The organism is Leptospira ilyithenensis, assembly GCF_004771005.1.
Lineage (GTDB): Bacteria > Spirochaetota > Leptospiria > Leptospirales > Leptospiraceae > Leptospira_A > Leptospira_A ilyithenensis.
Window position 1 is genome coordinate 1 of record NZ_RQHV01000014.1, and the last position, 44081, is coordinate 44081.

At 41.3% G+C, this 44081-nt stretch carries 39 protein-coding genes; 20 read left to right on the plus strand and 19 right to left on the minus strand.

What is annotated here, in order from left to right; translation table 11 throughout:
• Positions 1–582: 582 nt before the first annotated feature.
• Both EHS11_RS20050 and EHS11_RS02550 read right to left on the minus strand, forming a co-directional pair.
• A complete protein-coding gene (locus EHS11_RS20050) occupies positions 583–1836 on the minus strand; it encodes a LamG-like jellyroll fold domain-containing protein (RefSeq protein ID WP_246047543.1) in 1254 nt (417 codons plus the stop codon).
• A 161-nt stretch (positions 1837–1997) separates the two neighbouring features.
• Positions 1998–3140 carry a LamG-like jellyroll fold domain-containing protein gene (locus EHS11_RS02550; protein ID WP_135762855.1) on the minus strand — a complete coding sequence of 381 codons (1143 nt, stop codon included), beginning with the start codon at positions 3138–3140 and terminating at the stop codon, positions 1998–2000.
• A 109-nt stretch (positions 3141–3249) separates the two neighbouring features.
• On the opposite strand from EHS11_RS02550, the gene EHS11_RS02555 reads away from it, so the two are divergent.
• Positions 3250–4839 carry a 7TM diverse intracellular signaling domain-containing protein gene (locus tag EHS11_RS02555; protein WP_135762856.1) on the plus strand — a complete coding sequence of 530 codons (1590 nt, stop codon included), beginning with the start codon at positions 3250–3252 and terminating at the stop codon, positions 4837–4839.
• Between the two features lies 1 nt (position 4840).
• On the opposite strand, the gene EHS11_RS02560 is transcribed toward EHS11_RS02555, so the two are convergent.
• The gene (locus EHS11_RS02560; RefSeq protein WP_135762857.1) at positions 4841–5647 is read right to left on the minus strand and encodes a hypothetical protein; all 807 of its coding nucleotides are present in this window, start codon (positions 5645–5647) and stop codon (positions 4841–4843) included.
• Positions 5648–5765: 118 nt separating this feature from the next.
• Here EHS11_RS02560 and EHS11_RS02565 point away from each other — a divergent pair, with 118 nt between their 5' ends.
• Both EHS11_RS02565 and EHS11_RS02570 read left to right on the plus strand, forming a co-directional pair.
• Positions 5766–6617 carry an SH3 domain-containing protein gene (locus tag EHS11_RS02565; RefSeq protein WP_135762858.1) on the plus strand — a complete coding sequence of 284 codons (852 nt, stop codon included), beginning with the start codon at positions 5766–5768 and terminating at the stop codon, positions 6615–6617.
• Entirely contained in the window at positions 6614–7882 is a 1269-nt protein-coding gene (locus EHS11_RS02570; RefSeq protein WP_135762859.1) for a phospholipase C/P1 nuclease family protein, read from the plus strand. The genes EHS11_RS02565 and EHS11_RS02570 overlap by 4 nt, the downstream gene beginning before the upstream one ends.
• On the opposite strand, the gene EHS11_RS02575 is transcribed toward EHS11_RS02570, so the two are convergent.
• On the minus strand, positions 7879–8262 hold the full coding sequence (locus tag EHS11_RS02575) for a DUF2237 family protein (protein WP_135762860.1): 384 nt from the start codon (positions 8260–8262) through the stop codon (positions 7879–7881). The two genes, EHS11_RS02570 and EHS11_RS02575, sit on opposite strands and share 4 nt — an antisense overlap.
• A gap of 493 nt (positions 8263–8755) precedes the next feature.
• On the opposite strand from EHS11_RS02575, the gene EHS11_RS02580 reads away from it, so the two are divergent.
• Positions 8756–9142 carry a TIGR04452 family lipoprotein gene (locus tag EHS11_RS02580; protein ID WP_135762861.1) on the plus strand — a complete coding sequence of 129 codons (387 nt, stop codon included), beginning with the start codon at positions 8756–8758 and terminating at the stop codon, positions 9140–9142.
• A 28-nt stretch (positions 9143–9170) separates the two neighbouring features.
• Here the strand turns inward: EHS11_RS02580 and EHS11_RS02585 are convergent, their stop codons facing one another.
• Together EHS11_RS02585 and EHS11_RS02590 are read right to left on the minus strand one after the other, a co-directional pair.
• Positions 9171–10391: a multidrug effflux MFS transporter gene (locus EHS11_RS02585; RefSeq protein WP_135762862.1), complete on the minus strand. Its 1221-nt coding sequence runs from the start codon at positions 10389–10391 to the stop codon at positions 9171–9173.
• Between the two features lie 55 nt (positions 10392–10446).
• On the minus strand, positions 10447–11499 hold the full coding sequence (locus EHS11_RS02590; RefSeq protein ID WP_135762863.1) for an alkene reductase: 1053 nt from the start codon (positions 11497–11499) through the stop codon (positions 10447–10449).
• Positions 11500–11848: 349 nt separating this feature from the next.
• Here EHS11_RS02590 and EHS11_RS02595 point away from each other — a divergent pair, with 349 nt between their 5' ends.
• Both EHS11_RS02595 and EHS11_RS02600 read left to right on the plus strand, forming a co-directional pair.
• The gene (locus EHS11_RS02595; protein WP_135762864.1) at positions 11849–12985 is read left to right on the plus strand and encodes an NAD(P)/FAD-dependent oxidoreductase; all 1137 of its coding nucleotides are present in this window, start codon (positions 11849–11851) and stop codon (positions 12983–12985) included.
• A complete protein-coding gene (locus tag EHS11_RS02600) occupies positions 12973–13959 on the plus strand; it encodes a sigma-70 family RNA polymerase sigma factor (RefSeq protein WP_135762865.1) in 987 nt (328 codons plus the stop codon). Before EHS11_RS02595 ends, EHS11_RS02600 begins: the two co-directional genes overlap by 13 nt.
• A 2-nt stretch (positions 13960–13961) precedes the next feature.
• On the opposite strand, the gene EHS11_RS02605 is transcribed toward EHS11_RS02600, so the two are convergent.
• Positions 13962–15257, minus strand: a complete 1296-nt coding sequence (locus EHS11_RS02605) for a M23 family metallopeptidase (protein WP_246047546.1) — start codon at positions 15255–15257, stop codon at positions 13962–13964.
• Positions 15258–15494: 237 nt separating this feature from the next.
• Here EHS11_RS02605 and EHS11_RS02610 point away from each other — a divergent pair, with 237 nt between their 5' ends.
• Entirely contained in the window at positions 15495–16232 is a 738-nt protein-coding gene (locus EHS11_RS02610) for a glutathione S-transferase N-terminal domain-containing protein (protein ID WP_135762866.1), read from the plus strand.
• Here EHS11_RS02610 and cutA read toward each other — a convergent pair.
• The gene (gene cutA / locus EHS11_RS02615; protein WP_135762867.1) at positions 16202–16516 is read right to left on the minus strand and encodes a divalent-cation tolerance protein CutA; all 315 of its coding nucleotides are present in this window, start codon (positions 16514–16516) and stop codon (positions 16202–16204) included. The two genes, EHS11_RS02610 and cutA, sit on opposite strands and share 31 nt — an antisense overlap.
• Positions 16517–16578: 62 nt before the next feature.
• Here cutA and EHS11_RS02620 point away from each other — a divergent pair, with 62 nt between their 5' ends.
• Positions 16579–17364 (plus strand): NADase-type glycan-binding domain-containing protein, encoded by a 786-nt coding sequence (locus tag EHS11_RS02620; RefSeq protein WP_135762868.1) that lies wholly within the window; start codon positions 16579–16581, stop codon positions 17362–17364.
• A 2-nt stretch (positions 17365–17366) separates the two neighbouring features.
• Here the strand turns inward: EHS11_RS02620 and EHS11_RS02625 are convergent, their stop codons facing one another.
• Both EHS11_RS02625 and EHS11_RS02630 read right to left on the minus strand, forming a co-directional pair.
• Entirely contained in the window at positions 17367–18539 is a 1173-nt protein-coding gene (locus EHS11_RS02625; RefSeq protein ID WP_135762869.1) for a hypothetical protein, read from the minus strand.
• A 10-nt stretch (positions 18540–18549) separates the two neighbouring features.
• On the minus strand, positions 18550–19644 hold the full coding sequence (locus EHS11_RS02630) for a DegT/DnrJ/EryC1/StrS family aminotransferase (protein WP_135762870.1): 1095 nt from the start codon (positions 19642–19644) through the stop codon (positions 18550–18552).
• A gap of 161 nt (positions 19645–19805) precedes the next feature.
• Between EHS11_RS02630 and EHS11_RS02635 the strand changes: the two genes are divergently transcribed.
• Together EHS11_RS02635 and EHS11_RS02640 are read left to right on the plus strand one after the other, a co-directional pair.
• On the plus strand, positions 19806–21062 hold the full coding sequence (locus tag EHS11_RS02635) for a valine--pyruvate transaminase (protein ID WP_135762871.1): 1257 nt from the start codon (positions 19806–19808) through the stop codon (positions 21060–21062).
• 3 nt (positions 21063–21065) lie between these two features.
• Complete coding sequence (locus EHS11_RS02640) at positions 21066–23414, plus strand: hypothetical protein (RefSeq protein WP_135762872.1); 2349 nt, start codon at positions 21066–21068, stop codon at positions 23412–23414.
• 65 nt (positions 23415–23479) lie between these two features.
• On the opposite strand, the gene EHS11_RS19965 is transcribed toward EHS11_RS02640, so the two are convergent.
• The 3 genes from EHS11_RS19965 to EHS11_RS02655 form a co-directional block, all read right to left on the minus strand.
• On the minus strand, positions 23480–23698 hold the full coding sequence (locus EHS11_RS19965; protein WP_210413611.1) for a DUF5615 family PIN-like protein: 219 nt from the start codon (positions 23696–23698) through the stop codon (positions 23480–23482).
• A gap of 115 nt (positions 23699–23813) precedes the next feature.
• Entirely contained in the window at positions 23814–24038 is a 225-nt protein-coding gene (locus tag EHS11_RS02650) for a DUF433 domain-containing protein (protein ID WP_135762873.1), read from the minus strand.
• Positions 24039–24154: 116 nt separating this feature from the next.
• Positions 24155–24787: a hypothetical protein gene (locus tag EHS11_RS02655; RefSeq protein ID WP_135762874.1), complete on the minus strand. Its 633-nt coding sequence runs from the start codon at positions 24785–24787 to the stop codon at positions 24155–24157.
• Between EHS11_RS02655 and EHS11_RS02660 the strand changes: the two genes are divergently transcribed.
• Positions 24786–25823: a sodium:calcium antiporter gene (locus EHS11_RS02660; protein ID WP_135762875.1), complete on the plus strand. Its 1038-nt coding sequence runs from the start codon at positions 24786–24788 to the stop codon at positions 25821–25823. The genes EHS11_RS02655 and EHS11_RS02660 overlap by 2 nt on opposite strands.
• Here EHS11_RS02660 and EHS11_RS02665 read toward each other — a convergent pair.
• The gene (locus tag EHS11_RS02665; RefSeq protein ID WP_246047549.1) at positions 25813–26787 is read right to left on the minus strand and encodes a DNA-processing protein DprA; all 975 of its coding nucleotides are present in this window, start codon (positions 26785–26787) and stop codon (positions 25813–25815) included. The two genes, EHS11_RS02660 and EHS11_RS02665, sit on opposite strands and share 11 nt — an antisense overlap.
• Positions 26788–26798: 11 nt before the next feature.
• Positions 26799–27704, minus strand: coding sequence for a tetratricopeptide repeat protein (locus tag EHS11_RS02670; protein WP_135762890.1), 906 nt, complete (start codon positions 27702–27704; stop codon positions 26799–26801).
• A gap of 125 nt (positions 27705–27829) precedes the next feature.
• Between EHS11_RS02670 and EHS11_RS02675 the strand changes: the two genes are divergently transcribed.
• Genes EHS11_RS02675 through EHS11_RS02685 form a run of 3 tightly spaced genes read left to right on the plus strand, consistent with a single transcriptional unit; the run spans position 27830 to position 30366 of the window.
• Positions 27830–28258, plus strand: a complete 429-nt coding sequence (locus EHS11_RS02675; protein ID WP_135762876.1) for a GNAT family N-acetyltransferase — start codon at positions 27830–27832, stop codon at positions 28256–28258.
• Positions 28255–29028: an SDR family NAD(P)-dependent oxidoreductase gene (locus EHS11_RS02680; RefSeq protein WP_135762877.1), complete on the plus strand. Its 774-nt coding sequence runs from the start codon at positions 28255–28257 to the stop codon at positions 29026–29028. The genes EHS11_RS02675 and EHS11_RS02680 overlap by 4 nt, the downstream gene beginning before the upstream one ends.
• 3 nt (positions 29029–29031) lie before the next feature.
• Entirely contained in the window at positions 29032–30366 is a 1335-nt protein-coding gene (locus tag EHS11_RS02685; protein WP_135762878.1) for a DUF445 family protein, read from the plus strand.
• Between the two features lie 109 nt (positions 30367–30475).
• Here the strand turns inward: EHS11_RS02685 and EHS11_RS02690 are convergent, their stop codons facing one another.
• The 3 genes from EHS11_RS02690 to EHS11_RS02700 all read right to left on the minus strand — a co-directional run bounded on the left by EHS11_RS02690 (position 30476) and on the right by EHS11_RS02700 (position 35192).
• Positions 30476–31315: a hypothetical protein gene (locus EHS11_RS02690; RefSeq protein WP_135762879.1), complete on the minus strand. Its 840-nt coding sequence runs from the start codon at positions 31313–31315 to the stop codon at positions 30476–30478.
• A gap of 370 nt (positions 31316–31685) precedes the next feature.
• Positions 31686–33818 (minus strand): ATP-binding protein, encoded by a 2133-nt coding sequence (locus EHS11_RS02695; RefSeq protein ID WP_135762880.1) that lies wholly within the window; start codon positions 33816–33818, stop codon positions 31686–31688.
• Between the two features lie 3 nt (positions 33819–33821).
• Positions 33822–35192: a DNA gyrase subunit A gene (locus EHS11_RS02700; RefSeq protein ID WP_135762881.1), complete on the minus strand. Its 1371-nt coding sequence runs from the start codon at positions 35190–35192 to the stop codon at positions 33822–33824.
• A gap of 80 nt (positions 35193–35272) precedes the next feature.
• Between EHS11_RS02700 and EHS11_RS02705 the strand changes: the two genes are divergently transcribed.
• The 6 genes from EHS11_RS02705 to EHS11_RS02730 all read left to right on the plus strand — a co-directional run bounded on the left by EHS11_RS02705 (position 35273) and on the right by EHS11_RS02730 (position 43679).
• The gene (locus tag EHS11_RS02705) at positions 35273–36130 is read left to right on the plus strand and encodes a hypothetical protein (RefSeq protein WP_135762882.1); all 858 of its coding nucleotides are present in this window, start codon (positions 35273–35275) and stop codon (positions 36128–36130) included.
• A complete protein-coding gene (gene gltX, locus EHS11_RS02710) occupies positions 36127–37680 on the plus strand; it encodes a glutamate--tRNA ligase (protein WP_135762883.1) in 1554 nt (517 codons plus the stop codon). The genes EHS11_RS02705 and gltX overlap by 4 nt, the downstream gene beginning before the upstream one ends.
• 171 nt (positions 37681–37851) lie before the next feature.
• Entirely contained in the window at positions 37852–38385 is a 534-nt protein-coding gene (locus EHS11_RS02715) for an ATP-binding protein (RefSeq protein WP_135762891.1), read from the plus strand.
• A 1-nt stretch (position 38386) separates the two neighbouring features.
• Positions 38387–39514 (plus strand): glycosyltransferase, encoded by a 1128-nt coding sequence (locus EHS11_RS02720; RefSeq protein ID WP_135762884.1) that lies wholly within the window; start codon positions 38387–38389, stop codon positions 39512–39514.
• On the plus strand, positions 39492–42263 hold the full coding sequence (gene polA / locus EHS11_RS02725; protein WP_167884324.1) for a DNA polymerase I: 2772 nt from the start codon (positions 39492–39494) through the stop codon (positions 42261–42263). Before EHS11_RS02720 ends, polA begins: the two co-directional genes overlap by 23 nt.
• A gap of 342 nt (positions 42264–42605) precedes the next feature.
• Positions 42606–43679: an integrase core domain-containing protein gene (locus EHS11_RS02730; RefSeq protein ID WP_135762885.1), complete on the plus strand. Its 1074-nt coding sequence runs from the start codon at positions 42606–42608 to the stop codon at positions 43677–43679.
• Positions 43680–43808: 129 nt separating this feature from the next.
• Here EHS11_RS02730 and EHS11_RS02735 read toward each other — a convergent pair.
• On the minus strand, positions 43809–44081 hold a 273-nt coding region (locus EHS11_RS02735), incomplete at its 5' end, for a hypothetical protein (protein ID WP_210413612.1).

Sequence of the window (44081 nt, forward strand, 5' to 3'; positions counted from 1 at the left end):
CTTGCTCGTTTTCCATAACAACAGATCACTAAATGCTATACCACGTACAAGAACTTTATGGGTAACGGGATGGGTGGAGTTCCCCTCCCAAATCGGGCGGGGATACCAAAATCCCATCTTATCAGTAATCTCAAAGTTCATCGGTGAAATTTTCCGCTGCCACCACTGTAGAATCACTTACTTTCGCATGCGTGTTGTCTGGGGGACCTGCCCCAAGTGCCTTTCCATTCACATCTCGTTTGAGCGCCAAAGTGACATAATATTCAGATAATCCTGAAAGCCCCCGCCCTGTTTAGGGTTGGGGGGTGAGGTTCGTGGGCTTGCAACAAATCACCTAACACATATTCGTGATTCCGCCTACTTTTATCCTCGGTTTTACAAAAATTCTTCCGAAAAGTTCGCCTTTTTGCCTTACCACTCTAAGGCACAATAACAGGAATTCTTTGATAGATCTGGTTGCTTAAGGTTCCTATATAAAATATGTTTGGCAGTCTTGAGACTGCCTGGCAAAAAAAGGCCTTTGACCCCAATCAATGGAACCAGTTTCACCTAATGACTGTTTTATCGACTGTGGTGCGCACCTTAATATGTCGCTCCAATGCTATAAATCCGACCGATTTGTGTATCGCTTAACGCAACACCGTAAATCCGCACATCATCGAGAACACCCCGCCAATAGTATGCTGTACCTCCACTTCCTGTCCAGGTTCCAATCACTAATGATGAAGATATTGTATTGAGTGGTCCCGTTCCGACAAAGGTCGGACTGGCAATAAAGACTCCATTGACATAGAAACTCACCGTAGTGCCTCCGCTAAAGGTAGAACATAAATGCAACCAGGTGTTAATCGGCATAGTGTAATCGGCATGGGCATCATAAGCGCTTCCTATAAAAGAAATTTTTGGCGCACTAGCCTGAGTTGAAATCGCTAAGACAGATGCATTCGCTCCGGTAGTATTGCCATAACGTAATACCATATGATAAAAACCATTCGCGGGAAGTGCCGAAGGGTTGATCCAAGCGCACATGGTCCTCGGGCTTGCTCCCATTGGTAATCCGGTATCGGATGCTGAAAAATATTGGTTATTGGCATTGTAAAGATAGCCTCCATTTGCGTCGCCATCCTTGCCGACAGTCAGGACTGGCGACGCCTCAGGGGAGCCTAAGGAAATAACCACTGACCCGGAATTCACCAGGGAGCCATTGGTAAAATCTAATTGTAGCAATGGTTGAAGAGGCACAGTAACAGTAATTGATACCGCAGCTTGTCCGCTTCCGTGATCATTTGCCGCTGTGATGATATGAGTCGTCGCACCTTGCGTCCCGGTTGGTGTTCCGCTGATCGCACAAGTTGTATTGTCGATTAAAACCCCCGAAGGTAGCGAAGGATTCGAAGAACAGGACGTCACCGTTCCTGTCACAACCGGAGTGATGGCAACTATTGGAAAATTTTGCAAAAAGGTATATGAACTTACCGTATAATTTAAAGTAGGTTTTAAACCGCCATTCTTTTCGGATTGATTATCTGCCCAATTGGGGTTACAATAGACACCTTTTAGCAAACAACTCAACACTTGCGTTTCATAAAATTCACGGCTGTCAAAATCTCCAGCATTACCAAAATGCAAGGGTTGGCAGAAGGCAACAGGATACAACAAGGTGACTATAAATAATAACCTAATCTCTCTGAACCAACCCCAAGATCGGCAAAATCGAAATATCCGAATTTTCTCCATAATGGCGGAGTATAACCGAAATAGAAAGAATGGTCGTTCCGAGATATATTTCGGAACTTTTTTGTAGAGGCGTTTCGCGATTGAGCGCCAAAGTGACATAATATTCAGATAATCCTGAAAGCCCCCGCCCTGTTTAGGGTTGGGGGGTGAGGTTCGTGGGCTTGCAAAATTCCACCTAACACAAATCCAAGATTCCGCCTACCCTTATCTCTGTTTCCCAAAAAATTCTTCTAAAAAGTTCGCCTTTTTACCTTCATCACCTAAGGCCCTGTCACAGGAATCCCCTGATAAATCTGGTTGATAGAGGTTGGGCTCAGAGCCAGTCCGTAGATTCTCACGTCATCGACTCCCCCTATCCAGTAATAACCATAAGGATCCCATCCCCCGATAATGATTAGATCCGATGTAGTATTGATAGGTCCTGATGACCCTGCCAGGGAAGCCGCTCCAACTAACGAACCGTTAATGTAAAAACTCACTGTGATACTTCCGTCGAATGTCGCGCAAAAATGCGACCACGTATTTGTAGAAATGGTGTAGGGAAGAAGCGCGTCAAAACCGCTTCCAAAAAAAGCAAGATTGGCATTCTGAAAGCCCAGACCCACTGCCGTACCCGCCGAAACCAAACCGTATCGAAAGATGATTGAGTTACCCGAAGGGGCCACAGAAGGATTGATCCAGGCGCACATGGTTCTGGGATTTGCCCCCATTGGCAGACCGAGATCTCCACCTATCACCGTTGTGAAATAATCAGATCCGCCTAACGAATAAGATCCGTTAGTTCCCCCATCGAACCCAGTGCCCAAGGTGGGAGATCCGCCGGCAGTAGTTAAAGAAACTCCCTGAGTGCCCGAATCGGCAAGGGATCCATTGCTAAACTCAAATTGCACCAGAGCTGGAATAACCAGAATAACGACGGAAATGCCGATCGAAGCATTCGCACTTCCCTTCGCATTGGTGGCGGTAATCGAATAATTAGAAGTGGTTTGCAACGTGGTAGGCGTTCCGCTGATCACACAGGTAGTATTGTCAATAGTAAGTCCCGAAGGCAGAGCGGGACTTACTATACAAGATGTAACAGTTTCAGTGATCGCAGGTTGGATGGGAGAGATGGAAACATTTTGGGCGAATGAATATTGGGTAATGGAGTAACTGATCGAGAGGGTCATGGAAATGGCCGTGGCGGAATCTGATCCGCCATGTTGCGGAAAACAAGAAGAAGACTTCAAGATACAATTCCATATTTGAGTTTCTACGTATGCCCTGGTTCCCGAATCCCCCGAATTATTGAATTTTAAGTTCCCACAGGAGAAGCAGACGAATACAGACAAAAATAGAACCGCGCTTTGTTTTGCGGAAGGTTCGAATATTCTAAATCCATTGCATGCGTAGGAGTTCGCCATAGAACAATCCTAACGCAAAAAAAAAATTGGTCGTCCGGAAATATATTTCCGGACTCTTTTTCCCGAATTAAACTTGTAAGTCAAAGAAAAAACTTAACTATTGCTCAGAATGAAATCGATCCGATTGTTTCCATTGGTCTTTGCTATCCTTGCAGGTCTTTCCTGTTCGAATGCGGGAAAAGATGAAATCAATATTACGAATCGATTTGAATTCTACCGTGATTCTACACATAACTCGACATTGGCGGAAATTCGAAGCGCAAAGGATTGGCAAAAAATTTCGGATGATACTCTCTCCTTTAATTTTACAAAGGATGCAATTTGGCTTCGTGGTTCCGTTTCCGATGAAGCATTTCAATCGGGAAGGATCATCTCTTTGGAATGGAAGGCATTGGATAGCGGGATTTTGTATTTTCCCGACGAGCGAAACTCATACCGATCTTTCCAAACAGGTGATACTTTACAAAAATCTCTTTGGACTTTGCCGGAAGCCTTGGACCCAAGCTTTCAAATCCCTTCCGAAAAAACGAAGGGCTATTTGTACATTCGCCTGGAATCTAAATCGCTTATATCTTTTCCCATTCGGTCCATGGATGAAAAGACCTTTCATAACAAAATCGTTTTGGAAACTTCGATTATATGGCTCATACTCGGCTTTTGCGCAGTTATGTTCATCGTAAGCTTGTTTTACCTGTTTGCTTTCCGGCTTTATGAATTTTTTTATTATGCCGTGTATGTGCTAACAACGACTATATGGTATAATGGTCAGTTCGGAAATTCATTTCATACATTTTGGCCCGACGCAATCTGGTGGCAGAACAGATCTACTATATTTTCTCTCGCACTCGGAATCGCCGTTTCTTTTCAATTTGTAAGAATGTTTTTGGAAACAAAAACCAAGACTCCGATCACGGATAAATTTTTAATGGTTTTGGGAATCGTAGGATTTGTTTCGTCTTTATGCATTTTATTTACCAAAACAATTGTAATTTTTTCACGGATCGTAAGTGCCATCTATTTGGTATCGATCCCGATCATTCTCGTCACAGGAATACGAATCTATCTGAAGGGAGAAAAACGAATTAAGTTTTTTCTACTAAGCTGGGGAACTTATCTTTGCTCGGGTTACAGCTCCATCTTTTATTACCTTGGCATCATTCCCTATTCACTACCGGTTATATACGGATCGGTGTTTATATTTCCGATAGATTTGTTTTTTCTGTTATTCAACCTTCTTCAAAAATACCAGGCTCTCGCAGGTGAAAGAAATGAAATCCTGCATAGGCTCCTAACGACAAATAGGGCACAAGATCCGCGTTATACGAAATCAAAACTGGGTTTTGTGGACACCAATAAGTCCTTAACCCGCCTGGAAGAATGGATGCGTCAATCAAAACCCTATCTGGATGAAAAATTGGATCTTGAAAAAACTTCCCTCGCCATAGGACTGAATGTCCAACAGACTTCCGAGCTGATCAATTCGAAAATAGGTATGAGTTTTCGGGCCTATTTGAATTCCTACCGGATGGAAGACGCGAAAGAACTTTTGAAGAACAAACCTGATATGTCGGTACTTTCCATCGCATTCGCAACAGGTTTCGGATCAAAGTCTACGTTTAATAATGAATTCAAAAAATCCATCGGAATGACTCCGATTGAATATAGAAAAGACCGATCAAATGCGAAAAAAAAGGATTGAACTAGTTTGTTTCGAATTTTTCCAACATGGGAAAATAACCGTCTTTATTTTGTTTTGCGGTATTGTAACCAGGATAGATTTTGTATAATTTGAGATAAAAATGTTTTTCTTTATTCCCATCCAGATGCGATGATTCGGAATTTTTCGTATAAAAATGAAACTCGAAGTATCCGCCGGGAAATTTCAAATCCTCCGTCAACACCTTGCCCAATCGAAACCGGATGGGTTCGTTTGATTCGATGGAGTTGAAATTCGGATATTCTTCTTCGCTCTCCTCTTTCTGGATGGTGAATCTTTCCCTTGCGCCCATTTCCGTCATTTGTTTCGAACCGGGCAAAAGGATAAGAACTTTACCCTCTCTTCTGAATTCCAGATGATAAGATGTCCCCCTTTTCCGAATAATAATAGTTAGATGATAATCGGTAATTTCAGTAGAATGGGTTTTGATCGTTCCTTCCGTTTGTCCGATCAGGATTGTTTTTTCGGAAGAAGACCCGGCAACTACGAATTTGAATTTAAGACCTGTGTTAAGCAGTTCGTTCAGTTGGGGAAAATGTGCGCCCTCAGGCAAAGTCTGTGTAATTGTATTTACATCCGCCAAAATGTTTTTTTCTTTTTGGCCGGGCTTCATCAGGTTGTGACTTTTACGTAATTTTACAATCGCCAACCTTTGTAAGAGAGATACAAGAGCAAGCAGTACCACTAAAAATACCAAAATGAAAACCCAAGTCTCATACGCATTGGCTTTGTCTTCCAATGATTTGATTTGTTCTATGGAATACGGATTGATTAGCTGTAGAAAAATCATTTTATACCCCGAACAAGTAGGTGCATATAATTATCATCGGCTCGGATCATAGGAAAAAAAACTATTCTCCCGGGAAAAGAGATCGACTTACGGTCCGGCTATAATCCGATTCCCAGTGATGTTTTCTTTATTAAAATATTCATCTTCCCTATTCATTTTAATAAGTTTGGTATCTCCCCTTCTCTCGCAAGGCCATTGGGAAGGAACTCTTCCCGAAAAGAAGGAAAATACCGATTACAAAGTATTTGCAGAAAATGTGAATATTCGAAAAGAGCCGAGTTTAAAAGCGGATGTAGTGACAAAGCTCCAACCGGGGAGCCCAGTAAAAGTACTAAAGAAAATAAATACGGTGCTCGCACAAGGAAAGGTCAAAGAGTATTGGTACAAAGTAAAGGTAGGGAAAGAAGAAGGTTATGTTTGGGGAGGCCTTCTTTCCGATTACCACCTTACATTGGGTAAATATGAAATTCTGGTTCGAAACCTGGGAGTAACATCGGAAGTTTTGGAAATCAAAGCTATTTTGGATTCCAAGCTGATATCCAGTTTGAAGTTGGACCCAGGACCGGTGAGTAACGAATCCTGGGGACATGAATTTTACAATACCGATTCCTTCAAGCCTAGCCCGGGAGAGATGTTCAGTCTTCGTTATTTAGTATATTCGGAAATAGAATATGGATTTCCAAATGAAACATTCATCACCTTAAAAGACGGCAAACTTGCATCCCATTTTTCCCGGGTTCCGGGAATGTGTGATCCTCCTTCCTGCGCGGAATCCTGGCTTGTTTTTCCGGAAGAAACTTTAAACGCCGATTCCGAGATAAAAAGAAAGGTCTACAAAGGGAAACCGAATACGATTCGGGAGATCACAAGACATTATGATATAGACGATATCTCCGCCCAAGAATACTACGAAAGAGAGTATCTTTGGAATGGGAAAACATTTAAGGAAAAGGAACAAACACAAAAATGAAATCTAAAGCACTTATCATTTCGATCATTCTTATATTCACACTTCCCTGTTTTGCCTGGAGTAACCATGCAGGTCTTACTTATATTATTTTAAAAAATTATTGGAAAACATCTCCTCCGGCAAATGTAAAAGCGGAGAGCCTAGCTAATTTTTTAAACAAAGAAAAAGAAGGGATCAAAGCCGTTTTGTCCGATGCGGACGAATACGGGGCCAAGTTGCTTCCCCATTGTCCGAAACCTGACATAAGTTTGGTGTTCCGGCCGGAGGGAATCAAAAAGAAAGAAGATTTGGTTCCTGCTTTTTTCAGAGCGTTACGTGTCTTTCCTAACCATAAACCGAGCCTATACGTTCAATCCGTCTTAAGTCCTCCTCAAACAAATCCGTCCAAAGAACTCGCAAATATCACTACCTTAAAAGACAAAGGAAGGATGGTGAATGAAAAATTTCTCTCTCTTGCCGAAGGGGCAAATATCTCTCCTTTGGATGTGGTTGCCACTGCAGTCGATGAGCCCGACTATGATTTGGATTTTTATCTATTTACCGACAACGATTCCGAGTTTGGAAAAATTTACGGGTTCGGAACACAACCCTTCGGTGATCCCAGGTTTGAGTATTCGTCGCAAGCTCCTTTTCATATGGGGTTTTTTCATGAGTCCTCAATTACCCTAACTGTTGCTAGTTTTCTAAAAAGAACATATCCCGAGTATAGAATTTATCAATTCACAAAACTTGCGGAATATGCTTTTAAAACGGGACATACTTACTGGGGTTATAGATTCAGCGGTTGGGCATTGCATTATATCCAAGACTTGACTCAACCCTATCACTCTTCCGTTCTTCCTCGGGTCGGATTCGGAAAGAGGATGGGGGTTCAGCTTTTATCTGTCATAGGAATCAATTCTCCGAAAGCAAATATGGTGGAGTATGTGGTCAATCGCCACTCGTTGATCGAAGAATACCAATACAATCTGGTCAGAGACATTCTTTTAAATAAAAAAGAAAATCATCCTGTTTACACTGCACTTTCCGTAGCACCGGAAAAGAATCTGAATGTCTGGAAAGATTTCAGTTATATAAGAGATGTAGTTTCCAAAGAAGCTTATACAACTGCGGAAGATGCGGACTTGGAGATAGAACACCTGAATATTATAAAATACGAATCTTTGTATCCCGTGGAACATCCTATCAACGGGATCATTGCAAAACTTTTAAGCAATACATCCTATCATACGAGGGTGTATGCGAAAACTTTTTTCAAACCTTAGGAAATTTCCGTTTCCGCAGCAAATCGTTCCAAGGTTTCCAATGGAATGATCTCTAACGCGCGCTTGTGGGTAGATTCCAAAAACACGAGCGGTGCAACTCCGTTTCGATAGGCTTCCAACCATCGGCTGGCGCACAAACACCATTTTTCTCCGGGTTTGACTCCTGCGAAAGAATACTCCGGATGAGGGGTCATCAAATCGTTCCCGGACGCCTTTTGTGAAATTAAAAATTCTTCCGTAGCCTGGATGCAAACCGTATGAGAACCAAAATCCTCGTCCGAAGTGTTACAACATCCGTCTCTGAAAAATCCCGTAAGCGGGTGATGGGAACAAGGTGCTAATTTGCCGCCTAAAACATTTATCGATGGGTCCATATTCATTATTTTGTATTCTTTGCTTTCTGTTCTAAAAGGGAAAGGTGTTTTTTTGGAAGTTTCTGTCCGGGGACAAATTCATTTTGATTATTATTTTCCCGAATTTGTTCCACAATATTGGAAAATCCCAGTTTCGTTGCATTTATCATTTGTTTGCTGTTATAGTAGGTTCCCGCAATTTCGGAAACCACCTAGGTATGATTGTAGCGCGACAACATATGAAAACTATAAAGTCATCAGTTCTTATAAAGGAGGATGGGAGGAGGCACATTTCATACCAGACATCTCAAAGAATACGAGCTAAGAAGTTCGGCGAATCCTGGTTGGGAACTTCCAGAGCGCACAGATCCTATTCATCAAGTGTAAATAGCTTTTTAGGTTATGGATCAGCTAGTGGGCGTTTTGCTCCCAAATAAATCCGTTTCTATTTTATATTATCTTTTGCCTTGCTATTTTCCATTTCCAATTCAGGATTGTCGAAAAATTCAAGGTGACCAAAATGAAAACAAAATGCTTAATTTTATTTGTAGTGATTAGTATGTCAAACTGCGTTCTGTTGAATCCGGTAGGACTCAACATAGATCGTGAAAAAGGCAGCGAAGCGGCGTCTCGCATTCGTGAAGCTGCGATTACAATTGATCTAATCAACACACTTGCAGCTACAGGTGGAAGAGCTGCGGGGATCAGTATACTAAGTTTGATCGCAGATGATATCGCAGGCATTGATGCGGCAAAATACTACGTGAAGTCCGACGTGGATACTTGCGTAAATGATATCAAAGGTCTCACAGGATTTGTATTGGGCTCCACAATCGCAAATCTCATCTCCTGCAAAAATTTAAAAACAGACGGCTATCTTACAGGAGATCCTCTTCCGAAACTCTAAACTTTCCAAAATGTAAAGGCTCTTAGTCTTACCCAAGGGCCTTTACATTCACTTCTACTTTTCTCTTAGCTCCCAAACCGTGATAGATAGCCAAACTGACAAGCGCACACACTGCCATCGGTGCAGCCATAGGCAAAGCACTGTCAATATGAAAGTATCCTACTCCCGCAGTCGCTACGGAACCGATAAACATTTGTAAAAATCCTAAAAATGCGGAAGCGCTTCCCACATTGGATGTGAAATGTTGCAAGGCGAGAGCATTGGCATTGGGAGGAATACATCCTGCAAAAAACAAAAAGAAATACAATGGCGCCAAATAAAAGTAAGGTGAAACTGACAAAAGAAATACCGATCCGAGTAACAAAACCCCCGACACCGCCAAACAAAAAGAAGCGGTGGAAATGATTTGATCCGAAGTATATCTGGACAATAGAATCCGACCTACTTGACTACCCAAAAGAAATCCCGAAGTGTTGACGGCAAAAACAATTCCGAACTGGCCGGGGGTAAATCCCATCAAATGGATGATTACAAAAGGCGAACCTGCAACGTAACAAAATAATCCCGCCAATGTGAAACTACCAGCTAACGCATATCTTAAAAAAATTCTATCTTTAGAAACAAAAATATATTTTCCCAAAATGACATTCGGCTTTAAAGATACGCTTGTATCGGGACCGACTACAGTCGGAAGAAAGGCGACGACCCAGAAAAAAAGCATCACCGAAAACAAAGCGAGTACAAGAAAAATAAACTGCCATCCGAAGGACGCAACAAATATACCTCCAAGGGTCGGAGCGACCATCGGCGCCACTCCCATGATCAGGATCAAAAGAGAAAACACTCTCGCCGTTCGGTCCGCAGGGAAAACATCTCTGACGATTGTATTTGCCGCAACCATCCCCACACAACCACCTAACCCTTGCAAAAGTCTGATCCAGATAAGAGAATCTATATTAGGAGCGACAGAACATCCGATTGATGCGAGTGCGTAAAGAAAAATTCCGACGAGGAGAGGTTTCTTTCTGCCGAAACGGTCAATCAGCGGGCCATAAAACAATTGGCCGACTGCAATCCCTGCAAAATAGAAAGTTAAGGAAAGTTCCACCTTGGCGATATCCGTCTTAAAATATTCCGTAATCGCAGGAAAGCTGGGCAAATACATATCAATCGAAAAGGGAGCAATTGCTGTCAATGCCCCCAAAAGAAAGATCAAAAGGGTTTCTTGTTTTTTGGTAAGTTCTTTCATACTTTGTGTTTTATCAGTTTCAAATTCCCCAACCGGTGTGGTTTCATTCCTTATGTTAGGAATGGAATGGATAATCGGTATAACCTTCCGAACCCTTTGCATAAATAGTAGCACTATTCAGTTCATTCAAAGGAAGATTTTCCTTAAAACGTCTCACTAGATCCGGGTTTGATATAAAAAATGTTCCGAAAGCCACAGCATCTGATTTTCCGTTCGTAATAAAATCCGTCGCAGTTTCTTTTGTGAATTTTTCGTTTGCGATGTAAATACCACCAAACTGTTGTTTTATTTCATTACCGAAATGCCCGTCCCCCACATAATCGCGGGTACAGATAAATGCGACTTTTCGTTTATTCAATTCTTTTGCCACATAAGAAAATGTTTCCTTGATACGGGAGTCTCCCATGGAATGAGCATCTCCCTTAGGAGCAAGATGAACACCGACTCTTCCGGCTCCCCAAACGGATACGACCGCATCCACTACTTCCAAAAGCAGTCTGGCTCTATTTTCCAAAGTGCCGCCGTATATATCGGTTCTATGATTGGAAACATCTTGCAAAAACTGATCCAACAGATAACCGTTGGCACCGTGGATTTCCACTCCGTCAAAACCAGCTAACTTTGCATTGTCGGCACCTTTACGGTACAACTCGATGATTTCCGAAATTTCATCCAATTCCAAAGCCCGAGGGGTTTCGTATTTTTTCTTAGGACGAATGTGACTTAGATAACCTTCCGGAGCGATGGCACTGGGAGCAACTGGAGATCTTCCATCCAAATAAACCGGATCGGAAATTCTCCCTACATGCCAAAGCTGGAGTAGTATCTTTCCCCCCTTAGCATGAACAGCGTCCGTGATTTTTTTCCAAGCTTGCGTTTGTTCCTCGGACCAAATTCCCGGAGTATCGGGATAACCGACTCCCATAGGAGTCACTGAGGTAGCTTCCGTAATGATCATTCCTGCAGAAGCTCTTTGCGAATAATACTCAGCCATAAGGGAATTGGGGATTCTATTGTCTTCGGCCCGACAGCGAGTCATGGGGGCCATAATGATTCGATTGGAAAGTTCCAATTCTCCGATTTTAACGGGATCAAATAATGTAGTCATTCTTAAGTCCAAACCTTAGTTCAATACTTCAATATTATTGAAATAATGAACTAATACAAAAAAAATAACCAGGGAGATTTCCACAACCGGATTTTTAAGGATTTGTCATTTCTTTTTTAACGATTTAAGGAAAGGATAGGGATAAAAAAAAAGGAAGATCGAACAACAATGGCGAAGTAAGCTATGCCCCGGTTCGATCTTCCCATCAAAAGATTTGGTTGGAAAGCCTGAGGACAAAATACTATACATATATATACTTGTCAAATGATTATTCAAAAAATCCTTCTCTTTTTTTAAAATCCGTCACAGAAAACTTTCCCGATTCGTCCTCTTTGTAACAGGAGAAAATATGGAATCCAGAAAAACAGTTATCATTGCAGGAGGGGGTTATGCAGGGATCATCGCAGCAAACCGGTTGGCCAGAAAAAAGCTCCCGATCCAAATCATCTTAATAACGGCAGAAAACGAATTTCATGAAAGGATTCGCAATCACCAAGTACTTTGCGGGACTTTGGCAAAGACATATTCAACAAAATCCTTATTGCACAAAAAGGTAGAACTCAAGATCGCCAAAATCACAAAAATCAACTCCGTATCGAAAGAGGTTTTTTTGAGTGATAATAAAAAGCTGAATTATAATTATCTTATTTATGCGTTAGGTGTTCAAAAGAAAACGAATGAGGCTTTACCGGATACTTATATCTCTATTGCGGAAAAAACCGATTGCATCCGTATGGCTAGTACGTTACAGGCAATGATCAGACCGAAGATCACAATCCTAGGAGCGGGTCTCAGTGGAATTGAAACAGTAGCGGAACTTGCGGAAACATTTCCGGCAGCGGATCTTTCTTTGGTTGATTCGGGAAAACTTGGCGCGGGATTTTCAGAACCCGCTTCCGATTGGATGAAAGGTTATGTTGCAAAACATAAGATCAATCTAATGGAAGATTCCTATATTCAATCTTTCGAAACCAATTCACTGATTACAAAATCCGGCAAAAAAATAGAACATGATATATGCATTCTTTCCAACGGACTTGTAGCGTCTCCCGTCGGCGTGGAATCAGGACTGCCCGCAAATGAAATCGGTCAATTGTTAGTGAATGGGTATCTGGAATTAAATCAAACACCCGATGTATTTGTTGCGGGAGATGCAGCCAAAGTAGTTTCCGGAGACCACGATCATTTACGGATGGCATGTGCCACCGCTCTTCCTATGGGAATTTATGCCGCAGAAAGATTGGCTTATACCTTGGGGGCAAAGTCAAAGTTAGGTGAAAAAGAGTTTAAGCTTTCCTATCTGGGACGAAATGTAAGTTTGGGAAGAAAAAACGGAGTGATTCAACCTTCCTTGTCGGACGACACTCCTTACGGAAAGGTTTGGAAATCCAAAATGGCCGCCTTTATCAAGGAAACTATTTGCAAGCTCACGATACTTTCCTTTAGATTGGAAAAATATGCGGACGTTTATGTATGGAAAGGTTAGATCAATTTTTAGAACATAAAGGTCTGGTATTCGGGATCGCCTATCGCATGACAGGTTCTTTTACGGATGCGGAAGACATTGTACAAGAAACCTTCCTTAGATGGTCCAAGGCGAAAGACCAATTGATCCGTTCTCCCAAAGCGTTTCTTTCCACAATCGCCACAAGACTTTCTCTGGATACGATCAGAAAGACCAAAAGAAAAAAAGAAACCTATATCGGTCCTTGGCTTCCCGAACCGATCCCTACGAACAGTGAAGAAGAAATAGATCCGGATACTCTGGATCTTGCTTTCCTCCATCTATTGGAAAAATTAAACCCAGTGGAAAGAGCTGTCTTTCTGTTACGCGAATCCTTTTCTTTGGATTATGAAATCATTTCGAAATCGGTAGGCAAAAAACAGGATGCCTGCAGACAAATTTTAAAACGGGCAAAAGAAAATCTTCGTTCCGAAAAAAAGAAATTCAGCCCGAGCCTCGAATCCAAAAATGTATTGATTCATAAATTTTTACTGGCTTCCTCGCAAGGCGATCCGGAACTGATTTTGCCTTTGTTAAGAGAAGACATAGTGGTTTGGAGCGACGGGGGAGGAAAATTACACGCAGCAAGAATTCCTATCACGGGAAAACCAAGAGTCGCGGCATTTTTAATCAAAACCAGAACACATAAACATTATAAAAATGTGGAATACTACCTAACCCGATCCAACAGTACAAATTGTATCATTGCATATCAAAAAAATCAGGCGATCGCTCTGCGTTCCTTTACAGTAGAGGAAAAAGGAATCTCAAAAATCCATACAATTCTAAATCCGGAAAAACTAAAAGCATTCGAAAACAAACAAGGGTTAATTGATGATGGGAAATTGATTCCGTTGAGTCTTTTTCTTTTGTTTCCCAAAAAGAACTTTTTCGGAAAACCGATTCCCGTTTGGGCCAAACCTCTGGCCAATGTAATCAAATGGATATTTGCCTGATTTTAGTTTTTACCTACTTCAAAGTTCAAAGTTTTACGAAGTTGGTCATCTACTTTGACTTCGGCCTTCCAGTTGCCTTGAAAATAAGGAGACTTTACAAGTTCAAAGTATTTTCCTTCAAACACGGTATCCAATCTTGATTTCCATTCCAACATAAACGGCCGAACAGCTCCGTCCAATTTTGTCACGGATACTTCTATCTTATGTTCTCCCGGTTGGATGAAATCCAAAGACACGATCACGGACTCACCCAATTTGAAATTTTCCGAACCACAGGCAGTTCTTTCACCCTTAAGACTCAACTTGCAAAGTACGATGTCCTCGTCTAAAATAAAATCTGTGGGTCTCGGCTCGCCCGGTTTCGGTTTCCAATAAACGAAATATTCCTTAAGGGTATCTCTTTCCCCGTTTTGTGTTCTGAACACGGTCGGAACCGTAGTGACTTCGAACTTTTTGTTCGGCTTATGCACTTCAAAATGCAAATGAGGACCTTGCGTATAACCGGTATTACCCGAATATCCGATCAGTTGTCCGCCGGAGACCTTGTCACCTACACGAACAACCACACCACCTTTGTTCAAATGGGCGTAATTGGCTATGGTGCCGTCTTCCTGCTGAATGGTGATAAAATTCGCCTTGGTCCAAAGATCAGGACGGAATCCTCCTTCCGTAAATTTACTTTCGAGAGCGACAACATAACCTTCCCTTGCCGCCAGAATAGGAGTGCCTATAGGCATTGTAAAATCAACAGCATAAGCAAACTGACCCTGATGAGTCACCTTACCATTATAAGCTTGTCCTATCCGGATTCTTTTACCGTCTTCAAAAGGAAGTTCGTAAACCGCAGTGTCATCATGAATGCTGTCCCAATCTCCCGGTCGCACTCTATATCCGAAAGAGCGATAGTGGTACTTTCCTTTTTCTTTGAAAGTAAACTTGGTGATAAAATTTTCTTCCGTTCCTTTTACCACTGTGAAAAGAGGAAACTCAAGATCGGATTCCAGATTAGTAATATTTGCTTCTATCTTAAGGGAGTTTCTGGTCCAAGGATTTGCATTCTTATTTTTAACTTTGAGCTCTATGCCGTTTTCGGTTTCCACTTCGATAATGCAAACCCATTCCCCCGCACAACTTTCAGTCCTATTGGTTTGAGAAAAAAGCCCGTTTAAAAAAAACAGATAAAAGAGTAATAAGAATGAGTTAGAGTATATGTATTTTTTCATTTTTCTTTTCTGGTTTGGAATCGCATTTTCCAAGGCATCTCCGCTTAATTTGGAAAGGATCCAAATTCCTTTCATTTTCTCCAAAATCCTCTCGTCAACCGGTATGTATATCAGTAATCAACTGATCATTTACAGTTCCGACAAATGCCGGTTTGTGGAAGGAAACATGTATATCTTTTGTTCTCCGAAAAAATCAAAGAACAAAAAGACAATGGTTATCCTCTTAATCAAGATTTCAGGAGACAATACATTTTCTTCAAATTTTAAAATCCTGGCTGACATAAATTCGGAAATAAACATTTCTATAGATTTATGAAACCTGTTTTGTATACTTTCCCAATTTCCCATTTTTCGGAAAAAGCCCGCTGGGCGCTTGACATTGCGGCTTATGATTACGAATTAAATCCTCTTGTACCGGGACAACATGTTACTTTTTTAAAACAGATCGTTTCCGATGCATACGTTCCCATTTTAAAAGACGGTGATTCCATCACCCAAGGATCGGATGCCATTCTGGATCTAGTGGATACGAAAGCATTCAACTCTCCCTCTACAGCGGAAGAGAAAGAATGGGAAACAAAAATCAATATTGAAATCGGAAAAACCTTACAAACAATCTTATACAGTTTCATATTGGATTATCCTGAAATCGTAGGAAAATTGTTTCAACTGACTCCGCCCAAAAAAGAAGACAAAGTTGTGATTCCCGAACATTTCGACCTGATCGCAATGGTGACCCGCAGAAGATACAAAATCACACCGAAGAACGTTGATATTGCAAAACAAAGTTTTTCCGACCTGGCAAAGGAAATGCAATCCATATATGCAAAATCAAAATTCTTCAACGGAACTTCTTTCGGTCGCGTAGATCTAACAATCGCTAGTTTGACATCTGCATTTGCACTTGCAGATGAATACCCCGGTTCTCCCTGGTTTCGTGCAGTGGATATGCCGGAGAGTTTTGATTCCTGGAAGGATTCCTTGGGAATAGAACCGTTATTGGAAAAGGTAAGAGAATTTTATAAAGAATTCCGAACCCAATCCAAATAATCGGGATTGCCCGAATCAATCGGCAAAGAAACGATACAAGGAACTTCATACGAATGGAGTTCCTTGATTTGCCGGATTAAAGATTCCAATTTGGATTCATTTGTTTTGAAAATCAAAACTACTTCTCTGTCTTCCTGCAGTTTGCCTTCCCAAAAATAAAAAGAAGTCATCTGAGGCAAAAGATTCGCGCACGCTGCGAGCTTATCTTCTACAATCTTCTTTGCAATCAAGCTTGCCTCATCAAAATTTCCAACGGTAACATAAACAAATCTTAAATCTTTCATTCGGATACTTTCGCTCGTTTCGCGCTTGCCCTTTCTATTGGAAAAATATCCATTGGGTCATTATGATTCGATCCTTTTTTATTATTTGTATCGTGGTCTTATTGCAAATTACACTATTCTCCCAAGGACTCAATCCTCCTGCTTTGAGTTCATCCAGCATTCTGGAACCGAACAAAAAGAAATTCCTACCGGGCTTTGCGATGGATGGTAAACTGGAAACCAGTTGGGTGGAAGGTGCAAAAGGAGATGGAATCGGAGAAACGCTTTCCATCAGTTACAAATCTCCCGTTTTGTTTCAAACTCTCGCCATATACAACGGGTTTGGTGATCCCAGACTTTGGCATACGAGCAATAGAATCAAAAAAATCAAACTCACTGCGGATGAAAATTACGAAGAAACTTTCAATTTAAAAGACTCTCTTTCCTTACAAAAATTGGAAATGAAAAAAGAAATTTCCGCAAAAGAAATCAAACTTACAATTTTGGATATTTATAAAGGAACAGGTAGAGAAGACACTGCGATCGCGGAAGTAAATTTCATCTCCGATGGAGCTCGTTCCATTCTCATTCCCCCGAAAAATACATGGGCGATCGGAAAATGGAAAACAGAATCCAATCTGGCAAGGATTACAGTTCATTCCGACGGAACCTGCGAAATGGGTTATGAAACGGCAAAAATGTTGTGCACTTGGGTGGATAAAGGTTCGTATGTTCAAGTCAGCCTGGAAGCAGAACTACCTATCACCAAGACCGACAAACTACAGTTAAGATTAAAACAAGGCGGAAACAATCCGATTGTGGAAGTAAACGGAAAACACCTGTTTATTGCAAATAAAGACGAAGTTTAATCTTAAAAAAGATTCTGCCACTCTTCCATAACCTTATGAAAAGTGGCGGAGGCATCATAATCGAGATCTTTCTTCGACTCAAAATAAAGACCGACGGTTTGGAATAATTTTCCCTTGCCGTCTCTCGGAGGAGTTGCAAAAAAAATCTCCCGCTCCGTTTCTTTTCGAAGTTTGGCAAGCCATTCCCATTCCGACCATTTTTTCAAATTGACCAAAGGCAGAAAAAGCAGAACCGACTCTTCGTCTTTCAAATTTCTTCTTTTTCTGATCTCATATAAAATCCTTCCCATCGAGTAACGAAAGTTAATCTCAGAAAAAGGCTGACATTGTACAAGTCCGTCTTTGATTTTGTATAAAAACCCATCCATCGCCGCAGGTCCGGTCGGTTTCACTTCCAAAAGCCCGAATACTGTTTTAATTGTGCGTAAACTAGATTCCAAAAAAGGCAATAGACTTTCCTCTACCCCTCTTCCCATACGAATTCCCCGAAAGGTTCCGTCTTTTTCCACGATCATTTCCGTACATCCCAGATAGATGGGGCCGTCTTCTAAAAAATCCCAAAGGGTGGAAAAATCATAAAACCTATCTCCACCTACCCACTGTTCAGCGATAATGGGATAAGAAAACAATCTTTTGGAAATCTGCTGGAGCTTCCAACCTTGGGATTGTTTTTCGATTATGATTTGATTTCTGCCCGCAAGGCCGAAAGCAGCTTTCAAAACAACGGGAGAATCCAGTTCATTCAAAAAATCAATCAGCGTTTCTTCGGAATGAATGGTCCTTGCCCAAAGCGGGGAAAGAGCTGCATCTTCTTTCCATTGAAATTGATTGAGTTTGGAATTGAGATAACGGGAGTCTTCATATGAATCAGTATCAAAATCCAAATCGTCATCAGAAAGAACATGCATCTTCCCCCATTCCGTAAGATTCAGATCACCGGAGAGTAAGTCGCCCTTAAGAACTTGGGTTCCCATTTCCCAACCGATCTCTTTCCAATCCTCTTCCAAACTGCGGGGCAATCCGGATTCGAGTAATACGAAATCCTCTTTTTTGGATAAAAAAAAGAAAAGATTCTCAAGAGAGAATCTTCTTCTAAGTGCCGGGGAATCAAATGGAAAATTTTTATCTACAAGTCTGTATTCAAATAGAGGATCTAAGGAAAATAGCCGGGACAAGGATCACCAACTAATAAATCCTTCTGATTGCAGTTGCAATTCTTTGTACATTATCCTTTGTTAGGTTAGGATATACGGGAATGCAATGCCCTCTTTGGAAAAGTCTTTCTGCATTTGGAAAATCGGATTTGTTTTCTTCCAAAACACTGTGAAGAGGTTCTTCGATCGTTCTTTGCGTTCCGATATGGATTGATTTGAAATAACGTTCTACTTCTTCATAACCTTGGTTCGTAACAATGATGGGAAATCTGTGAAAACTATCTTCGTTTGGAGAAGCAAAGTAAGTTTCAAGTCTTGAATTTTGAACGGCTTGCAAATAGGCTTGCGCAATTTTTTTCTTCCGTTCCACAATCACACCCAGTTTGGAAAGTTGTTCGATTCCGAGCGCAGCTTGGTAGTCGATCAGACTGTATTCGAATTTCGGTTCGCCGGGAATCCGTTTGGATGAATTTCCTGTTTTTAAAGAACGAATGTTGGCGGCAAGAGATGTGTCGTTTGTGGAAATCATAGCACCGTTTCCGGTAGTGATCATGTTTTCCGCAGAAAGTCCGCATAAGGAAGCTTTGCCCTGTTTTCCGATTGCAACGGTTTCCGATGTGGCTCCGATCACTTCGCTATAATCTTCCAAAACAAACGTTTCACCTAATGTATATTTGCTGATATTGATGATGGATCCGAAACTATGATCAAAGATAGCTACCTTCGCATTCGACTCTTCTCTTTTTTTTGCAAACTGCTCAGCGTCGGGATGAAACGAATTTTTACCCAAATCCACAAGAACCGGTTTTGCTTTGATCAAAAAAATCGCATCAAGTGCTGCGATCGGAGAAAAACTGGAGAGAATGACCGAATCTCCGGCCTCAACTCCCAAAGCAAGAAGAGACAGATGATAAGCCGACGTAAGAGAATTTGTGGAGACGGAAGATTTGAATTTGAATGTATGAGAAAACGACTTTTCAAATCGATCGACGATTTCGCCAGATGACAAGTGTTCATCGACGAGACATTCCAACACCCCTTTTAAATCCTCTCGGGAAAGGGTAGGTTTGTGAAATTCGATTTCCTTTTGTTTTTTTAACGGCCTTTGTAATGTTTCCGTGCTCATCCAACTATCCAACTTTTATTTATTATGTCTCTTTACACCTCTTATATCGAATTATGTCACTTCCTTTTTGGCAATGAGAACATAATTTTTTTAAGTTTGCTCCCAAATCCTTAAAAAATGGGTAGGGCGGGCAAAAATCTCCCCCATTGTGGGCATTAATCATGATTCTTTCTCGAATCGCCAAAAAACTCACCCGTTCCAATGGAATCCAAAGCCTGATGGAAGACTTAGGCTCTGCCTGGTCGGGAAGTACGGAAAATATAGCCTTCCTAGGCGGAGGCAATCCTACACGTATCCCGGAAGCGGAAACAATCTACCGCAAGTCCGTGGAATCCATCCTAACATCCGGGAAGTCACTGGAATCGTTGTTAGGGGACTATACCTCTCCCGTCGGGTCGGATGAAACACGCCAATTGACTGCTGAGTATTTGGGAAAATTTTTCGGTACAACTTTGCAAGGAAATCAAATCGCATTCTTCAACGGTAGCCAGAATGCCTATTCCTTTCTATTGAATTCCTTTTCGGGAACGATGGAAGACGGTAGCTTCAAGAGAATCCTCCTTCCCGTTATACCAGAGTACATCGGTTATGCGGATCAGACATGGGAAGAGGATGTTTTTTTTGCCAATCTGCCGATAATAGAAAACATAGGTCCGAATCGTTTTCGCTATAAGTTGAACAAAGAAAACATTGCCTGGGAAACGATCGGTTGCATCGCACTCTCCCGCCCGACCAATCCTACGGGAAATGTAATGGACATGGAAGATCTGGAATGGCTGTATCAAGAGTCCCGAAAAAACGATCTTCCGCTTCTCATCGACCTGGCCTACGGAAACCCCTTCCCCAATCTGATCGGGCAAAAAGAGCCAATCCAATGGAAACCGGGAATGGTTCTTTCCCTTAGTTTTTCCAAAGTAGGTCTACCTGGTGTTAGGTTAGGAATTATCATTGCAGACACTGAAATCATTTCCGTGCTCTCTTCTTTTGCGGCGGTGGGAAATTTAGCAGTAGGAAACTGGGGGCAGGCTCTGGCAAAGTCTTTTTGGAAAGAAGATACTCTCATTGGAATTTCCAACCACATCTTACGTCCGTATTACGGAAATAAGCTACAGATTGCCTTGGAGATCATTGAAGAAATTTTTGCAAAATACAAAGTTCAATATACAATTCATGAACCGGAAGGCGGATTTTTTCTATGGATTCATTTTCCAAATCTGCCGATCAGTAATATAGAACTCTATCAAACCTGTAAGAAGGAAAATGTTTATATTGTGTCGGGACATTATTTCTTTCCGGGCCTAAAGACCCAATTTTCACACACGGAAGAATGCATACGTTTGACATATTGCAGAGACAGAAAAGAAATAGCTCGTGGGGCAGAAATCATCGCCCGGATTGTCTCCAGGACAGCAAAGTAAAAAATGGCAGAACAAGACTCACTCGATATCAGCACGGATAACCTTGCCGCTGACCCGGGATCAGGGGAAGACATAAAAGAAAGCGCTGCCGGTTCCTATATCCAATTATCCGATGCCATAGGATCTCTCTCCCCTACCGCCAGATGTATATTAGACGAACTTAAAGATTGGCACAAACGGATTGAAAAACACGGAAGCCGGGAAAAACACGCATCCTACTTGCTCACTCTTGACAAAATCCCGGAAGCTCTCGGCAAGTATACAAACCTAAGCGGACAATCCAAATCGGACGTTGGCATCTATCAGGCGTTAAGGCAGATTTTGGATCTGGATCATAGAGGACAAAACCGGGTTGCCTATGCCTATCCTTATCTGATCCGCACGGGAAGTAAAATCGCAAGCAAAATCGCACTCATTGCGCCTCAAAAAGAAAACAAAACGGATACCATTCCTTATCGTCAGGCATGTTTTAATTTTTCCCAAGAATTGGTGAAAATGCTTCTGGAAAACCGTGGAAAAAAAGGCCGCAACTGGGATGAACAAAATCCCGGTATGCTGCTTATGCAAAAAAACAAAGAAGGACAATTGTGGCTTTATCCCAAGTTAGGTTGTCTGGAATCGGAAGTTTCCTCTCTGGTCAGAAAAGGTTTCGGAAATGTTCCTTATATTCCTATGACTGATTTTTTGCAGGACTTTGTAGATTATGCAAAAAACGAAAACCTCGCCTTAGCGATATTAAATGACTACCATATCGTCATAGACGAATTGGAGATTCATGCGGACGGAAGTTTCAAAAAATTACCGGAAGCAGTGAACCAGATTTTGGCCCAATTGGACGGTTTGGAAACATTTACAAAAGAACATTTGGTTCGAATCGCAAAAGAAAACAACTACCGGGCTTTTTTAGAAAGATATGACGGATATTTCTCGGAACCGAAACCTACAACAAACGAAGAAAAAATGAATCCTGAAGAAAGGGTGAAAAATTTCCTTTCGATCATTGAAACTTTTCCTTACCCTACTGACAAAGGCAATCTAGGCCTCGCCGTCAAAGAAACCGTAGAGTTATCCTGCAAAATCCTGAAACGGCTTATCGAAGAAAAAGGTTCCGTATTACATAGAAAAGACGATAATATCTATTCTTCATTGAAACAAGCCGTGATGGCGAAGATCCCCGCACATACAAAAAACAATCACACTCTATTGAAAATCGATTTTGAAGAAGAAGTCGAAACAGCAGGAATTACATCCGAAGAGAAAGCCAAAGAATACGTCAAACGCCTGAAAGACGATGTTCTATCCGATTTTTCCTATTATGAAGAAAGAAACGCTTCCGGCCAGGTGAATTACTATGTAGTGGATCATGGATATATGGCGGCTGTGATTCACAAATTATCCTTTGAAGGCAGATCCAATCCCGAACTCAAAAAACAATTGGAGTTCGCAAAGATTATCAATCATCGGCTCTCCAATCCGAAACATCCCGAACTCAACGGAAAATTAAAACCGGACTCCATCGGAAAGATGAATGTGGAAGTCCGCAATATGGAACACGAAGAAGAAGAACGTGCCAAGTCGGAAGAGATGAAAAGCCGTTTTAATGTTGTGGCAGGAGTTTTGACTTTCGTAGTATCAACGTTAATCTTTGTTACCGCAGCGTATTATTTGAAATCCGCCGTGCCGATTTTCTTCGGAGTTCCCTTTTCGATAGCAACAGGATTCTTTTTAGCCATCTTTTTCCGGGAAAAAACAGCTCAGGAAATTCGGGAAGATATCAAAAACTCAGGCAAGTTTCCCGGGCTTACTTCTACGGATTGGGGCAAACCATCTCATGTTGTTTCCTCTTCCGGGTCTTCTTCCCTATCGGGAGGAGGAGATGATGATTCTTCAGGAACTACAAAAGAGAAAGAAGAAAAGTTGGCACATATTGTCAAAGCAGCGGACAATTTCGTATTCCCTAAAAAATTCAACAAGATCGTTGAAAAGGTTTTGGATCCCAAGTCCTTAAAAAAACGAATCTACGAAAACCTCGACAATATCAAACGCAATAACATGACTTTGGCGAAAGAAAAGGATGATGATAAGGTTGCATCGACAGTAGAATATGCGGTATTACAATCCGTCTCTACCATCCAGATTCCTCCTGACATCGTAGTATCGGATCAACTTGCCACTCTAATCATCAATCGGAATGATATGAAGTCCGCACTCTTTCGCAGCCAGCTTGCTGACTATTACAGAGAAGAGATGAACAAAAAGAAATTCGATAAAAAACTGGTGAAGTATTATACTTTTCTAATCAATACCTTGGAGATGGAGTATTACAAGTATTTGCCGAAGAAACGAGTTTAAAAGTTCGAGCCGGCAAAAATCAATATTGACAAAGTGCCTACCGTAGCACTTACAGAATTAGTAAACTAATCTGCAATTTCAACTATACTCTCGCCGGATTTTAAGATTGCGAAAGCTTTTTCTAAAGTTTTCTTTAATAGTATCTTCATTGATTCATTTGAAGTATTACCCGATCGGATCCAAATGATTTTCGGCGGAGAACCGTATCGGCTGAGTAAATCAATAAAATCACTATCTTTACTCATGATAATGACTTCTTGCTTGCTTCTTGCAGCAAAAAACATTTCTTTGTCGGTTTTTTAAGAAAACCTAACTCCCTCAAGCTGAGAACTTCCATCTTAAATTCAACGGTGATCCAATTCACCAATTTGGGCGAAAGTTGTGCATCTAACCAAATCATCAACTAGCTAAAACAACAGCATGATCAATCTTCATTGATGCGTATTGAAGACAGGCTTTCAAATCCTCCGGTTCTAAATCTGGCATTTCTTGTAAAATCTGTTCATGAGAAAGTCCATTTGAAAATAAGTCCAGAATATCGATTAATCGAATCCGCATCCCGCGAATACAAGGTTTCCCACCGCAAATATCAGGATTTATAGTAATTCTGGATGAAAGATTCATTTTTAATACCTAAACAATACTATTCAAAAGATGAAAACGATTTCAATTAGAATATTTATTGAAAATTTCAACTTTTCCGCAATTTCATTTCCGCATCCCCGAAACAGCCTATCTCATCACTCCCATTCAATCAAACGAACCACATCTTTCAAACAATCATCCCTCACCAAACCGTCGTTTTTGATTGCGGGCAGTCCTGAAAACCAGCTTCCGTTTGGATAACGCAAATCAATCCAGTAGGAGTAAAGAGTCGCTGTTCCGTTATTGTTTTTGATTTCCAAATTCAATAATTTTAAATCGGCAAGACCAGACTCTTTATAATAACTCTCTCCGGAACGGGCACGTATCCGGATTTTTTTCGGCATAGCTTCGAAACTGATTCCTTTCTTTTCTTCTTTTTTCTGTTTCAACTCCCAAGTTTCGATACGAATGGATTCGATCTCTTCCATCTTCAATTTTTTTTTGTATTCGATCCCTTCCCGAACATGAGTGAATTGGATTCCTTCGGTTAAGATTGTCCCTTCTCCCCGAACGGTTCTTCCGTCACATAAAGTTAGGTTTTGTACAACTGTTTTTTGTTCCTTAGTGTCTCCTCTTGCGTCACGATCCTCTTTTTTTTCGGACCCGACCACATTGGGAAGATTCGGTTCTTTGGGAAGTTTAGGTTGGGCAGTGAGTGACAAAGACAGGGAAAAGAAAAGAAAGACTCGAAAAAGGTTCTGGGCGATCATAATTTGGTGTTTATCCATGGATGAATTCTTACAAGCAAGCTTTCAAGCATTTCCTCTTCCCGTTTTGATTTTGGTCATCATCGTCTCCATCCTATTTTTAGGCAAAGCGGCGGATGTCCTTGTTGATGAAGCGGTTTCCCTTTCGGCCAGGTGGGGTGTCCCTAAAATGATCATCGGCGCTACGATCGTAAGCCTCGGGACAACCCTCCCCGAAGTCTCCGTATCCGTCCTGGCCGCTCTGGAAGGAAATCCGGGGATTGCCCTGGGGAATGCAGTCGGTTCCATCATTTGCGATACGGGGCTCATCCTCGGGATTGCCATTCTGATTTCACCACCTAGCATCGATAAGAGGCTTGTGAACCGACAAGGTTGGATTCAAGTAGGTTCGGGGTTTTTATTATTCTTTTTCGCTTTACCTTGGGAAAACGTTACTTCCGCTTTTCAACAAGGCGGGCGGATCACGCAAAGCACCGGATTTCTTTTTCTAATACTACTGGCGGCTTATATTTACATCAGTATCAAATGGTCCCGTTCCAAACCGGGAGAAGCCGAAGCCGGGCTTGATGATATTTCGGAAAGAGAAGATTCCGCTCCTTTGTGGCAAGTATTACTCAAGTTAGCTGTTGCCATCGGAGTGGTAATCTTATCTTCCAAGGTGCTCATCCCTTCCGTCCAGGAAACTGCCATCCGTTTGTCAATCCCGGAGTCCATCATCGGTGCCACACTCGTCGCATTTGGAACTTCTTTGCCGGAACTGGTCACTGCAATCCAAGCCTCCAGGCGTGGACATTCCGAACTCGCGGTGGGAAATATCATCGGAGCGGACATATTGAACGTTCTATTCGTATCGGGAGCGGCGGCGGCTGTCACTTCCACGGGACTGGAAGCACCGAAAAACTTTTTTCAGTTTTTCTTTCCGGCAATGCTCATCGTTCTTGTGATATTCCGCGTAGGAATCGCCTTCTCCAAAGATACAATCAAACGACCGTTTGGTGTATTTCTGGTATTGATCTATGTTGCCGTAACTATCGCCGGATATTATTTCAAAGAATAGAAATCCAATGGGCGCCTCTTCCTAGAGGCGTCGTATTCCTCTCTCTTAAAAACTCCTTCTCACGATCTTTTTCTTTTTTCCAATCGGCAAACCCGATTGTTCTTTCATCACTTCTTTCCGCAGGATAATGAATCCATCCTTTGTCTTTTGCAATCTCTTCCCAAAGAATGGGATTTGCTCCGTCGTTCAGTAAATTTTTTCCGCCTGAATTATCAAACTGCAAAGGATGATCAAATACATGGATTTCCCTATTTTGAGAAAGTGCACTCATCGCCGTGGAAAGAGTTCCCGATTTGGAGCCCGATTCCATTATATAAACATGGAGAGACAGGCCGGAAATCACACGATTTCTTTTGGGAAAAGTCCATCTGGCCGGTTCCGTCTTTAACACAAATTCGGTGACGAGGCATGAACTCGGATCTTGTTTGACTCTTTTATAAAGATCCCGATTTCCGGGAGGATATTCCTGGTCCATGCACGTTCCGAGCACTCCTAAAACGGGAATACCCAAATCCAAAGCGGAAACAAATGCTTCGCGATCAATGCCTAACGCCATCCCGGAAACGATCGTAAGATCAGTATGTTCCGATTTTAATTTTTCCACGACAAGTCTTGTCGCCAAACGGGAAACAGGAGACACTTTTCTGGTTCCTACGACGGAAACGAGATTTTTCTTTAAGACTTCTTTGTTGCCCCTGACGGCAAGAACCAAAGGAGGGTCGTAAATTTCTTTCAGATACCTGGGGTATCCTGAATCGTAGATGGATACCAATTGAATGTCTTTGTTCGTTTCGGAATGAATCCATACACAACATTCATCTAATATTTGTTTGATGGTATCCCGACCAGCCAAGGAGAGGATCGCTTTTGACAAACCGTTCAAATCATCCGAGTCTTTCCATAATTTGTGCTTATGACAAAAGCCGCTGATCTTCGGGTGAGAAAAAAATACAATTGGGAACACTCACTAAGAGGTCAAAAATTGGTATTTTGGCCCCTTAATTTTTCCAAATTTTTCAAAACATTCTGGTAGGAAAGATTTTTCTCCAACGGTTCCCGAATGGCACCGCTCGTTTTCATCTCTTCCAAAATGGATTTGAGACGAATGTATTCGTTTTGTGCCTGGGACGATTTTCCTGTTTGATAAAGGAAGTTTGCTTTGGCAAATCTGGCCGGAACATTATAAGGTTCCTTTTGCAAAACCAGATCCAATAACTGAAACGCAGTGTCCACCTCATCATAACCGGCATTAGTTTTTCCGGACCAATTCTCTCCTTTGATGGAAGAATCGAAATAAATAAGTGCGAGTTGAAATGGAAATCGGGTATCGTCTTTATCCAAACGGGACAATTGTTTGAGAAGTTGGATGGCCCTCGCTCTTCTGGTCGGTTCCCATCCCATATCCTTGGAGGCGTTTCCGAAAGCAAGAGCAGATTCAAATAACAACTGCTTATCGAGCTTTCCCAGCTCCATTGCTTTTTCAAAATAAGGGAGCGCCGATTCGAAGTTATGAATTTCATAACCTTTATTTTCCGTTTGCGCAATGATCGCTTCTTCATAATACTTGGCTCCCACTTCAAAGGAACCCGCCCTCATATAGGCGCGCGCAATCTTCCAGGAAAGGGCTCCTGCCTGATTGGTTTTTTGTACCATCTTGCGAATTCGTTTATCAAGTTCTTCAATCTCGGCTTCTTCCAGAGCCAATTTCTCTTTCCAATTTACGATGTCCGATTCGCTGGGAGGTTTTGCAAATTTCTGCTTCTCCCACTTGGATTTGGTAAGATCTTTCAGTTGGTCACAGGAAGTAAGGGAAATGCCAAACATTAGAAAAATAAAAATACGAAAGTAAGAGGTTTTGTTTTTGAAAACTCCGGAAACCATGATTTGCACTAATTTATTTTCCATATTTCCTTAGTTCCTATTGGAAAGCCAAAATCCCGCTTTTTTTTGGCTCTTTAGTTCGAATTTAGTTTATTTCTTATGCCTGGCTAGAAAAAAATGAGATTATGTCTCATGGAATCCGGGTTCTCTCGGAGGAAGATCTGCCTTTGCTTTCGGACTTGGAGAAACAATGTTTCCCCGGAGAAGAATGGACTTCCAAAATGCTCGCTTCCCATCTGGAGTATCACCAAGCATTTGTTTGGGAAGAAAATTCCGTCGTATCTTATGCGCTGGTCTGCGAAACTCCCTGGGAAGTTGAAATTTTCAGAATCGCCACCCTGCCCACCTATCAGAGAAAAGGTGCCGCATTTAAATTTTTGGAATCCATTTTGAAACGATTTGCCACAAAAGATTTTTTTCTGGAAGTAAAAGAGTCCAATTTGCCAGCACTCTTCTTATATGAAAAATCAGGATTTTCCATCCTGGAAAAACGAAAAAATTATTATCCCGACGGATCTACCGCAATCATTATGTTAAGGAAAAAAGAATTATGAAAAATGCCTATGTTACAGGTGCCTCTCAAGGAATCGGAAAAGAATTCGTTCGGGCTTTGGCACAAGATTATAATGTATTCTTAATCTCACGTTCCGCCGCAGACTTAAACAAAGCCATTGTGGAAATAGAACCGAGAAGCAGAGGAATGTTAAAAGCAATCTCTTTGGATCTCACTAAAAAAAAGGAACAGGAAGAACTCGCCTCCATTCTGGAAAAAGACAAAGACTTCGAACTTTTGGTAAATAATGCAGGATTCGGAACCGTAGGTGAATTTGCAGGGCTTGACTTAGAACAAGAGTTAGATGAAATCAACCTGAACGTAAAGGCACTTGTTCTTTTAAGTCATAAGGCTTTAAATAAATTCAAAAAAACGGGAAAAGGTTTCTTGATCAACGTTGCCTCCGTCGCAGGTTATCTGCCGGCTCCGGGTAGCGCAACTTATGCGGCGACAAAAGCATTTGTAAAATCATTTACGGAAAGTCTTCACGAAGAGGCAAAACCTTACGGGATTTATGTGCAAGCCTTGTGTCCGGGTCTCACTCATTCGGATTTTCACCAAAGGGCAGGAATAGAAAAATCAAAATATCCTTCCCTACTTTGGCAAAATGCAAACGAAGTTGTAGAAGAATCCCTTTCCGCACTTCGCTATAATAAAGCGGTGTGTATCACAGGGGTAGTCAATCAAGGTGCAATCAGTCTAACAGAGCTTATGCCAAGGGCACTGCTTCGGAAAACGGCAGGGCTGTTTCTCAAATTTGACAGGAAATAAAAGATGGATATTGCAAAAGTTGATTCCTGGTATAGAAAGAGTTTGGTGTTTTTTTCCATTATTGCCGGTGGATTCCAAGTGTATCTGCCCGACAATATTTGGATTGATGCCTGTTTTGTGATCCTTATGGCGGGAGTGGTAGGTTATTTTACCAATTTTCTCGCAATTAAAATGTTGTTTCAGCCTAAAGCGGGTAAGGTGCTCGGTTGGGAAGGACTCGTTCCCAAAAACAAACCGAAGATCGCAAAATCGTTAGGAGAAAGTATTCAAAACAATCTACTGCACCCTGACATCATTCTCTCTTATATCTATGAGAGAAACCTGGTGGAATCAGGTGTGCAAAAAATAGTCAAAGAAATCGACGAAGCCATTCACAACGATGAAATCCGGGAGATGTTGGTAACAAAGATCATTACCATATTGAAAGAGAGAGGTCCCGAGATATTGGAAGTTATCTTTGATTTTTCGGAGGAGACCATTAAAAAGATGGCTTCGCGGCCGGAAGAAATTCAAAAGCTCTGGGTCTACACCCGCAACAAGCTGATGGATTACCTCAACGAACAAACCAATCGGGAAGAGATCGGAAACCAACTGCGTGTTGTACTGCTGGAAGAGATGCCGAGACTTGCAAATCTTTTGAATGAAGGTTTGGAAGATTATCTTAAAACCAGAAACACTCTCGGTAAAATCGGAATCGGAGTGAAAAAAATATTCTCATTCAATGACGAAGCTATTCAGGAATTACTCGAAAGATTTGTGCAAGATCCCGAAACATCGGATCAATTTATGGGAATGATGGATGAAGTTATGGCAAGATTGCAGGAAAGATTGGATTCAAAAGAAACCCAAGACTTCATCACAGGAAAAATTTCCGATTGGCTGTCAGCAAGCGGTGATTATGCGAGACAAAACCTATTGCCGAACGGTATCGAAAGACTTCAGTCTTATTTGGATGACCCTAGCAATTGGGAAGAAATCGAAAAGAATTTCTTCCGTGCTGTGGATTGGATCAAAAACAGACTTGTGGAATTTATGAACAGCGAAGAAGGAAAGATTTATCTAAAGAAAAATATAGAGAAATTCGTCCACAAAATCAATGTTACCGCACTTGTGGAAGAACGAGTGATGGAATTGGACACGGATGATCTGGAAAAGATGATTTTGGACAATACGGGCGGAAACCTGGTCGTCATTCAATTCTTAGGCGGGATCCTGGGTATGATTGCGGGACTCGTTCAGGTTCATATCTACTTTGGGATACCCGTAGGGGCGCTTGTTGGGATCACGTACATTGCCCATTACAGAAATAAGCGGAAACAGGAGAAGGTTGCGGAATAACAGGGGTTTGATACACGAACGGGTGACAAGGATTTGAGATAAAACGTTGTGCGGATATAAAAAAGGAACCTCTATGAGATCCCTTTTTATTAAGTTTCTAAAAATTTGCTTAATTACCTTTGTGAACTACACTTACATTGTCTTTTTCAAATAGAGTGACTTTTCCTGATTTTGAAATCATTGTATATGTATCGACCGCTTGGATTACACGAACGTTGGTATATACGTCGCTCTTCTTCGTAACAAGAGTATCCTGAAATTTCATTTCATCGTCTCCAGCCTCAGGCATCAATTTCATAGCAACGATCTCATCATTTCTGCTCAAAGCTGCCAGATAATCTTGTGTAGTAAGACTCAGAATATCTTTTTTGGAATATGTAATCAAATTGATCCATAGAAACGGAATATTCACCAACCAGGAAAATCCCCATCTGGTTGTATCATATACTTTTGTATTAATAGTAACATAGTTCTTTTTGCCTTTATCATATCGAAAAGCTTTGTATTCTATATTATACCCGTCTTCTGTCCATGCAGGGATAAGCGCGGCTGTGAAATACCAAGTAAGATAAGTCCAAATAATACCTAATCCACCAAACGATTTTTCTTTGATAAAAATCTCAACAAAGAGAGGATCTTGACCTTTCTCTTTTTCAGTATAATCTAACATAGAATAATGCTCTAGCGCAGTAGAAAAAAGGTCAGTTGAATCAATTCCTTGTCTAACAGCAGTTTTTAAATCTGCATTGGTGGTAGCTACGTTGTAATGAAGAGGGAATTTTTTACCTGCTGGTTTCTTAATGGAAATTTGTGCTGGATCCGGTTCTCCGGTGTACCACATAATACAAGATTGGGATAAAAATCCACCAATGACCAAAACCATCATTAGGGAAAACTTAGAAAAGGTTCTCTTAACCGAAAGTAATTCGGAATTTTTTTTAAATATCATTTTATTTGCCGACTCCTATAAAATATATACAATCGTTAGATTCACGGTAATTTTACAAGTGAATTCGGCTTTGGATGAAGATTTTGAGAAATACAGCACCTGTTACAGGATGCAACAAAAACATGTGTTTGCCAAAAAACTCGTGTTAAATAAAATATTTTCTTTTTCTTTTTTGGGAATGGAAAACAAAATCCTTTCTAAAAAACTAATTTCATCAGGATTTATCCTAAAAATTTAAGGAATTTACAAACAAGTGGAGTGAAGAGGTCAGCTTCGATATCCCAGACGAGACAGTAACCACTTGAACAAGGGATACATATCTCGGCCAGAACGGATGGATCTGCTTAATGATCGGTGTTAAATACTACTTCTAATCCTCAATCACACTCATGGAGTATTCGGAAATAGCCTCTCTTCTTTTATCCGCATAATCCTTGTGAAACCATAGGTCCTGGATGGTTTTGGCGCTTTTTTTATTGCCGATGGTGATCTTTGTCATACACTCATCCACGGCAAACTTCATCGCTTCTTTTCCCGTCTCTCCCAAACCTTTGTTACGTTTTTTGCGAGTGATCTCAGACCCGGTTTTGTTCACTTTTATGACCAATTTGTCATAATCCGAATCATCAATACAGAAAACCGTTTCCTTTTTGGCATCTTTCCATTTCACATCCACTTCATAAAGAGGGGCGGAGGAAATATTGATAAAACCTATTTCATACAGCTCAGGCCAATATTCGTAAAAGAAAGACAACATCAAAGAACGAATCGCATAACCGTCAAAATCCGCATCCGTAATGATACTGATTTTATCATAATGCAATTCATCGATCGACTTCACCTTTCCATCCAAAGGAAGACCGCAGATCGCAACGATGTTTTTTAACTCTTCGTTTTGCATCGCTTTGGCGAGAGACATGCCCTTACAGTTCAAAGGTTTTCCACGAAGAGGAAACAAACCGTGAAGTTTAGGATTTCTGGCAGGACGAAGGCCGGCAATCGCAGAGTCCCCTTCCGCAACAAACAGCACCCTACCTACATCATTTGGTTTTCCCGTAGGCGGCATAAGTTTAGGGATATTATTTCTTGAAGCTTTTCTAAGGCCTTTCTGCGCGTCTTCCAATTGTTTCAATTGGGTTCTGCGCTCCATTACCATTTTTACTTCTTCCACAAGACCGGTTTTTTTCAAAAGTTTATCCAAATGTTTATCAACGGCCTTGCGAATATCTTCGTTCAAGTCATTGATCAGATAGGATTTGTCTTGGGATTTAAAACGAGGGTTGAGAATGCGCAAATTCACGTACATGTGAAAGCAACTTCTCACATCATTACGCGTACATTGTGTATTTAGTTTTTTCTCCAGGGATATGATTTGTGATTTTTTGCGAATCTCATCACAAAGTCTGTTTTCCAAATATTCAATCGCGGAACCGCCTTGCGGGCAGAAGATGGAGTTCACCCAAGTAAGGGTCTTGTTCTGGCCGACCACCGCGTATGTATCCATATTGATCTGCGAAGCGGAAGTTTTGTCAGTATAATCCAGTTTATAGTAGATCATCTCGGAATTGCTGAAAATCTCATCAAAACCTTTTTTGAATTTATACTTTTCTTTGCCGGATTTATGAATGAAAACAACTTCCAAACCGGGATTGGACATGGCAATATCCTGCAAATACTGTTTCACCAAATCAATATTAAATGAAACATCCAGATTATTGAAATAGGCCGGATTCAATTCAAACTCTACAGTCGTTCCGTGATCTTCTTTCTTTGCAGCTTCAATCACTGCATTCATGCCCGCTTTTTCGGAAGGAACCTTCAATTGTTTGATTTGTTCCGGGGCCAGACTCGGGCAATCGGTAAAATTCCCATGCTCGTCAAAATATAGAAAAGTTCTTTCCTGATCGTCTTTAGGAAGCTTGAAAGCACGGATTACTTTTTTTACGTCTTCAGTGATGGTAAAAGTCTTTTTATACGCCTTACTATTGTTAACTGTTTTTACACGAAAGAAAGAAGATACCATTCTTACAAGAGAAATACCCACACCGTTTTGACCCGCAACATGGTCTTCTTTGACTTTATCGTCAAAGTTTTCACCGTACATCAAATGGAGATACACACCTTCCGCGTTGTCCGCAGGAATCCCGCGGCCGTTGTCCTGAATGGTAACCCGTTTTCTATCATTGGAAAGCTGAACAATCAATTTGTTCATCTTGTCCTTTTCCTGGATGGATTTATCGTTTAGGTTTTTACGATATTCATCCACACAGTTCATACAAGACTCATCCAAACATTTAATCTTTGCCGGGATATCCGAAAGTTCTTCGTGTGTGATATCGTATTTTCCTGCGCTGTCTTTTGTAAAAAAATGCTGTTCGAATGTGGACAATGAGTTCTGCCCGAGCCACATCCCCGTACGCATACGAACGTGTTCTACGTTCGATAGTTTTTTAAAATTACGCGAGTTAGATGATGCTGATTTGTCTTGTTTTGTTTGTGCCATATATTATTTCGGATCCCACTTCGCTTTCAATTCGTCGAGTTCCACAGTCATAAATCCGGTGAGTTTTTTATCATCTTTTTGAAGAGCAGTATACTCGGTAAATTGTGTCTTTGCTTCCACAATCGCTTCTTCACATTTGCGAACTTCGTCCAAAGTCATTCTGTAAACGGGAATCGTGGACAACCATTCGAAGTAAATGAATTTTGCCGTTTTCAATTTGTCTTCGAAATCCTTTTTAGATTTGATACCGGTTACCTTTTCGTTCCATCTTTCTTTGATAAAACGAATGAGTTCCGAGTTTCTGTCGATTTTTTCCTTTTCAAGACCGGCCAAACGCTTGAATCTCCGTATAAGGTGTGTTTTGCGAAAATCACAGAATCGTTTTATGATCTCTTCGGGAGTATGATTTTTTAATTTTCCCTCGTGAGTGATTACGTTGATGGTGAGAACTTCGTTATTTTCCTTGGAAAACAGCGCTTTTATCTCTGCATCACTCGGCTCTTCGCCTTTTTTGGCAATGAGCTCTATCTTAAAAGTCTGGCTGGAATGATCGACGTAGTCCTTTAGCCAATTGTCTTTTTTCTCAATCAGATCATCCAGATAAACAATCACCTTTTCACGGTTCCAGTTCATTGGCGAGTCGGTTAAAAACAACTTACCATCTTCTTTTTTGAAAGCGAATGTTGTGGACATGACAACGGAACCGTTGTCATTTTTGGATAATTTAACCTCTCCCTTGTAACCTTTGTACCAAGGAGTTACCTTTTTTACTTTGCCGGTTTTTAAATAAGAAACTTGAGAATCAATAATATCACTGAGTTTATGAGCGGGGATAAAACAACGAAATCCCGTGGCAATACCTTGGATATTATTCAGTAGTACGACGGGAACTTTTCCTACGAAATGAATCGGTTCGTCTTCCGTTTCATCGTAGTTTTTTGCATAATCAATATCAGGAAGACTCTCAAAAAAGCCCAAATCCTTGGCAAAATCGGATAATTTCACTTCCGTATAACGGGGGCTGGCGATTGCGCTCGGGTCTAAAACGTCCCCGAATGTTCCCTCGCCGCTAACGAGAGGATAGTTGTTCGCAAATGCAAAATCCTGCGCCATTTGGGAAAGAGCATCTTGGATGGACTTGTCTCCGTGAGGGTGATACCCCATCGCAAGACCCGCCACTTTTACCGTTTTTGTATGCCTTGTGCGTGCGTCGGAATTCCACATTGCCCAAAGAATTCGTCGTTGAACAGGCTTTAGACCATCAATTTCTTGCGGAATAGCGCGTGAATCACAGACGTAACGGGAGTATTTTCTCTGGTCGTCGTGGACTTGTTCTTCAAAGGGGCGTTTGGGAAATTGATCTTCGCTCTTCATGATACCAAATGACAGAGGGAAGGGGTGAATTGACTTGTCAAGCCGTTTTCCCATTTTAGACTGGCAAAGTAGCCTCTACTATGTCACCCAAACCCCGAGTAAAACCCTATTTTTATTGGTCTATTTGCAGTTTGACTTTTTTTCTATTTTGGGGGTGCAATTTCGTAAACTTAAGTCTGAAAAACCGCTCCCAGCCTGATTTTTCGGCTCCGGTACTTTACACAAAAAACCCCAAAAAACCCAACCCGAAATTCTTTGCGGACGGCTCTTCCACCTACTACTTTTTAGAGGCGGAACCTTCTAAAAAAGCGGGTTTGGCAGCCAAATGGGAGATCGGTTTTTTCATTTATGAGAAAGATTTCCTGTCTTCTCTCAAAGACAATTTCAATAAAGAAACGTTTTTTACATATAAACTCACATGGAAAAGGTGGATTGGCAAATTGGACTCCGTTTCAAATCAAACTTCCCTTAAAGTGAATTACAACTCTATTGAGTTAGGTGAAGTAGAGGCAAATTCACTGTCCGAATTATTGAATCTGGCAAGAACCGCTCCGGTCAAAAAATCAAACACAAACGAATACGATGTGTTTGCCATTCAAACCGATTTTGCATGGTATGCGGAAGAAGGTATGACAGGAAACGACGGAACGCTCTATATTTGGAAGGACGAACAGGGTTCCAATACGAACTTTTCTTCTTCCACTTCCAAGGAAAAGGAACCGTTCAAATTTTCTTCCACAAACTACGATTATACGAGAAACAGATTCGAAGCACTTCCGAACGATCTGAACAAACTTTTTTATAAAACAATCTATTCGGATTCCAAAACCGAAATTTTCTTTGTTCCGCCCTTTGCCAACAACTCCGCTTCCAAAGCCAAAGAACCTGTAGGGTTCACAAAGATTGGCAATTTTTTATTAAAAGAGGATATGAAATGACCGAAGTTCGTACACGATTTGCCCCTTCTCCCTCAGGTTTTCTACATGTAGGAGGAGCTAGGACCGCATTATTCAATTATCTGTATGCGAAGGCAATGAAGGGTAAGTTTATCTTACGAGTGGAAGACACTGATCAAGACAGATCCACGGAAGCTTCGTTTAAAATCATTCTGGAATCTTTAAAATGGTTGGGTATGGAATGGGATGAAGGTCCCGGAGTCGGCGGTCCTCACGGTCCTTATACCCAATCGGAACGACTGCACATCTACAAAGAATACACGGACAAACTGATTGGAGATCGCAAAGCCTATCGTTGTTTCTGCAGTTCCGAAGAATTGGAAGGTAAAAAGAAACAAGCCGAATCCATGGGCATTCCTTATCTGTATGACGGAAAATGTTCCGAGCTGACGGAAGAAGAAATTCAAAATAATCTTTCTAAGAAAGCACCTTACACGGTTCGGTTCCGCACTCCCAACAAAATCGTAATAGTTGACGATATGATTCAGGGAAAGGTGAAATTCGAATCGAAACTCATCGGAGATTTTATCCTGGTCAAGTCGGACGGATTTCCTTCCTACAACTATGCAGTTGTGATCGACGACGCCTTAATGCAAATTACACATGTTATCCGGGGAGTCGGTCATTTATCAAATACTCCGCGTCAGATTCTGATTTTCGAAGCATTCGGATTTCCTCTCCCCAGATTTGCACACGCAAGCGAGATCGTAGGAAGCGACGGGAAAAAATTATCAAAAAGAGCAGGAGCTACATCGGTTCTCGCCTTTCGGGAATTAGGTTATCTCTCGGAAACTTTGCGGAACTATATGGCTCTTCTAGGATGGACTTCTCCCGACGGAAAGGAATACATGGAAGACTCCGAACTTTGTTCCGTATTCGATATTGAAAGATGTTCCAAGTCTCCCGCCACATTCGATGTTTTCAAAAAACTGAAAGAAGAAGAAAAAGAGACTGTCGACTTTAATAAGTTAGATGCCGCAGGTCTTTCCGATTATTTAAATCCGAAATCAAAACTGAACTGGATGTCGAACAAACTGATCCGCGACGTTCCTATCGAAAGACTGGGAAAAGAGATGGAACCTTTTCTTGCAGATGCAAAGATCCCGAACGAATACAAATCAGGAACTCATCCCACCCTAGTTTCCATTTTGGATTCGGTGAGAGTCTATCTGGACCGATTGATTCAGGCACCACCTTATATCGAAGAGTTTTTTCTGGAAGATCTCGGGTTTGAAAACGATGAGGCGAAGTCACTTCTTTTGGAAGGCAATGGAACCATCGTTGCCAAAACTTTTTACGAACAAATCCTTTCTGCAAACCCGACTTCCCCCGACCAGTACAAAGAGATTATGTCCGGGACAGGTGAAAAAACCGCTGAAAAAGGCAGGACTCTGTTTATGCCGATCCGTTCGATTACTACCGGAAAATCGCATGGGCTGGAACTTCCGATTCTATTTACCCTCCTGGGAAAGGAAAAATTGCAAAAGAGAATGGAGATTCTTGCAAAGGTAGCAAATATTACCTTAAACTAGGTCTATTTTTTGCGTTACAAAAAAAAATACTTTGAATCTTTCTAGTTTTTATGTTTTTTTCTAGGAAAATTCGTTGTATCCTATAGAAAAAGGCAGTCGTAAATAAAGAACGTGAGCGAAATCCAAGAAAAAGAACATTTTGTAATGAGCCCATCCCTCGGGTCCTATGCTATGTTTTTGCCACCTGATATGGCTTCAGTGAAGTCTTTCAGAAAGGAACTTCGCAAATCTTTAACGGAAAACCATTTCTCCCTCGAAAACATCATGCAGATCGAGCTTGCTGCTGATGAGGCACTTACCAATTCCGTAGCGGCGAATGTTTGCAATTGCAGTGATGAAACCATCATCTGTCGTTGGAGGATCAACGGTTCCAAATTCACCCTTTATGTCCTGGATTACGGATCCGGTCTCAAAGCGGAGGAAGAAGAAGAAGAGGCGGAAAAAGCCTTCACCTCAAATCCCTGTCTTGCCACCTTCATCGGAAATGTAATCAATCACCAGACCAAGAAACCCGCCCTCCTTCCTTACAACGGTCAAAATCAAAAACACAAGAATATGGGAAAAGGCTTGAAAATTATCAATGCTATGATGGACTCCGTTAAGGTAATGTTTCACGGAGAAGGCGAAGTGGAAGAAGTTCCACGAGGTTTTAAGGTGATGGGATCCATTCTTACACTCGAATACGATAGCGCCAAACATCTATAATTTGATTTTACATATTAATACCTCCCGCGAATGGCGCGGAGGAGAACAACAATTATACTACCTAGCCCAAGGGCTAAACCAAAACAAAATCGAACAACTGATTGTTTGCCAGCCGAACTCTCCTCTCTTCGAAAGATGCACTGACGCCGGATTTCCGTGTTATCCCCTGGAGATGAAAGGGGAATGGGATAGAAAAGCCGTCAAAGCGATCCGAAACATTTGTTCGGAAAAAAAAATCAAACTGATTCACACCCATACGGCACATGCGCATAGTTTGGCGGTATTTGCAAAAAGAAATACTTTGAACATTCCTTTGGTAGTATCCAGACGAGTAGACTTCAAACCGGGAAGCAGTATTTTTTCCCGATGGAAATACGGACATTCCGCTAACGACTATTATCTGCCAGTATCTCAAGCCATCAAAAAAGTCATGATAGAAGCGGGAATCAGCCCGGAAAAACTAATCACAGTGTACTCGGGGATCGATCTGAAACGATTCTCCAAATTGCCATCCGGGGAAACCATTCGGGAAGAATTTTCCATTCCAAAAAAAACAATCATCATCGGAAATATTGCAGCACTCGTTGATCATAAGGATCAGGAGACTTTGATTCGGGCAGTTGAAAAAATGAAAACCCAAGTCCCTTTCAAAGTCCTGATTGTAGGAGAAGGCAAACTTGAGAAAAAGCTGAAAACTTTATCGAAAGAACTAGGTCTGGAAGACAAAATTGTTTTCACAGGACACAGAACCGACATCCTCGCCTTATTTTCGTTATTCGATATTTTCACATTGACTTCCAAAGAAGAAGGTCTCGGCACATCCGTATTGGATGCGATGGCATCGTCTCTCCCGGTCGTGGCAACCACGGGCGGCGGGATTGGGGAAATGTTAACGGAAGGTAAAGGTGCCTTTTTATCTCAGGTAGGAGACAGCGCATCTCTTGCAAAATCATTTGATTCCCTGGTAGAATCCGAATCCTTACGAACCGGTTTCGGAGCTTTCAACAAACTGGCTGTGAAACGATTTTCTTGTACGGAGACCTCCGAAAAAACAAAACTCATTTACTATTCCTTACTAGGTGATTCTCTGTTCGGGAAGGATAATTATGAATCGTCTACTCATCATTGACGGACATGCCTTAGCATTCCGAGCTTATTTCGCCTTTGCCGCATCGAACCTTACCAATTCCAAGACAGGCCTGCCCAGCGGCGCCGTATTCGGTTTCTGGAGGATGTTATTCAAGCTTCTCCAAGATGAAAAAGTATCCCATATCGCTTTTACCTTTGATCCCGGCACACGTCTTCATAGAAATGATATGTATGAAGCTTATAAGGCGCAACGCAAGCCTATGCCCGAGGATCTAAGACCTCAGCTCAAAGAAATATACAAGATGATAGAAACTCTGGAATTCCCCATGTATAAAATGGACGGAATCGAAGCGGATGACATCATCGGTTCCCTCTGTAAAAAATTTGCGAAAGATTTTGACGAAATAGTCATCCTGTCCAGCGACAAAGATCTTTATCAGGTCCTTGACAAAAACATACTCATGTTACGTGGGAAAAAGGGAGTTTCCGAGTTTGAAAAGATAGATCCCAAGTGGGTGAAAGAAAATATTGGAATCACAAGAGAACAAGTCACCGACTATATGGGAATCTTGGGAGACGCTTCGGACAATATCCCCGGGATCAAAGGAATCGGTGACAAAGGGGCAAAAACCCTGATCCAGGAATACGGAAGTCTGGAAGAAATTTACAAAAACCTGGACAATATCAAAAACAAAAATCTTGCCGAAAAGTTAACAGCTAACAAAGAAAATGCGTTTTTGTCCAGAAAACTTGCAACAATCGTCACCAATCTCAAATTAGAGATCAAAAAATCGGATCTCAAAGTTCCCAATTACTTTGATCCTGCAAAAGTTCAGTTTTTCAAAGACGAAGGTTATAATGTACTTCACCGTGATCTTGCCAAACTAGCAGGGATTAAACTGGAAGACGCTCCCGCTCCTGCTGCAAAAAAAAGCAAAAAGAAAGGAGAGGAAGCTCAGGAAGAAGTAACACCCGCCGCACCTAAAAATCTAAAGTATATCAGAATCAAGACCATTGATGAATTGAAAAAGATCCTAAGCAAGATCGATCCGAAAAAACCGATCTCGGTAGATACGGAAACAACATCACAAGATCCGATGCTCGCGGAAATTTTGGGAGTGTCCTTTACTCAAAAGGAAGGAGAAGGATACTATATTGCTTTAGCACATTCCGAATCCATCTATTCCCACTTACTCCCGGGCCCTGCGGAGGCTTTGGCTTTGTTCAAACCGATTTTGGAAGATCCGAAACTTTCCAAAATCGGACAAAATATAAAATATGATGTTTTGGTTTTCAGAAATTACGGAATCCAAGTCAAGGGGATCGAGTTTGATACTATGCTCGCTTCCTACATTCTCACTCCGGGAGAAAGACGCCATAATATGGATGATATGGCAACGGATTATCTCAATTACAAAACGATCACCTATGATGAATTAGTTGGAACAGGTAAAAAGAAACAAAATCTATACGACATAGATCCTGATCGTGTTTCCGAATACGCCTGCGAAGATGCGGACATCACTCTGCGGCTTTACCATGTTCTGGAAAAGAAACTGGAAGGCACATCCGAAAAAATCTTCAAAGATGTGGAAATGCCTTTGATCGACGTCTTGGGTGAGATGGAATTCACCGGTGTCAGTGTTGAAAAAGAATACTTCGAAGGTCTATCTACTGTTTTTGAGAAAAAAATCCTGGAACATGAAAAGAACATTCATTTTTATGCAGGAAGACAATTCAATATCAACTCCACCAAAGAGCTGCAAGTTGTTCTATTTGAAGACTTGCGTTTGCCTGCGGAGAAAAAGACGCAAACAGGATTTTCCACGGATCATTCGGTTTTGGAGTCTTTGCAAGGAAGTCATCCCATCATAGATGATTTGCTCGCCATTCGTAAATTTTCCAAACTGAAAAGCACATACTCCGACAGTTTACCTACTTTGATCAATCCGAAGACGGGGCGCATTCATACCAGCTATAACCAAACGATTGCCGCCACAGGAAGATTGTCGTCGACTAACCCCAATTTGCAAAACATCCCTATCAAAGACGAGGAAGGACGTCTTCTTCGAAAAGGTTTTTTTCCGGGCAAAGGTTTGGAAATTCTTTCTCTCGACTATAGCCAGATCGAACTTAGAATTATGGCGCATTTTTCCAATGACCCTCAAATGATCGACGCTTATCAATCCGGTGCGGACATTCATAGGAGAACGGCTGCAGGTCTTTTCGGTGTGAAGGAAAAAGATGTAACACCTGAAATGCGAAACAAAGCGAAAGTAGTGAACTTTTCCGTAATTTACGGAGTTACCTCCTTCGGTCTTTCCAACAACCTTCGAATTGCGCGTAAAGAAGCAAAAGAATTTATAGAACGGTATTTTGCCCAGTATACAGGGGTAAAAGAATATATGGAGTCTACCGTGGAGTTCTGCAAAAAGAACGGTTATGTGGAGACGTTGCTCGGTCGCCGTCGCTATCTGCCCGATATCAATTCCACACATAAGATGGCATCAGAAGCTGCAAAACGGGTTGCCATCAACTCACCCATCCAAGGGACTTCCGCCGATATGATCAAGCTTGCCATGTTAAAGATACATGATCATATTCAAAAAAAATCTTTGAAATCACGCATCATCTTACAGGTGCATGACGAATTGGTATTTGAAGTGGATAAAAAAGAAAAAGATGAGTTTTTTGCTTTTGCCAAAAAGGAAATGGAAGATGCTCTCCCTTTGAAAGTACCCGTAACGGTCGAAGGTAAGTTTGGTAAAAACTGGGACGAGGCGCATTGATAGGATCGTGAATATTACTCCCGCCCCTTCTTCTTTGCCAATAGAAGCGAAAAACATCTCCCTTGTTTTTAAGAGAAGAGAGACTTTATCTATGTTTGTTTGGGCGCCTCGCATCTTTTCCCATTTCCAACTTCCTTTCGTTAACCGACCGTGCTCTTCCGCGACTCCGCCTCTCGGCTTCGGTCCTTCGGACGACGACCTTCCGGTCGCCTCGCTCCGATCACTGCCGCAGGATCTATTTTTTTATAATCAAATGAAATTTATCTTCTCTTGAATATTGTTTTTTTGTAATTTAAAAGTCTTACAACTCACTTCTTTTAAATTTAATTGAATTATATACAGATGCTTATACACTCCTTACTGATTTGTTTTTCATTGCTTCTTTTTCATCTCATTTCTTGTTTACGATATAAAGAACTCATTCTGGAAAACCTGATCCTTAAAACCCAGCTTGCCGCTTACAAAAGAAAATACAAAGTCTTTCCTACAACTCCCTGGGAACGATGTAAACTGGTTATGCTTTCTTATCTAGGCCCGAATTGGAAATCTTCTCTTATACTCGTTACTCCGGATACTCTCATTTCCTGGAGAAAGAAAAAATGGAAACTTTTTTGGAATCTCCTTTCTTCCTCTAAAAAGTTAGGTAGACCTATGATCCAATGGGATCTGATCAAACTTACCAGGAGAATTGCGAAACAAAATCCCATCTGGGGTGCTACCAAAATTCATGGAACGATGATTAAACTAGGGTTTATAATCTCGGAAAAATCAGTTTCCAAATATATGAAAACTCTCCAGAGATCACCTAACACCAGGAAAAGGCTTGCTTGGAAAAACTTCTACGCTCTCCATGCAGATTCCATGATTGTCTCTGATCTATTTACAGTGTTCTCGTATAACTTCAGAGAAATATACAAAGTTATATTTTTTATGGATTTGGAAACGAGACAAATCCTTCATTTTGATATAACAGCCAAAACGTCCACCAGATGGGTCAGAAAAGTGATCAAAGTAGCACTTAGAAAAAAAGATCCGAAGAATATTTCTTATGTCCTCACTGATAATGATACCTTATTCGGGAAAAGATTCTCCCGCTACCTGGAAAGACTTGGCATCAAACATAAGAAAACAGCCGTTCGTTCCCCCTGGCAAAACGGTTATGCAGAAAGATTTGTCAAAACCTGTAAGGAAGAATTTTTGGATTATTTTATTCCACTGAATGAATATCATCTGCGGGTCAGACTGGAAGAGTTTATGCAGTTTTATAATCACAACAGAACTCATCTTGCTTTACAGAAAGATACTCCCGTATCTTCTCCTATCTTGCACAAACCCAGAGATGGAAACTATAAACTGCATTCACAGCCAGTATTAGGTGGACTCTATCATACCTATTCCTGGAAAAAAGCAGCTTAAAGCATATACCGCATTATATCTGTTTGGTTATACTGGAATTTAGATCCTTTTCGGGGGAGGGTCGGCTATGCCTATTTGGTTTTTTAAAGACCTATTTGCGCCGAAATTCCCGGAAATAATACGAACGAATCAGTTGAACTTTGCTATTTTCTCCGGAACTGTTCCATCGAACCATAATCCATTCAGTTTAGCGGACACTTTGTCCGCTATTGTAGTTTTTACGAGGGGCAGGTTAATCATAGCAACGGCTCCCATGGTATTGGATACCGAACCTATCGCATTAGATATTGTATTCGCTACTACTTTTACAGCTCCCGCCATCATTCCTACACCGGTTCCTATGATGCCTCCGGACAGTTTGTTCACGGCGTTAAAACTCTTTGCATACATATTCTCTATCGA

What these genes read in the sequence shown, in the direction of transcription:
- EHS11_RS19965 (WP_210413611.1), bottom strand. Translation starts at nt 23,698, where the DNA reads ATGTTTTTTGCTGCAAGAAGCAAGCAAGAAGTCATTATCATGAGTAAA.
- EHS11_RS02635 (WP_135762871.1), top strand. Translation starts at nt 19,806, where the DNA reads ATGATTCTTTCTCGAATCGCCAAAAAACTCACCCGTTCCAATGGAATC.
- EHS11_RS02705 (WP_135762882.1), top strand. Translation starts at nt 35,273, where the DNA reads ATGTCACCCAAACCCCGAGTAAAACCCTATTTTTATTGGTCTATTTGC.
- EHS11_RS02650 (WP_135762873.1), bottom strand. Translation starts at nt 24,038, where the DNA reads ATGAATCTTTCATCCAGAATTACTATAAATCCTGATATTTGCGGTGGG.
- EHS11_RS02730 (WP_135762885.1), top strand. Translation starts at nt 42,606, where the DNA reads ATGCTTATACACTCCTTACTGATTTGTTTTTCATTGCTTCTTTTTCAT.
- EHS11_RS02585 (WP_135762862.1), bottom strand. Translation starts at nt 10,391, where the DNA reads ATGAAAGAACTTACCAAAAAACAAGAAACCCTTTTGATCTTTCTTTTG.
- EHS11_RS02695 (WP_135762880.1), bottom strand. Translation starts at nt 33,818, where the DNA reads ATGGCACAAACAAAACAAGACAAATCAGCATCATCTAACTCGCGTAAT.
- EHS11_RS02655 (WP_135762874.1), bottom strand. Translation starts at nt 24,787, where the DNA reads ATGGATAAACACCAAATTATGATCGCCCAGAACCTTTTTCGAGTCTTT.
- cutA (WP_135762867.1), bottom strand. Translation starts at nt 16,516, where the DNA reads ATGAAAGATTTAAGATTTGTTTATGTTACCGTTGGAAATTTTGATGAG.
- EHS11_RS02660 (WP_135762875.1), top strand. Translation starts at nt 24,786, where the DNA reads ATGGATGAATTCTTACAAGCAAGCTTTCAAGCATTTCCTCTTCCCGTT.
- EHS11_RS02675 (WP_135762876.1), top strand. Translation starts at nt 27,830, where the DNA reads ATGTCTCATGGAATCCGGGTTCTCTCGGAGGAAGATCTGCCTTTGCTT.
- EHS11_RS02550 (WP_135762855.1), bottom strand. Translation starts at nt 3,140, where the DNA reads ATGGCGAACTCCTACGCATGCAATGGATTTAGAATATTCGAACCTTCC.
- EHS11_RS02670 (WP_135762890.1), bottom strand. Translation starts at nt 27,704, where the DNA reads ATGGTTTCCGGAGTTTTCAAAAACAAAACCTCTTACTTTCGTATTTTT.
- EHS11_RS02570 (WP_135762859.1), top strand. Translation starts at nt 6,614, where the DNA reads ATGAAATCTAAAGCACTTATCATTTCGATCATTCTTATATTCACACTT.
- EHS11_RS02620 (WP_135762868.1), top strand. Translation starts at nt 16,579, where the DNA reads ATGATTCGATCCTTTTTTATTATTTGTATCGTGGTCTTATTGCAAATT.
- EHS11_RS02610 (WP_135762866.1), top strand. Translation starts at nt 15,495, where the DNA reads ATGAAACCTGTTTTGTATACTTTCCCAATTTCCCATTTTTCGGAAAAA.
- EHS11_RS20050 (WP_246047543.1), bottom strand. Translation starts at nt 1,836, where the DNA reads ATGTCACTTTGGCGCTCAATCGCGAAACGCCTCTACAAAAAAGTTCCG.
- EHS11_RS02700 (WP_135762881.1), bottom strand. Translation starts at nt 35,192, where the DNA reads ATGAAGAGCGAAGATCAATTTCCCAAACGCCCCTTTGAAGAACAAGTC.
- polA (WP_167884324.1), top strand. Translation starts at nt 39,492, where the DNA reads ATGAATCGTCTACTCATCATTGACGGACATGCCTTAGCATTCCGAGCT.
- EHS11_RS02595 (WP_135762864.1), top strand. Translation starts at nt 11,849, where the DNA reads ATGGAATCCAGAAAAACAGTTATCATTGCAGGAGGGGGTTATGCAGGG.
- EHS11_RS02715 (WP_135762891.1), top strand. Translation starts at nt 37,852, where the DNA reads ATGTTTTTGCCACCTGATATGGCTTCAGTGAAGTCTTTCAGAAAGGAA.
- EHS11_RS02575 (WP_135762860.1), bottom strand. Translation starts at nt 8,262, where the DNA reads ATGAATATGGACCCATCGATAAATGTTTTAGGCGGCAAATTAGCACCT.
- EHS11_RS02590 (WP_135762863.1), bottom strand. Translation starts at nt 11,499, where the DNA reads ATGACTACATTATTTGATCCCGTTAAAATCGGAGAATTGGAACTTTCC.
- EHS11_RS02555 (WP_135762856.1), top strand. Translation starts at nt 3,250, where the DNA reads ATGAAATCGATCCGATTGTTTCCATTGGTCTTTGCTATCCTTGCAGGT.
- EHS11_RS02685 (WP_135762878.1), top strand. Translation starts at nt 29,032, where the DNA reads ATGGATATTGCAAAAGTTGATTCCTGGTATAGAAAGAGTTTGGTGTTT.
- EHS11_RS02680 (WP_135762877.1), top strand. Translation starts at nt 28,255, where the DNA reads ATGAAAAATGCCTATGTTACAGGTGCCTCTCAAGGAATCGGAAAAGAA.
- EHS11_RS02690 (WP_135762879.1), bottom strand. Translation starts at nt 31,315, where the DNA reads ATGATATTTAAAAAAAATTCCGAATTACTTTCGGTTAAGAGAACCTTT.
- EHS11_RS02630 (WP_135762870.1), bottom strand. Translation starts at nt 19,644, where the DNA reads ATGAGCACGGAAACATTACAAAGGCCGTTAAAAAAACAAAAGGAAATC.
- EHS11_RS02640 (WP_135762872.1), top strand. Translation starts at nt 21,066, where the DNA reads ATGGCAGAACAAGACTCACTCGATATCAGCACGGATAACCTTGCCGCT.
- gltX (WP_135762883.1), top strand. Translation starts at nt 36,127, where the DNA reads ATGACCGAAGTTCGTACACGATTTGCCCCTTCTCCCTCAGGTTTTCTA.
- EHS11_RS02605 (WP_246047546.1), bottom strand. Translation starts at nt 15,257, where the DNA reads ATGAAAGGAATTTGGATCCTTTCCAAATTAAGCGGAGATGCCTTGGAA.
- EHS11_RS02600 (WP_135762865.1), top strand. Translation starts at nt 12,973, where the DNA reads ATGGAAAGGTTAGATCAATTTTTAGAACATAAAGGTCTGGTATTCGGG.
- EHS11_RS02565 (WP_135762858.1), top strand. Translation starts at nt 5,766, where the DNA reads ATGTTTTCTTTATTAAAATATTCATCTTCCCTATTCATTTTAATAAGT.
- EHS11_RS02580 (WP_135762861.1), top strand. Translation starts at nt 8,756, where the DNA reads ATGAAAACAAAATGCTTAATTTTATTTGTAGTGATTAGTATGTCAAAC.
- EHS11_RS02560 (WP_135762857.1), bottom strand. Translation starts at nt 5,647, where the DNA reads ATGATTTTTCTACAGCTAATCAATCCGTATTCCATAGAACAAATCAAA.